The sequence below is a fragment of the Streptomyces sp. NPDC055239 genome (assembly GCF_053606205.1).
In genome coordinates this window covers 1-57,671 of record NZ_JBSGRD010000012.1, presented here as the reverse complement: position 1 = coordinate 57,671, position 57,671 = coordinate 1, and the positions used below count along the sequence as shown (strand labels likewise).

Genomic DNA, 57,671 nt, shown 5'->3' with positions numbered 1-57,671 from the left:
GCTGGTCGGGCAGGTCCGCATCGGACGGTGCGTGCCCGAGGACCGTAACCCGGCCGACAGTCGCGGTGCGGGCATTGCCCTGGAGTCCGCTGCTCTGGGCACCTCGCTCCTGGCGGTCGGTCCGTCCGGGGCGGGCAAGACCAAGCGGCTTGTCCGGCCAGTCGTGGAGTCTCTCTGTCTGCAAGCGCTCACCGGACAGAGCGCGGTCGTCGCGGTCTGCGCATCCGGTACATCACTCGGCAGCGACGACGCCTACGACGTTGTCGTCAAGATCGGCGACCCCGAGTCCGTGCACGACCTCGATCTGTACGCGGGTACCTCGGATGCTGACGAGGCCGCCTCATTTCTGGCCGAGGGGCTTGTCGGTGACCTCGCCGCCGTTGACAGCCGTCGCGCGGCAACGACACTGGCCCAGGTACTCGGCCCCTATTGGGCGGCGCACGGTCGTTTCCCCCCGGTGCCCGCCCTGCGTGAACTGCTTGAGGGTGTGCCCTCGGCTCTGTCGGATCTGCGCAATGCCCTCCAGTCGGACGACCACACCGTGATGAGGCGCGAACTCGACGCGCGGGTCCGGCAGCAGGGCAGCGCTGCTGATCCCGGACCGGCGCTCGCCGACAGGCTCGCCCTGCTGGACCGCCCTGCCTTCGCCGGGTTCTTCGGCGCCGGAAGCGACAGCCCGTTCTCCCTGCGTGCCGTAATGCATCATCCGATGCGCGTGCGTATCGATCTGCCGGAACGGGGGCACGGGGAGGCATCGCGGCTGATCGCGCGTCTCGTCCTGGCCCAGTTCAACTCCGTGGTGCACACCCGCGGCGATCGCGAGCACTTCGTCTGCCTGGTGCTGGACGACGCCACCCGTACGGTGACCCACGAGACGGTCCAGGGCATCCAGCGCCTCCGGTCGGTGAACGCCGGGGTGGTGCTGGCCCTGCGTACCGTCGGTGACGTGCCGGAGGCACTCCAGGGGCCGTTGTACGCGACCGTGGGCTGTCGTATGGCGTTCTCCGGCGTCACCACATGGGACGGCAGGCGTTTCGCGGAGGCGTGGGGCACGTCGTGGGTCGAGACGCGAGAGGTTGCCCAGCATGCCGTTTTCGCCGATCAGCCGATGACGCGCGCGATTCACGCGTTGCGCAAGCTCGTCACAGGCAAGGCCGTCACGAGGGATGCCGTGACCGTCCGCCAGGTCGAGCGCGAGCGGTGGTCAGCCTCCGAACTCGCGCACGGGGTGCCCGCGGGCCACGCCGTCCTCTCCCTCACCGACGTACGGGGGGAACACGCGCCTCCCCTCCTCGTGGATCTTCAGGGTTAGTCAACAGGGCGCAGGCAGGTATATGCGTACGGGGTATTCGGTCCCGTACGTACCGTACGGTGAGGCAGAATCGGCACAGGTCGTTCATACGTACCGGCCAAAAGATCCACATCTCGTCCGGGATTCAATGGCCGACCGGGGCGCGTGCCTCACCGCCGCTGCCAGACCTGCCGTCCTGACCTGCTGACCAGTCCTGCTGACCAGACCTGAAGGTCCCATGCCGCCCACGCTCGCCTCCCTCGTCCACCACTCCGCGCTGAAGCTCACCGTGCGCGCGGGTGAGGAACATCTGGACGCGCCCGTGCGCTGGGCGCATGCCAGCGAGCTCACCGACCCCGTGCCCTACATGGAGGGCGGCGAGCTCCTCATGATCACCGCGCTCAAGCTGGACGCGGAGGACCCGGAGGCGATGCGCCGCTATGTGAAGCGGCTCGCGGCGGCGGGGGTCGTCGGGCTCGGGTTCGCGGTCGGCGTGCATTACAAGGACATCCCGGAGGCCTTGGTCGAGGCCGCCGCGGACGAAGGGCTTCCGCTCCTGGAGGTGCCGCGGCGCACGCCGTTCCTCGCCATCAGCAAGGCCGTGTCCGCCGCCATCGCCGCCGACCAGTACCGCGCGGTGACGGCGGGCTTCGCCGCCCAGCGCGAGCTGACCAAGCAGGCGCTGAGCGACGGCCCCGAGGGGCTGCTCGGCGCGCTTGCCGCACAGGTGGACGGCTGGGCCGCGCTGTACGACGCGTCCGGCGCCGTCGTCGCCACGGCGCCCGAGTGGGCCTCGCGCCGCGCCGCCCGGCTCACCGCCGACGTGGAGCGGCTACGGGACAGAGCGGCGCCCGCGAGCGCGGTCGTCGCGGGCGCGGAGGACCGGGTGGAGCTGCACTCGATCGGTACGGGACGGCGGCCCCGCGCCGCGCTCGCCGTAGGCACGGCATCCACCCTCGGGACCGCCGAGCGGTACGCCCTGCACTCCGCCATAGCGCTGCTCACCCTCACCACGGAGCGCAACCGCTCGCTCCAGGCCGCCGAGGCCCGGGTCGGCTCCGCCGTCCTTCGGATGCTGCTCGCCGGGGAGCCCGACCACGCCCGCACGGTGGCGGGGGAGCTGTACGGGAGCCTGCTCGACGCGCCGTTCCGTCTGGTGGTGGCGGAGGTGCCTGCCACCGCCCCCGTGCCTGCGGAGGGCGACCCGTTCGCCGGGCTCACCGACGCCATCGAGTCCGCCGCCGCACGCGCCGGTGAAGCACTCCTCGTCGTCCCCTACGGCGAGCGGCTCGTGCTGCTCGTCGTGGACGGCGGCGCGGGCGCGGCGGCGTGCGTCGCGTACGCGCAGGCGCTGGAGGCCGGACGTTCCGAGGTGCCCGAGCAGGGTGCGGGCGAGGGGACTTCCCTCCTCCTCGGGCTCTCCGCCCCCGCGGGACCGATCGCGGCGGCCACCGCGTACAAGCAGGCCGACCAGGCGCTCTCCATCGCCAGGCGCCGGGGCCGCGCGATGGTCGAGCACGAGGACCTCGCGGCGGGCTCGGTCCTGCCGCTGCTCGCCGACGACGCGGTGCGCGCGTTCGCCGACGGTCTGCTGCGCGCCCTGTTCGAGCACGACGCCACCGGACGCGGCGACCTGATCGCATCCCTGCGCGCCTGGCTCTCGCGCCACGGCCAGTGGGACGCGGCAGCCGCGGACCTCGGCGTCCACCGCCACACGCTGCGCTATCGCATGCGCAGGGTCGAGGAGATCCTGGGCCGCTCGTTGGACGACCCGGACGTGCGCATGGAGCTGTGGCTCTCCCTGAAGGCGACTTCGAGCGGTACGGAGTAGCTACGGGGGAAATGCGCCCCTGCCAAAGAGGCGCGGGCTCCCCGGGCAGTACTCCGCGTCGGACAAACGTCCCTGACCTCTGCCGCCCCTACGGTGGGGAACGTACCCCCCAAGACACACCTTCGCGGAAGGGCCGGGAATCGACATGACTTCCATCCACGCCTTCTGGCTCGCCGGTCGCCAGACCACCGGTGAGACCACTCTCGACGTCACGTCCCCCTGGGACGGGCGGATCGTCGGCAAGGCTGCCGTTCCGACCGACGCGCAGGTCGAGGAGGCCGTCGCCGCCGCGTACGCCGTGCGCGACGAGTTCGCCGCGACCCCGGCGCACGTGCGGGCCGCGGCCCTCGACCACGTGAGCCGCAGGCTCGTCGAGCGGACGGAAGAGATCGCCCAGCTCATCTCCGCCGAGAACGGCAAGCCGATCAAGTGGGCCCGCGGCGAGGTCGGCCGTGCGGTATCCGTCTTCCGGTTCGCCTCGGAGGAAGCCCGCCGCTTCAACGGCGGCGAGGCCCAGCGACTCGACACCGACGCCGGTGGCCAGGGGCGTCTCGCCTTCACCCGCCGCTTCTCCAAGGGCGTCGTCCTCGGCATCGCGCCGTTCAACTTCCCGCTGAACCTCTGCGCCCACAAGATCGCCCCGGCCATCGCGTCCGGCACGCCGATCATCCTCAAGCCGGCGCCCGCGACCCCGCTCTCCGGTCTGATCATCGGCGAGCTGCTGGCCGAGACCGAGCTGCCCGCCGGGTCCTGGTCGGTCCTTCCGGTCGCGAACGAGAAGATGCCCGCCCTCGTGCAGGACGAGCGCCTTCCCGTCATCTCCTTCACGGGTTCCGAGAAGGTCGGGTACGCGATCCTGGACTCGGTGCCGCGCAAGCACTGCACCCTGGAGCTCGGCGGGAACGGCGCCGCCGTCGTCCTGTCCGACTTCTCCTCCGACGAGGACCTCGACTGGGCTGCCGCGCGCATCGCGACCTTCTCCAACTACCAGGGCGGCCAGTCCTGCATCTCGGTGCAGCGGGTCATCGCCGACGCCTCCGTGTACGACCGGCTCGTGCCGCGCGTCCTTGCGGCCATTGAGGGCCAGGCCACCGGCGACCCGTCCGACCCGAAGACGGACGTCGGCCCGCTCGTCAACGAGGACGCCGCCAAGCGCGTGGAGTCCTGGGTCGACGAGGCCGTCCAGGCGGGCGCGCAGCTCCTCGCGGGCGGCAAGCGCGACGGCGCCTCGTACGCGCCGACCGTGCTCGCCGACGTACCGGCGGACGCGACGATCGCCGTCGAGGAGGTCTTCGGTCCCGTCCTCACGATCAGGAAGGTCGACGGCGAGGCGGAGGCGTTCGCCGCCGTCAACGACTCCAAGTACGGCCTCCAGGCGGGCGTCTTCACCCACGACCTGCAGACCGCCTTCCGCGCCCACCGCGCCCTCGAGGTCGGCGGCGTGGTCATCGGCGACGCCCCCTCCTACCGCGCCGACCAGATGCCGTACGGCGGCGTCAAGCAGTCCGGCGTCGGCCGCGAGGGCGTCCGCTTCGCGATGGACGACTACACGTACGAGCGGGTCATGGTCATGACGGGCCTCGACCTCTGAGCCAGACCTCGAACCGAACGGCCGGAGCCCACTGTGCGGGGGCTCCGGCCGTTCTCGTTCAGGACGTCTCGCCGAGGGCGGCCCGGAACCAGTCCAGCGAGCCCGTTTCGAGTACCGCGTCGGCCAGCTGTGCGGCGGACTTCGTGGTGATCCGGCCGCGCGAATTGTCGATCCAGCGCTGCATGTTGGTGTAGCCCTGCTCGCGGTACTCGATGCCCTGGATCATGCACTCCAGCTTGTCGGCGTCCCGGGCACAGAGTGCCTCGGGCGTCTCCTTGTCCTCGTATTCGCCGATCAGGTCACGCACCGCGTCGGCCAGTTCGTTGGGGAAGCCGGTCGACTGGTCGGCCGCGATGTCACGAGGGTCGGCCTCAGTTCCGCCGGTGTATTTCTTCCCGAGATGATTCACGTCGCCGGTGCGGGTCTCGCCGGTGTCGTGCCAGACGGCAAGGAACGCGGCCTGGGCCGGGTCGGCGCCTTCGAGCTTGGCGATGATCGAAGCGATGATGGCGACGCGCCACGAGTGCTCGGCGACGGACTCGGGGTCCTTGACGCCGCCCATCCACCAGCCGGTGCGCTTCGTGTGCTTGAGCGTCCCTGCCTCGTACAGGAATCGAGCAACCGAAGTCAGGTCGTCGGCCACGGTAGGGCTCCTCTCATGCCTCGGCGAGGCGGATCGCGTACCGGATGCTCTCCAACTCGCGGTGTCCGCGCCAGGAGATGTCCCGGCTATCCAACATCAGGGGGAGTCTCTCGCGAAGGGCGCGGGAGGCGGCCCCCGAGCGCAGGAGGTTGGGCCGGATTTGGAGAAGTGACCACAGGCTGTGGACGTTGAGGTCTACGTAGCCGTGCTCGGGCGAGAGGCCGCCCACCAGATGCGTCAGCAGCTTGTCGCCGGGCCACACCTCCGGGGCCCCGTCGGCGATGAAGCCGTCGTTGAGCTGGGGTGTGGTCATCTCGCCGACCCAGTAGGCCCAGTACGACAGGTTCGCGGACTCGCCGGCGTCGTCGTCGATGAGCACGAGGTCGATGAAGTGGTTCATGCGGTCGCGGTCACCGTGCCGGGCGGCGACGGCGGCGACGGACCGCTCGTTGAGCCACGAGGACAGCCAGTCGCCCGGCCGCTCGGTGCGCTGCTGGTGGGCGAGCCACTCGGCGCTGTCGGAAGCGTTGTCGTAGCCGGAGAGGTAGAGGGCCTGGCGGCGGAGGAGGAACTGTTCCTCACCCCGCGCTCGTTCGGCGGTGCGCCGTATCACCCTGAAGAACTGGGTGCGCTCGTCCGCGGTCAGCTGCGGACCGGTCGGCGCCGGACCGCGCCGGGGGCGCGCTGGCAGCGGCAGATCCCGAATGGGGCCAGGGGGCACTGCGTTGAGCGGCCAGGCGACCACCTCGGCGAGCTCGCGCTGCATCACCATCACGCCGAGAGGGCTGTTGCCGGTCGGTGTCTCGTCGTCGAGGACGCTCGACAGCAGGACGTCGGCCTCCAGGCCGCGCTCAAGGGCCTGGAGCAGAGCGGGCGGGGTGCCCATCTGCATCAGCCGGGACCGTGTCGTGAATATCTGCCCGACGGGCACGGAGGTGAGGGGGCGGCGACCGGTCTCCCAGCCGGCGACGGTGTCGATGCTCACTCGGAGAAGCTCCGCGGTCTCTTCCTGCGTGTAGCCCATCTGTTCCCGAATGACCCGTAATACGTACCCGCTGATCAAACCCGTTCGTGCGCGTGAGGCCGAACCCGTACCGCCAGTCAGGGTTCGGTGAAGGTTCGGCCGCATGGAGGACCTTCCCGGTGCCTTGGGAGGCAAGTCACCTGTACTCACAGTCACTTAAAGACGCTGCGCCGAATCCATAACGTCGATGCCATCCCCCAGTAACGAGATTAGAGGGAGGCGGTTGGCCGTGGGCTCTGTTCTGCAGAGATCCGCCACGACGGGTGACGAGCGGGCACGAGGTGTCGGGCACTGGCTTCTGCCGAACTCAGTCGGCCGTCGCTCGTCGCCTTCGACTACGGCGAAAGGCGGGTGACGCGTGATGTGTGCTCTGTACGCCACAGATGGCTCGGAGGCGTTCACCGGGATCCTGCCGCGAGAGGCGGAGTCCGCCAGGGCGGCGCGGCAGATGGTGGACAAGGCTGTCGCGGACTGGGGATTGAGCGAGCTCGCGGAGACGGCCCGTTTGGTGGCCAGTGAGCTGGTCGGCAACGCAGTCGTCCATGGGAAGGGTTCCTCGATCCGCGTCACGGTGGCCCGCGTCGCGACGGACCGGGTGAAGGTGGCGGTCGTTGACCTTTCTCTGCAGGTGCCTCAGATCGCGCGCACCGACGAGGCGCTCGGCGAGAGCGGGCGCGGCCTCTTCCTCATCGATGCCCTGACGCCACGGTGGGGCGTCGACGAGTTCCGGTGGGGCAAGCGGGTCTGGGTCGAAGTCGCGCCGCCCCCGGAGGAGCAGCCCGTCTGCGAGATCCCGATGTGGCACACCATCGCCGCTCAGGCCATCTACCTGGCCGCCCTCCTGGCCGTGATGAGCGCCCTCGCCTACGGCTTCGCAACGCAATGACGCCCTGCCCGCTCCGCCCCCTGTACCCACCCCGGTCGCGGGGCGCTGATCTCGGCCGGGGCGGATTCGACTCCCTGGAGGACGCATGCACTCTCTGATCGTCAGCCCCTTCCTCGAACAGCACGTCCTCGTGCGGCCCGGCCGCCGCGGCGGCGCCCTGCTCCCCGAGCAGCACTACGAGGAGCTGCGCGCCCTCGACCCGCACGAGCCGGCCCCGGAGTGGCTCGCCGACGCCGTACGAGGGCAGTGGGGCGACCTCGACGTGACCGGCCGCCCAGCCGGTGACGTCCTGCTCGTCCGACAGCCTTCGACCTGGGGTTACTCGAAGGCGAGCTGGGAGGTCAACCTCGGCTGCAACTACGCCTGCAAGCACTGCTACTTGGGATTGAAGGTGCAGTCAGGCATGTCGTTCCCGGACAAGCGGTACTGCCTGGACCTGATGGCGGAGGCCGGAGTGCTGTGGCTCCAGGTCACCGGTGGCGAGCCCACCATCGACAAGGACTTCATGAAGTCCTGGCGGCACGCGTACGGGCTGGGCATGATGCTCACCCTCTCGACCAACGGCTCCCTGCTGTGGCGGCAGAACCTCCTTGACCTGCTCAAGGAGTTCCCGCCCTACCGCGTCACTGTCTCCATGTACGGGGCGACGAAGACCAGCTACGACGAGCTGACGCAGCGCGAAGGCGCCTGGGACCTGTTCGTACAGGGCATGAACGCCGCCCGCTCCGCGCTTCTGCCGCTGCGCGTCAGCGTCATCGTCACCGAGGACAACGCCCACGAAGAACAGGCGATGGTCGACCTCTGCACGTCGTGGGGCGTGGACCACGAGGTCTACACGAACATGACGCCGACCATCTATGGCGGCGGCGAGGTCCTCGGAGCGCAGTCCAAGGAGCACCTGCGGATGCGCAAGCAGTTCACCGGCTGCAACGCCGGACACACCTTCTTCCACATGGACCCGCACGGTCTTGTGTCCATCTGCAAGATCGGCCGCGACGGCCAGATCAGCCTCCCCAACGAGGGGATTCAGGGCCTCACCCGGCTGGGTGCGATCGCGGACCAACTCATGCTTCGCACCGGAGGCTGCTCAGGTTGCCAGCTCTCCGGCGCTTGCACCGTCTGCAGGCCTCTGGCCAAGCACTACCAGGAGGCGAAGGCTCCGCTGGCGAGCTACTGCCAGCACGGACAGAAAGTGAAGGTGAAGGCATGACCGCAGTGGCAGTTGAGATCTCCCCAAGGCGACCGTTCCCGGACGAGGGTCCGACCCAGGCCGGTGACGCTCTGCCGTATTTCACGCGGCCCGTCCTGTCCCCGGCGCCGAAGGTCACCACGATCACGGCCGTGGCCGACCTGGACGACCTGATGGACAGTGCGAAGTGCTCCTGCAATGCGGGGGACGATAACCCGCACTAGTACCAAGCGGGGGAGAGGACCGGTCGTAGGTGAGCAGGCCCTGGCACGAAACGCGTCGGGGCCTGCTCCGTGTGTGCCCGCTGAGTAGCGTGCAGCCATGCGCTTCGAGTGGGCCTGGCTTGAGCCAGTGATGACCGTCCCGTACGTTCCAACTCTCGGCCCTGTGCGATGGGAGGATTCGCTTCCCGACCTCTTCGATGCCGTCGTGGAGACTGCCGGAAGCGGCCGGTTCCTCACGTACGACAAGGACCGGCGATGGTCCGACACGAAGACGGAGCGCGTCCTCGTCGATGCCATTGAGCACGACCAGGAGCAGACCCTCGTGCCCACGCTCGTGGAGCGCGGTGCCGGAGCGGTCAAGGTCTACGTCTACGGGAATCCAGAGGCGTTGACGGCCGGCGCCGATCTGGCCCGCAGGCTCGCCCCCGCTGTCGGCGCGGCGAACGCCCGCGTGGTGTGGTTCTGCGGCCCCGACGCTCCCGAGGCAGACGCGCGAGGTGTCGGCACCCGCGTGCAGCTCAAAGACTTCAAGGCCGGTCCGGGAGAGCCGCCCCAGACGCCACCGCAGGAGTACAAGGAGCTGACCGGCGAGGCTGGGTTCGGTGAGTTCGCCCAGCGAATGACGCCGGACGGATTCGCGTTCCTCCACAAGCAGATGCGGGCCGGCTCCATGGGCCCGGTCCTGACCGTCCTCCACGAGGGCCGTGTCGCCGGAGCGATCGGACCAATGGAGACCATGATGGACGCCACAGGTGCGCTGCGACTCCTGCCCCAGTACTTCGGTGTACTGCCCGAGTGCCGTGGGCACGGATACGGTCGGGCACTGTGGCGTGCTGCGATGCACTGGGGTCACCAGCAGGGCGCCGACTACCAGCTGCTCCAGACGGAAGTTGGCGGTGCGTCAGACGGGCTCTGTGCGGCCGAGGGACTCAGGTCGCTCGGGTTCGTGAACGGAATGTCCGCAGAGAGGGCTTCCTGACGGAGCTGGGGGCCAGGGTGCTTATGCGGGACCCCCTGTGCGGGGGCTCCGGCCGTTCTCGTTCAGGCGGATGCACGAGGACGCCGTGCGCCGAACGCTGCGCGAGGGCTGGTGGGCTCCGGACGAATCGGGTACATACGATCCATACGATCGAGTAGCACCAGTCAGTAACCGACCGGGTCGAGATCGGGTCAACCGGAGCCGATCGGCCCCACTTCGCGGCGAGGTGAGCTCCTCAATGCCCGAACAACCCACACCCCCTTCCGGGGCGTCCGTCAGCGAGCGCGAGGCCCGGCAGGTTGCCGAGGCCGCCCGTGAACAGGACTGGCGCAAGCCAAGCTTCGCCAAGGAACTCTTCCTCGGCCGCTTCAGGCTCGACCTGATCCACCCGCACCCCATGCCCGCCGACGAGGACGCCCGGCGCGGCGAGGAGTTCCTCGCCAAGCTCCGCGACTTCTGCGAGACGAAGATCGACTCGGCCCGCATCGAGCGCGAGGCGAAGATCCCCGACGAGGTCATCAACGGGCTCAAGGAGCTCGGCGCGCTCGGCATGAAGATCGACACCAAGTACGGCGGGCTCGGCCTCACGCAGGTGTACTACAACAAGGCCCTCGCCCTCGTCGGATCCGCCAATCCCTCCATCGGCGCGCTGCTCTCCGCGCACCAGTCGATCGGCGTACCCCAGCCGCTCAAGCAGTTCGGCACCCAGGAGCAGAAGGACGAGTTCCTTCCGCGCTGCGCCCGCACCGACATCAGCGCGTTCCTCCTGACCGAACCGGACGTCGGCTCCGACCCTGCGCGCATGGCGATGGCGGCCGTGCCCGACGGGGATTCGTACGTCCTTGACGGCGTGAAGCTCTGGACCACGAACGGCGTCGTCGCCGACCTCCTGGTCGTCATGGCGCGCGTACCGAAGTCCGAGGGCCACAAGGGCGGCATCACGGCCTTCGTGGTGGAGGCCGCGGCGGACGGCATCACCGTCGAGCACCGCAACGCCTTCATGGGCCTGCGCGGCCTGGAGAACGGCGTGACCCGCTTCCACCAGGTCCGCGTCCCGGCCGCGCACCGCATCGGCCCGGAGGGCGCGGGTCTGAAGATCGCCCTCACGACCCTCAACACCGGACGCCTCTCGCTGCCCGCGATGTGCGTCGGCGCGGGCAAATGGTGCCTGAAGATCGCCCGCGAGTGGTCGGGCGCACGCGAGCAGTGGGGCAAGCCGGTCGCGTTCCACGAGGCGGTCGGCGCGAAGATCTCCTTCATCGCGGCGACGACCTTCGCCCTCGAAGCCGTACTCGACCTGTCGTCGCAGATGGCCGACGAGGACCGCAACGACATCCGCATCGAGGCCGCGCTCGCCAAGCTGTACGGCTCCGAGATGGGCTGTCTGATGGCCGACGAGCTCGTGCAGATCCGCGGCGGTCGCGGCTTCGAGACGGCGGAGTCCCTCGCGGCCCGCGGCGAACGCGCGGTCCCTGCCGAACAGGTCCTGCGCGACCTGCGCATCAACCGCATCTTCGAGGGCTCGACGGAGATCATGCACCTGCTCATCGCCCGCGAGGCGGTGGACGCGCACCTCAAGGTGGCCGGCGACTTGATCGACCCGGACAAGTCCCTCTCCGACAAGGCGAAGGCGGGCGCGAAGGCAGGCGGCTTCTACGCCCGCTGGCTGCCGAAGCTGGTCACGGGCCCGGGTCAGCTCCCGCGCTCGTACGCGGAGTTCCACCCCAGCGGCCACACGGACCTCTCCCCGCATCTGCGCTACGTGGAGCGGGCCGCCCGCAAGCTGGCCCGCTCGACGTTCTACGCCATGTCGCGCTGGCAGGGAAAGATGGAGACCAAGCAGGGCTTCCTGGGCCGCGTGGTCGACATCGGCGCCGAGCTCTTCGCGATGAGCGCGGCATGCGTACGCGCCGAGCTCCTGCGGACGACGGAGGACCACGGCCGCGAGGCCTACCAGCTGGCCGACGCGTTCTGCCGGCAGTCCCGCATCCGCGTCGACGAACTCTTCGACCGCCTGTGGACCAACACGGACGACATCGACCACAAGGTGGTCAAGGGCGTCCTGTCCGGCACGTACACCTGGCTTGAATCCGGCGTCGTCGACCCCAGCGGGGAGGGCCCCTGGATCGCGGACGCCACACCAGGTCCCTCCAAGCGGGAGAACGTCCACCGTCCGATCCGCTGACACGCTTTCCGGGGCGTTCCCTCTCGCAGGAAACGCCCCGGAACACGATTCCGACCGACCGGATCGGGGAGCGGTGCACCCGCACACAGCCTCCCAGGCAAGAATGGGGGGATGAGCGACAGTCCAGCCCCCCTCGCCGACCCGCATCTCGTCTTCGACCCCGTCGTCACGGACGGACCGCGGGACATCGTCATCCTCGGCTCGACCGGTTCGATCGGCACCCAGGCCATCGACCTCGTCCTGCGCAACCCCCGTCGCTTCCGCGTCACCGCGCTCTCCGCCGCCGGAGGCCGCGTCGCGCTGCTCGCCGAGCAGGCACGGCAGCTGCGGGTGCGGACCGTCGCGGTGGCCCGCGAGGACGTCGTACCGGCGCTGCGCGAGGCGCTGAAGGGGCAGTACGGCACCGAGCCGCTGCCCGAGATCCTCGCCGGGCCCGAGGCCGCCACGCAGCTCGCCGCCTCCGCGTGCCACACCGTCCTGAACGGCATCACCGGATCCATCGGGCTCGCGCCGACCCTCGCCGCGCTCGAGGCGGGCCGCACCCTCGCGCTTGCCAACAAGGAGTCGCTGATCGTCGGCGGCCCGCTGGTGAAGGCGCTCGCCAAGCCGGGGCAGATCATCCCCGTCGACTCCGAGCACGCCGCCCTCTTCCAGGCGCTCGCCGCGGGCACCCGCGCCGATGTGCGCAAGCTCGTCGTCACGGCGTCCGGCGGCCCGTTCCGGGGACGTACGAAGGCCGATCTGGCGAACGTCACACCGGACGAGGCGCTCGCGCACCCCACCTGGGCCATGGGGCCTGTCATCACCGTCAACTCCGCGACGCTCGTCAACAAGGGCCTGGAAGTCATCGAGGCGCACCTCCTCTACGACATCCCCTTCGAGCAGATCGAGGTCGTGGTCCACCCCCAGTCGTACGTGCACTCCATGGTGGAGTTCACCGACGGATCGACCCTCGCCCAGGCCACGCCGCCCGACATGAGCGGCCCGATCGCCATCGGCATCGGCTGGCCCGAGCGGGTGCCGGACGCGGCCCCGGCGTTCGACTGGAGGAGGGCGTCGAGCTGGGAGTTCTTCCCCCTCGACAACGACGCTTTTCCGTCGGTCGGGCTCGCCCGACATGTGGGGAAGCTCGCGGGCACGGCCCCGGCGGTGTTCAATGCCGCCAACGAGGAGTGCGTGGACGCGTTCTTGAACGGCGCCCTGCCCTTCAACGGAATCATGGAAACTGTCACGAAGGTCGTCGCCGAACACGGCACGCCGTCGGCGGGAACTTCCCTGACCGTCGCGGACGTCCTCGAAGCGGAGACCTGGGCGCGTGCCCGGGCACGTGAACTGACGGCGAAGGCGACCGCGGAGGCCCGCGCATGACGACCTTGATGATGATCCTCGGCATAGTCGTCTTCGCGGTCGGGCTGCTGTTCTCGATCGCCTGGCACGAGCTGGGCCACCTGTCGACCGCCAAGCTGTTCGGCATCCGGGTGCCGCAGTACATGGTCGGCTTCGGCCCGACGATCTTCTCGCGCAAGAAGGGCGACACCGAGTACGGCGTCAAGGCCATCCCCCTCGGCGGCTACATCCGCATGATCGGCATGTTCCCGCCAGGTCCTGACGGCCGCATCGAGGCACGTTCGACGTCCCCCTGGCGCGGCATGATCGAGGACGCGCGGTCGGCCGCCTTCGAGGAGCTCAAGCCCGGCGACGAGAGCCGTCTCTTCTACACGCGCAAGCCGTGGAAGCGCGTGATCGTGATGTTCGCGGGCCCGTTCATGAACCTGATCCTCGCCGTGGCGATCTTCCTCGGCGTGATGATGACGTTCGGCATCAGCACCCAGACGACGTCCGTCGGCAAGGTGTCCGACTGCGTCATCCAGCAGAGCGAGAACCGCGCCAAGTGCGCGAAGGGCGACACGGTCGCGCCCGCCAAGGCGGCAGGACTGAAGCTCGGTGACAAGATCGTCGCCTTCCAGGGCAAGCCCGTCGACGACTGGTCCGCGCTCCAGGGAAAGATTCGCGAGACCATCGGCCCGGCCACCATCACGGTCGAGCGCGACGGCAAGCAGGTGGATCTGCACGCGAACCTGATCAAGAACCAGGTCAGCAAGACGGACGGCGAAGGCGGCTACGTCGAAGGGAAGTACGTCTACGCGGGCTTCCTCGGCTTCACCCCCGCCACCGGCATCGTCCAGCAGGGCTTCGGCGACTCCGTCAGCCGCATGGGCGACATGATGGAGAACGGCGTCGAGTCACTCGTCGCTCTCCCGTCCAAGATCCCCGACCTGTGGGACGCGGCCTTCGGTGACGGCGACCGCAAGCAGGACTCCCCGATGGGTGTCGTGGGCGCGGCAAGGGTGGGCGGCGAGGTCTTCACGCTCGACATCCCGCCGGAGAACCAGATCGCGATGATGCTGTTCCTGGTGGCGGGCTTCAACCTCTCGCTGTTCCTGTTCAACATGCTGCCGCTCCTTCCGCTGGACGGCGGGCACATCGCGGGAGCACTGTGGGAATCGCTGCGGCGCCACGCGGCCAAGCTCCTGAAGCGGCCCGACCCGGGCCCCTTCGACGTCGCGAAGCTGATGCCCGTCGCCTACGTGGTGGCCGGAATCTTCATCTGCTTCACGATCCTCGTCCTGATCGCGGATGTAGTTAACCCAGTCAGAATTTCCTGATTGCGTAAAGTTTGCGGCGGCCAGGCACTGTATGTGGCTGGCCGCCCACTATTGGGTGGACTCAGGGGCGTGATGTGCTCGGGCCCTTCGGGGTGCCGTAATCTCGAAGCCTGGAGCCCGCCGATCTCGGGACCATGATCCACACCTTGGGGATGCACGCCAGATGACTGCCATTTCTCTCGGAATCCCGTCCGTTCCGACCAAGCTCGCCGACCGCAGGGTCAGCCGCAAGATTCAGGTCGGGACGGTCGCTGTCGGCGGAGACGCGCCGGTGTCGGTGCAGTCGATGACCACGACGCGTACGTCGGACATCGGCGCGACGCTGCAGCAGATCGCGGAGCTGACCGCGTCCGGCTGCCAGATCGTGCGCGTCGCCTGCCCGACACAGGACGACGCGGACGCCCTCGCGACCATCGCGCGCAAGTCGCAGATCCCGGTGATCGCGGACATTCACTTCCAGCCCAAGTACGTCTTCGCCGCGATCGACGCCGGATGCGCCGCGGTCCGTGTGAACCCGGGCAACATCAAGCAGTTCGACGACAAGGTCAAGGAGATCGCGCGGGCCGCGAACGACGCGGGCACCCCGATCCGGATCGGTGTCAACGCGGGCTCCCTGGACGCGCGCCTTCTCAAGAAGTACGGCAAGGCCACCCCGGAGGCCCTTGTCGAGTCGGCCCTCTGGGAGGCGTCGCTCTTCGAGGAGCACGGCTTCAGGGACATCAAGATCTCGGTCAAGCACAACGACCCGGTGGTCATGGTCAACGCCTACCGCCAGCTTGCCGCGGCCAGTGACTACCCCCTGCACCTCGGCGTGACGGAGGCCGGACCGGCCTTCCAGGGCACGATCAAGTCGGCGGTCGCCTTCGGCGCGCTGCTCTCCGAGGGCATCGGCGACACGATCCGCGTCTCCCTCTCGGCACCGCCGGTGGAGGAGATCAAGGTCGGCATCCAGATCCTGGAGTCCCTCAACCTCAAGCCGCGCCGCCTGGAGATCGTCTCCTGCCCGTCCTGCGGCCGTGCCCAGGTCGACGTCTACAAGCTGGCCGAGGAGGTCACCGCGGGCCTCGACGGCATGGAGGTCCCCCTCCGCGTCGCCGTCATGGGCTGCGTCGTGAACGGCCCCGGCGAGGCCCGCGAGGCCGACCTCGGCGTGGCGTCCGGCAACGGCAAGGGGCAGATCTTCGTCAAGGGCGAGGTCATCAAGACCGTCCCCGAGTCGAAGATCGTGGAGACCCTCATCGAAGAGGCGATGAAGATCGCCGAGCAGATGGAGAAGGACGGAATCCCGTCGGGCGAACCGACGGTCGCCATCGGCGCCTAGCGGTCGCGCCGCGCTGAGCTGCGCGTGGCTTGATACGTGACCTGGGCCCCGCCACCGTTTGGTGGCGGGGCCCAAGTGTTGCCCGGGGGGGGCGCCCTATTACGCAGGGCAATCGGGTGGGCGGGTGGGAAAACCTGCCGCGAAGCGGCGAAGAAAAGCCGCCAGCCCGCAGAGGCGAAGGCGACGAACCCCGCGGCGCAAGGCCCCAGGCCCGCGGGAAGCCCCCGCCCGCAGGGGCGAACCCCGGAGGACAAAAGGCACCCCGCACAAGGCGCCCCCGCCAGGTACAGTGCGGAGATCTAGCAGACCGTAATGGTGAGGCCCCCGCACGTGTTGACTCAGACCACCACCAGGGTTCTCGAACCGAGTGACCTGGACGCCGCGCTTGCTGTCCTGGACCGCGAGCCGGTGGCCAACGCCTTCGTGGCCTCGAGGGTCCGGGTCGCGGGCCTCGACCCGTGGCGCCTCGGCGGCGAGATGTGGGGCTGGTACCAGGACGGCATGCTGGAGTCCCTCTGCTACGCGGGCGCCAACCTCGTCCCCATATGCGCGACCCCGCGAGCCGTACGCGCCTTCGCGGACCGCGCCCGCAGGGCAGGCCGCCGCTGCTCCTCCATCGTCGGCCCCGCCGAACCCACCGCCCAGCTCTGGCGGCTCCTGGAACCGTCCTGGGGCCCCGCCCGCGAGGTCCGCGCGCAGCAGCCCCTGATGGTCACCGACCGCCTCCCGCGGGACATCGCCCCCGACCCCTACGTCCGTCGCGTCCGCAAGGACGAGATGGAGACGATCATGCCCGCGTGCGTGGCGATGTTCACCGAAGAGGTCGGCATCTCGCCCCTCGCAGGCGACGGCGGCCTCCTCTACCAGGCGCGGGTCGCCGAACTGGTCGGCGCAGGGCGGTCGTTCGCCCGCCTCGACCGCGAAGGCAAGGTCATCTTCAAGGCCGAGATCGGCGCGGCCACGGCGCAGGCCTGCCAGGTGCAGGGCGTCTGGGTGGCCCCCGAGTACCGGGGCCAGGGATTCGCCGCGCCGGGCATGGCCGCCGTCCTCGGCTACGCCCTCGCGGACGTCGCCCCGATCGTCAGCCTCTACGTCAACGACTTCAACACCGCGGCCAGGGCGGCGTACCGGCGGGTCGGGTTCCAGGAGGTCGGGGCGTTCATGAGCGTCCTGTTCTAGCCCGTCGCGTCTCACACCGCACTCCTCACGTACCCGCGTCCGCGAGTTAAAGTTCGGCGCATGACTGACGACGTCGTGATCGGGCCGCTGGACCTCGCCACGCACGTGGACGAAGCGCTGCGGGTGCAGGCCCACGCCTTCGGTCTCAGCGACGACGAGGTGACCGTGCGGCGGCAGATCGTGCTGCGGCACATCACCTACCCCGGCGCCCGCGCGCTCGGCGCCACCACCCCCGAGGGACGGCTCGTCGGCTTCGTCTACGGCATGCCCAACGACCGGGGCCACTGGTGGTCCACGGTCGTCGAGCCGTATCTGCGGGCCGGAGGCGTGGACGGCTGGCTCGACGACTCCTTCGTGATCACCGAGCTCCACGTGCAGCCCGGCTACCAGAACCGCGGAGTCGGCCGCACCCTGATCACCACCATCACGGAGACCGCCGACCAGCCCCGCTCGATCCTCTCCGCGATCGACACGGAGAGCCCCGCACGCGGCCTCTACCGCTCCCTGGGCTACGCCGACCTGGCCCGCAACGTCCAGTTCCCCAGCGCCCCGAAGCCGTACGCGGTGATGGGCGCGCCCCTGCCGCTGAGACGGCCCGGCAGCTAACCGATTTCCACCCGCACCCGGCCCCCGGCTAACCTCCTGCACATCATTCTTTCCACGCAGGAGTTCACCATGGCCCAGGTCCAGCGCATGTCCCGATTGATGATCAAGACACTGCGCGACGACCCGGCGGACGCGGAGACGCTCAACCACAAGCTGCTCGTCCGGGCCGGATACGTCCGCCGCACCGCCGCCGGCATCTGGTCCTGGCTGCCGCTCGGCAAGAAGGTCCTGGAGAACATCTCCCACGTCGTGCGCGAGGAGATGGACGCCATCGGCGCCCAGGAAGTACTCCTGCCCGCGCTCCTGCCCAAGGAGTCGTACGACGTGACGGGCCGCTACGACGAGTACGGCGACCTGCTCTTCCGCCTCAAGGACCGCAAGGGCGCGGACTACCTCCTCGGCCCCACGCACGAGGAGATCTTCACCCAGATCGTCAAGGACCAGTGCTCGTCCTACAAGGACCTGCCGGTGATCCTCTACCAGATCCAGACGAAGTACCGCGACGAGGCCCGTCCCCGCGCCGGTGTGCTCCGTGGCCGCGAGTTCCAGATGAAGGACTCGTACTCCTTCGACACGACGGACGAGGGCCTCGCCGAGTCCTACGCCCTGCACCGCGCCGCGTACATCAAGATCTTCGAGCGCCTCGGCCTCGACCACCGCATCGTCTCCGCCGTCTCCGGCGCGATGGGCGGCTCGGCCTCCGAGGAGTTCCTGGCGCCCGCGCCCGCCGGTGAGGACACGTTCGTGGACTGCCCCGCGTGCGACTACGCGGCCAACACGGAGGCGGTCTCCTTCGTCGCCCCGGTGGTCGACGGTTCCGCGCACGGCCCCGTCGAGAACCTCGACACCCCCGACACCCCGACCATCGAGACGCTCGCCGCCCACCTCGGTGTGCACGCGTCCGCGACCCTGAAGAACCTCCTGGTCAAGGTCGACGGCGAGATCGTCGCCGTGGGCGTTCCCGGCGACCGCGAGGTCGACCTCGGCAAGCTCGGCGAGCACCTGGCGCCGGCCGTCGTGGAGCTGGTGACGGCCGAGGACTTCGAGGGTCGCGACGATCTCGTACGCGGCTACGTCGGCCCGCAGGGTCTGGACAAGGTCCGCTACATCGCCGACCCGCGGGTGGCGGCCGGTACGGCCTGGATCACCGGCGCGAACAAGCTCAACACGCATGCGAAGAACGTCGTCGCGGGCCGTGACTTCGAGGTCGACGACTACCTCGACGTCGTGGTCGTCGAGGAGGGCGACCCCTGCCCCAAGTGCGGAACCGGCCTGAAGCTGGACCGCGCCATCGAGATCGGCCACATCTTCCAGCTCGGCCGCAAGTTCGCCGACGCCTTCCAGCTCGACGTCCTCGGCCAGCAGGGCAAGCCGGTCCGCGTGACCATGGGTTCGTACGGCATCGGCGTCTCACGCGCGGTGGCGGCGCTCGCCGAGCAGACGGCGGACGACAAGGGTCTGTGCTGGCCCAAGGAGATCGCCCCCGCCGACGTCCACGTGGTGGCCGCGGGCAAGGCACTCCAGACGGAGCTCGCCCTCGACGTCTCCGAGCAGCTGAACGCGGCGGGCGTACGGGTCCTGGTCGACGACAGGGCGGGCGTCTCGCCCGGCGTGAAGTTCACGGACGCGGAGCTGATCGGCGTGCCGCAGATCCTGGTCGCGGGCCGCCGCTCCGCCGAGGGCGTGGTGGAGCTGAAGGACCGCAGGACCGGGGAGCGCGAGGAGCTGACCGTGGCGGAGGCGGTCGCGCGGCTGACGGCCTGAGTGGGCTGGCGCTGAGTCCCTGCGGGGCTTTCCCCCACCCCGCCCCTTCCCGAAAACCATGCCTGCGCCCTGGGCCTACCCGGGGCTCCGCCCCAGACCCCGGTCCTCAAACGCCGGACGGCTGAAAGATTCTCAGCCCGTCCGGCGATTGAGGACGAACTCGGCGAAGCCGGTGATGACGGCAACCACAAGGCACAGGGCCCCCGCGCCCAGCGGGTTCTCGGGAAGGGGCGGGGTTGGGGAAAGGAAACGCCCTCTACAGCCACCCGGCGAACTCAAGCAGCAGCTCCGCATCCTGCTCCCGCCCCACACGGCGGGCCCGCACCCCGGACTCCACCGCCCGGAACAACGTCCACCCCCGCAACCGCTCCTGATCCACATCCAGCGACTCGGCGAGCTTCTTGACCCGACGACGGGTGATCGACGCCCCCGATGGCGAGGCGATCAGGTCCTCCACCCGGTCCCGCACAAGACGCGCCAGGTCGAACGCACACTCACCCACCACCGGATCGGGCCCCACGGCCAGCCACGGCAGCCGCTCGCCCGCGAGGACCTTGCTCTGCCGGAACGTCCCGTGCAGCAGCCGCTCCTCCGCGTCCCCGCCAAGGAGCTCCTCACGCGCGGCGAGGGCGGCCTCGACCAGCGGTGCGACCTCCCCGTCGGCGGACGCTCGCATCGCCTCGGCCTGCCGCCCCGTCCGCTCGGCGACCGTCTCGAAGCGGTGGTCCGACGGCGGCTCCACCCACAGCCGGCGCAGGGTGCCCGCCGCCTCCAGGAGGGCCTTGGCCTCGGGCAGCGAACGCACCGACACATCGCGGTGCAGCCGCTCGAGGAGGAGCGCACCGTCAGCGGCGGACGGAGCCGAAGGGTCGAGCAGCTGTACGGCACCGAACCCGCCCCAGTGCGCGAGCGCGGCCCGCTCGCTCTGCGGCCGCGACCTCGGCGGCACCAGCTTCAGGACCGCGGGCGTGCCGTCGGCGAGGCGTACCAGGATGACGAGACCGCTGCGTCCACCGGGCACGTGAACGCGCTCGACGGTCAACTCGCGTAGAGCGACGGCCTGTTCGGCTGCCTCGGGCAGCCTCTCCAGCCAGTCGTCGCCGTCCTGCGCCGTCTCACCGAGTGCGGTGACCAGGCGCTGGGGCGGTTCGAGAGCCATACGCGAGTCGTTCCCTTCCTGACTGCCAACAGCATTACTGCCAAGAGCGCGCTACGCCTTGGGGGCCGCGGACGCGGAAGTGTCCTGCCCGGTGGCCCGCTCGGCGAGACCAGGGAAGGTTACGCTCCCGCCGCGCCACCGCGCCGCACGGACCGCCGCGTCCCGCAGCGCCTCGGCGGCGCTCCCGCGCCGGGCGCCGGTGGAGGCCCGTACGAGATCCGAGTAGACCCCCGCGACCCGCTCCTCGAGGTCCGTCGCGAGCCGCACGGCCGCCGCGGAGTCCGGCACGGCGAAGGGGAGTGCGTAGGCGGCTGCCGACGGCTCGGGCTCGCCGCCCAGGTCGCGCACGGCACGCTGCAGCTCGTCGCGCCGGGCGCGGTGCGTGTCGTACGCCGTGCGAGCCTCGGACCTGCGCCCCTCGCCGATCCTGCCGCCGACGACCCCGAAGCCGTACACGGCCGCGTGCTCGGCTGCGAGAGCGGCCTGTACCGCCTTCAACTCGTCCTTGGAATCGCTCACTTGGCGCCCTCCGTCAGCAGATACGCGTGCGCGGCGCCCGCGGCGGCCACCGACGCGAGCAGCCTGGCCAGCTCCGCGGGCGCGTCGAGCAGCGCGCTCCCGCGCCGTTTCGCGAGATCCCGCTCGGCCTCGGCGAGCTCGCGCACGGCGTCCTTCTCGTCCTTGGGGACGGAGGGCTTCGGTGCGGGCGAGGCGGATGCGGACGGGGAGCCGGACGAGGAGTGGGGAGCCGGGGGAGTGGAGCCCTCGGCCAGGACCGTCTCGTGCCGCTTCACCTCCGCCCGCAGCGGATCGAGCCGTCCGGCGAGCGCGGGATGCGCGGCAAGGACGGCGTCGTACCGCCCGAGCAGCTCACCGCTGTCCTTGGCGGCAAGAGCGCGCAGCCGCGCGGCGGCGGAAGGACGCTCGTCCGCGTCGGTGGAGTCGGAGCCCGAGCAGCCAGAGAGCAGCACGGCCCCCGCCGCTCCGGCGGCCCCGGTCAGCAGACTCCTGCGGCGCGGCCCTGAGCGGGCGTGCGAGGGGGTGGGATACGACGGCACAGCAGACGTCCTCGGCAGGAAGGCCAGAAAGGCAGGCAGTCAGGAAAAGACAGGAGGAAAGACAGCAGAAGAGACAGCAGGAAAAGACAAGCGGTCGGGAAAGGCAGGCAGTCGGAGGGCGGGCGGGCGAAGCCGGGCGGGAGCCCGGTGATCACCGTACCTTCGCGCGGCCCTCGTACTCGTGAGCGGCTCGAAGCCGGGCGCGCGGCGGCCGGGCGGCGGGCGGACAGCGGGTGGACGGCGGCGGCAACACCTCTCCGGACCGGATACCCTTTGACCTGACACACGACGATCCCACAACAGCACACGCGGCCGAGGAGTCACCCGGATGAGCACCACCCAGAGCGAGAGGCTGCGAGAACTGCTGGAACCGCTCGTCAGCTCGAAGGAACTGGATCTCGAAGAGATCGAAGTGGCCTCGGTCGGACGCAAGCGGGTGCTGCGCGTGGTGATCGACTCCGACGACGGCGTGGACCTGGACCAGATCGCCGAGATCAGCCGCGAACTCTCCGAGAAGCTCGACGAGAGCGACGCGATGGGCGACGGTGAATACACCCTCGAAGTCGGCTCCCCGGGCGCCGAGCGCGCGCTGACGGAGCACCGCCACTACCTGCGGGCCGTCGGCCGCCTGGTGAAGTTCCAGCTGGCGGAGGGCGGCGACGACGTGATCGCCCGCATCCTCGAAGTGGACGACGAAGGTGTGGATCTTGAAGTACCGGGCGTGAAGGGGCGCAAGCCCACCGCCCGCAGGCTCACCTTCGACGCGATCGCCAAGGCGCGCGTCGAGGTCGAGTTCAACCGCAAGGACAAGAAGGAAGAGGAGGCGTAGCCGTGGACATCGACATGAGTGCCCTGCGGGGTCTGGTCCGCGAGAAGGAGATCTCCTTCGACCTGCTGGTCGAGGCGATCGAGTCCGCTCTCCTCATCGCCTACCACCGCACCGACGGCAGCTTCCGTCGCGCACGCGTGAAGCTGGACCGCGAAAGCGGCCACGTCACGGTGTGGGCGACGGAGGACCCGGCGGACCTCGAAGAGGGCCAGGAGGCCAAGGAGTTCGACGACACCCCGTCGGACTTCGGCCGCATCGCCGCGACGACCGCCAAGCAGGTCATCCTGCAGCGCCTGCGCGACGCCCAGGACGACGCGACGCTCGGCGAGTACGCGGGCCGTGAGGGCGACATCGTCACGGGCGTCGTCCAGCAGGGCCGCGACCCGAAGAACGTGCTCGTCGACATCGGCAAGCTCGAGGCCATCCTGCCGGTGCAGGAGCAGGTGCCCGGCGAGGAGTACGGCCACGGCCTGCGCCTTCGTTCGTACGTCGTCCGGGTGGCGAAGGGCGTCCGTGGCCCCTCGGTCACGCTGTCGCGCACGCACCCGAACCTCGTCAAGAAGCTCTTCGCGCTCGAGGTGCCTGAGATCGCCGACGGGTCGGTCGAGATCTCGGCCATCGCCCGCGAGGCCGGTCACCGGACCAAGATCGCGGTGCGTTCGACCCGCTCCGGCCTCAATGCCAAGGGCGCCTGCATCGGCCCGATGGGCCAGCGCGTGCGCAACGTCATGGCCGAGCTCAACGGCGAGAAGATCGACATCGTCGACTGGTCGGACGACCCGGGCGAGATGGTCGCCCACGCGCTCTCCCCGGCGCGGGTCAGCAAGGTGGAGATCGTCGACATGGCGGCCCGTTCCGCCCGGGTGACGGTGCCCGACTACCAGCTGTCCCTCGCGATCGGCAAGGAGGGCCAGAACGCCCGCCTCGCCGCGCGGCTCACGGGCTGGCGCATCGACATCCGTCCGGACACCGAGCAGCCGCAGGACTCTCCGGAGGCCTGAACGGAGGCCTGACCGGTGTCCTGACCGGTGCCGATCAGGGCTGATCGAGCCCTGATCAAGACAACAACCGTTCGATTTTTGCCCCAAAGGGGTGAGGTCGGTACGGGGAGGTAGACTTAATCGTGTCTGGCCGGACGCAAGCCCGCGCATGCCCTGAACGCACCTGTGTGGGGTGCCGGGAGCGAGCGGCCAAGAGCGATCTGCTGCGCATCGTGGCGAAAGAGGGCGTCTGCGCCCCCGATCCAAGCGGTACGCTGCCCGGCCGGGGTGCGTATATCCACCCCGTCCCGGTCTGTCTCGACCTGGCGGTCCGACGTAGAGCGTTCCCGAGGGCCTTCCGGGCCCCGGGCCCGCTCGACACGGCGGACTTGCGCCGAGTCGTCGAGACAGTTGCCCAGCAGGCAACACCGTAAGGAAGGTCGCGCGGAACCCCGCGCGGCCCTGGTATTCCGCGAGTTGGAAGTAGGTCGAGATTGCGATGAGCACTCGATGAGCACGCGATGAGTACGCCCATGAAGTAGCGACGGTCCGGCGTAACCCGGACCTAAAAGGAGCGAAGTGGCTAAGGTCCGGGTATACGAGCTCGCCAAGGAGTTCGGCGTAGAGAGCAAGGTCGTCATGGCCAAGCTCCAAGAACTCGGTGAATTCGTACGTTCGGCGTCCTCGACGATCGAGGCGCCCGTTGTACGGAAATTGACTGACGCATTGAACACGGGTGGTGGCAACGGCAAGGCCGCCGCCAAGCCCGGGGCGCCGCGCAAGCAGGCCGCCCCCAAGCCGCCGGCCCCCGCGGGCTCGGCGTCCCCCTCTCCCGCGCAGGCCGCCCGTCCGGGTCCGGCCGCGCCGAAGCCGCCGGCGGCCAAGCCCGCCGCCGCGGCCGACAAGCCCGCGGCCTCTCCGGCCGCTCCCGGTCCGCGTCCGGGCCCGAAGCCGCCGACGCCCAAGCCGGCGCCCGCAGCTCCGGCCGCCCCGGCCGAGCCCGCAGCGCCCGCCGCACCGGTCAGCCCGGCTCCGGCCGCCCCGGAGTTCACCGCTCCGCCGGCCGCTCCGGCTGCCCAGGCCGCCTCCTCGGCGCCGGCAGGCCCCCGTCCGGGCGCTCGCCCGGGTGCCCCCAAGCCCGCGGGCCGTCCGGCCCCCGGCCAGGGTGGTCAGGGTCAGGGTGGTCAGGGTCGTGGCGACCGTCAGGGTGGCGCACGCCCCGGCTCCGGTGCAGCTGGTGGCCAGGGTGGCGCAGCGCGCCCCGGTGGCCGTCCGACCGGACCGCGTCCGGGCAACAACCCCTTCACCTCTGGTGGCTCCACCGGCATGGCGCGCCCGCAGGCGCCCCGTCCGGGCGGCGCCCCGCGTCCCGGTGGCCAGGGTGGCACCGGCGGTCCCGGCGGCGCCCCGCGCCCGCAGGGCCAGGGCGGCGGCCAGGGTGCTCCTCGTCCGCAGGGTCAGGGCGGCGCTCGCCCCAGCCCCGGCGGCATGCCCCGTCCGCAGGGGGGCGCTCCGCGTCCCGGCGGCGGTGCGCCTGGTGCCGGTGGTAACCGGCCGAACCCGGGCATGATGCCGCAGCGTCCCGCTGCAGGCAGCCCGCGTCCCGGCGGTGGCCCCGGCGGTGGCCGTGGTCCTGGTGGCGGCGGTCGTCCCGGCGGTGCCGGTGGCGGCGGTCGTCCCGGTGGCGGCGGCTTCGCAGGCCGTCCCGCTGGTCCCGGTGGTGGCGGCGGCTTCGCAGGCCGTCCCGGCGGTCCCGGTGGCGGTGGCGGCGGTTTCGCCGGTCGTCCCGGTGGCGGTGGCCGTCCCGGCTTCGCAGGTCGTCCGGGTGGTCCCAACGCCCGTGGTGGCACGCAGGGCGCCTTCGGTCGCCCCGGCGGTCCCGCGCGTCGTGGTCGCAAGTCGAAGCGGCAGAGGCGCCAGGAGTACGAGTCGATGCAGGCTCCGTCGGTCGGCGGCGTCATGCTGCCGAGGGGCAACGGCCAGGCGGTCCGCCTGTCCCGTGGTGCCTCGCTGACCGACTTCGCCGAGAAGATCAACGCCAACCCGGCGTCGCTCGTCGGCGTGATGATGAACCTCGGCGAGATGGTCACTGCCACGCAGTCCGTCCCGGACGAGACGCTGAAGCTCCTCGCGGACGAGATGAACTTCGTCCTGGAGATCGTCAGCCCGGAGGAGGAGGACCGCGAGCTTCTCGAGTCCTTCGACATCGAGTTCGGTGAGGACGAGGGCGGCGAGGAAGCACTCGTCGCGCGTCCGCCGGTCGTGACCGTCATGGGTCACGTCGACCACGGTAAGACCCGACTTCTGGACGCGATCCGCAAGACGAACGTCATTGCGGGCGAGGCCGGCGGTATTACGCAGCACATCGGTGCGTACCAGGTCGGTGCCGAGGTCAACGGCGAGGACCGCCGCATCACCTTCATCGACACCCCCGGTCACGAGGCGTTCACCGCCATGCGTGCCCGTGGTGCGAAGTCCACCGACATCGCGATCCTCGTGGTCGCGGCCAACGACGGTGTGATGCCGCAGACGATCGAGGCGCTGAACCACGCCAAGGCGGCCGACGTGCCGATCGTGGTCGCGGTCAACAAGATCGACGTCGAAGGTGCCGACCCGACCAAGGTGCGCGGTCAGCTCACCGAGTTCGGTCTGGTGGCGGAGGAGTACGGCGGCGAGACGATGTTCGTCGACATCTCCGCCAAGCAGGGCGAGAACATCGAGGCCCTCCTGGAGGCCGTGGTCCTGACCGCGGACGCCTCGCTCGACCTGCGGGCCAACCCTGAGCAGGACGCGCAGGGTATTGCGATCGAGTCCCACCTGGACAAGGGCCGCGGCGCCGTCGCGACCGTCCTGGTCCAGCGCGGTACCCTCCGCGTCGGTGACACGATGGTGGTCGGCGACGCGTACGGCCGAGTCCGCGCGATGCTCGACGACAAGGGCGAGAACGTGGAAGAGGCGGGTCCTGCGACTCCGGTCCTCGTCCTCGGTCTCACCAACGTCCCGGGTGCCGGCGACAACTTCCTGGTCGTCGACGAGGACCGTACGGCCCGTCAGATCGCCGAGAAGCGTGCCGCCCGTGAGCGCAACGTCCGCTTCGCCCGCAAGGGCGTTCGGTTCTCCCTGGAGAACCTGGACGAGGCCCTCAAGGCCGGTCTTGTGCAGGACCTCAACATCATCATCAAGGGCGACGCGTCCGGTTCGGTGGAGGCTCTCGAGTCCTCGCTGCTCCAGCTCGACGTCGGCGAAGAGGTCGACATCCGCGTCCTGCACCGCGGTGTGGGTGCGGTCACCGAGTCGGACATCGACCTGGCGACCGGCTCCGACGCGATCGTGATCGGCTTCAACGTCCGTGCGGCCGGTCGTGCCGCACAGATGGCCGAGCGCGAAGGTGTGGACGTCCGGTACTACTCGGTCATCTACCAGGCGATCGAAGAGATCGAAGCAGCCCTCAAGGGCATGCTCAAGCCGGAGTACGAAGAGGTCGAGCTCGGCACGGCGGAGATCCGCGAGGTCTTCCGCTCGTCCAAGCTGGGCAACATCGCCGGTGTTCTTGTCCGCTCCGGCGAGGTCAAGCGCAACACCAAGGCGCGCCTCATCCGCGACGGCAAGGTCATCGCGGAGAGCCTCAACATCTCCGGTCTGCGCCGCTTCAAGGACGACGTCACGGAGCTCCGCGAAGGGTTCGAGGGCGGTATCAACCTCGGCAACTTCAACGACATCAAGATCGACGACGTCATCGCGACGTACGAGATGCGCGAGAAGCCGCGAGGCTGATCACCGCAGCTCTTGTCGGGGCCGGTCGAGGGGAGGTAAATCCCGTCGATCGGCCCCGGTCGTTCCGTGTACGGTTCTTGTGTCCCTGCCAAGTGGTTGGCGGGGCGCGAACCCGAACCGGCGGGACATCCGGACACACATGTATGTGGGGACTCTGTCCTTCGATCTGCTCCTCGGCGACGTTCACTCGCTGAAGGAGAAACGCTCCGTCGTCCGCCCGATAGTCGCCGAACTCATCCGCAAGTACGGGGTGAGCGCGGCGGAGACCGGGAACCAGGACCTCCATCGCAGGGCCGAGATCGGCCTGGCGCTGGTCTCCGGGGAGACGGGGCACCTCACCGACGTACTGGACCGGTGCGAGCGCATGGTCGCCGCCCGTCCCGAGGTGGAGCTGCTCTCCGTTCGACGCAGGCTCCACGGCGACGAAGACTGATTGCACAGCAAGGCGAAGAAGGAGACGGAGCAGTGGCCGACAACGCGCGGGCGAAGAGGCTGGCAGACCTCATCCGAGAGGTGGTTGCCAAGAAGCTGCAGCGCGGGATCAAGGACCCGCGGCTCGGTACGCATGTGACCATCACGGACACCCGGGTCACGGGTGATCTGCGGGAGGCGACCGTCTTCTACACGGTCTACGGGGACGACGAGGACCGCGCGGCTGCCGCCGCCGGTCTGGAGAGCGCCAAGGGCGTCCTCCGTTCGGCGGTCGGCGCGGCCGCGGGTGTGAAGTTCACCCCGAGCCTCGCCTTCGTGGCGGACGCGCTGCCGGACAACGCCAAGGCCATCGAGGACCTCCTCGACAGGGCCAGGCTCTCGGACGAGAAGGTGCGCGAGGTGTCCGCGGGCGCCGAGTTCGCGGGCGGGGCCGACCCGTACCGCAAGCCTGAGGACGACGAGGACGACTCCGACGAGGGAACGGACGGCGACGCCCGCGCATGAGCAGCACCGGCAACAAGACGCCGGACGGACTTGTCATCGTCGACAAGCCGTCCGGCTTCACTTCGCATGACGTGGTCGCCAAGATGCGCGGGATCGCCAAGACCCGCCGCGTGGGCCACGCGGGCACCCTCGACCCCATGGCGACGGGCGTTCTCGTCCTCGGGGTCGAGCGGGCGACCAAACTCCTCGGCCATCTCGCGCTGACGGAGAAGGAGTACCTCGGCACGATCCGGCTCGGCCAGGACACGGTCACGGACGACGCCGAGGGAGAGTTCATCTCGTCGGCAGACGCCTCGGGGATCAAGCGGGACGCCATCGACGCGGGCATCGCCAAGCTCTCCGGCGACATCATGCAGGTGCCGTCGAAGGTCAGCGCCATCAAGATCGACGGCAAGCGGTCGTACGCGCGGGCGCGCCAGGGCGAGGACTTCGAAATCCCGGCCAGGCCGGTCAAGATCTCCGCCTTCACCGTGTACGACGTCAGGGACGCCGTCGCCGATGACGGCACCCCCGTACTCGACCTGGTCGTGTCGGTGGTCTGCTCGTCGGGCACGTACATCCGCGCCCTCGCCCGTGACCTCGGCGCGGATCTCGGGGTCGGCGGCCATCTGACGGCGCTGCGGCGCACGCGGGTGGGGCCGTACAAGCTGGACACGGCGAAGACCATCGACCAGCTCCAGGAGGAGCTGACGGTGATGCCGGTGGCGGACGCCGCAGCCGCCGCGTTCCCGCGCTGGGACGTGGACGAGAAGCGGGCGGGGCTGCTGCTCAACGGAGTACGGATCGAGATGCCGGGGGAGTACGCGGGGGCCGGTCCCGTCGCGGTCTTCGATCCGCAGGGACGGTTCCTGGTCCTGGCCGAGGAGCTCAAGGGCAAGGCCAAGAGCCTGGCCGTCTTCGCCTGAGTCGTGCCTCGTGCGTATCCGGGGTCTCTCGGCTGTGGAGCGGCGGCGGCTGTGCGCGTGGCCGCGCGCCGCTCCACGGCTGACCCCCGACCCCCCCCACCTCAAGATGTATCCACTGAGCCCTGCCGATTCACCCCTTCGGGCAGGCGCTCGGAGTGAAATGAGGGAGCGGAAGGGGGCGCGTTCGCCACGCGTTCTGTCCCGCTGATCACCGCCGACCTACCGTCAGGAGTACGGGGAGCGTCGCGGGAGGTTCGGGCATGGCGGGACAGGGTGGCCCGACGGCGCTCGACGGGGCCCTGGTGCGGATCTGCGATCTGGCCGGGCGCCCAAGGGGGATGGGGTTCGCAGCCGACGACCTCGGCACGGTGATCACCAGCCATGAAGCGGTCGACGGCCTCGCGCGAGTCGTGCTGCACGCGGCGGGGGAGCGCGTCTGTGTGGTCACCGCCGATTCCGTGGTGGCTCTCCCCGAGGCCGATCTGGCCCTCGTCCGCACGGAGGGGCTCGGCCTGCGGCCGCTGCCCGTCACGGTCCGCGACGCAGTCCCCGTCGGGGCGTACGTACACCTCGTCGCGCGCGGCCTGCGTCAGGCACGGGTCCTGGGACCGGCACCGGTGACGTACACGGCGACGGACCGCTTCCATCTGATCGACGACGCCATGGAGCTGGCGATCGGCACGGACGGCGCGGACGCGCTGCGCCTTGGCGGCGGGGCCGCGGGCAGCCCGGTCGTCGACGTCTCGTCCGGGGCCGTGCTCGCCGTCCTGGGGACCGCGCTGCACGGCGAGCACCGTGCGGCGGGGTTCGCCCTGCAGTTGAGGGGGGCGGCTGCCGCCGATCCGGGCGGGCCGCTCGCCGAGCTCCTCGCGCACAACGCGGCGACCGTTCCCGCGTACGGCTGCGATCTGAACCTGGCGGGCGCGCTGCACCTCGCGGCGACGTCGGTGGGCTCCGACGGGCCGCACCCCGCGCTCCTCGAACCGGTCGAACGCCCCGATACGGCACGGCAGTTGGCCCGGTTCACGGCCGGTCCCGCGCATGTGCTCGGCCTGGTGGGCGCCCCCGGAACCGGCCGGACGACGGAACTCACCGCCCTCGCCGCGGGCCGCGCGCGAGGCGCCGAACCGGCTCCCACGCTGTGGCTGCGCGGTGCCGACCTCCAGGAGACGGACACGGGCGTGGGAGACGCGGTGGAGCGGGCGCTCGAGCGGGCGGGGCGGATCCTGGAGGCATCGGCATCGGCATCTGCCTCGGCCTCCAGGGAGTCGCTCGCCGACGCGGACGACGGGCTCGGGGACATCTCCGCGGGGCGGGTCGCGCGGCTCGTGCGGGACGAGGGGCGGGCGTTGCTCCTGCTGCTCGACGGGCCCGAGGAGATGCCGCCGGCCCTCGCCCACCGCCTCGCGGAGTGGAGCGGGGGGACGGCTCGGTGGCTGCGGGAGACGGGGACGCGGCTCGTGGTGGGCTGCCGGGCGGAGTACTGGGAGGTGGCCGGGGCGCACTTTCCCGTATCGCTTTCGGCGGGGTGCGTGCAACTGGGTGATCTGCCCGAGCGGCAGGCGCGGATCGCCCGGGAGAGGTACGACATCCCGGACGGGGCGCTCGCCGAAGCCGATGCGCGCCACCCCCTCGCCCTGCGGCTGCTCGCCGAGGTGCGGGCGGCCCTGCCGGAGGAGCCGCCGCCGGGGCGCCCGGACCGTGAGGCGATCTTCGAGGCGTACGTGGACGTGCTCTGCCTGCGTGTGGCGGTGCGGCTCGCTGCGGCGAACGGACTTCGGGGCTCGGCTGTGCGGCGTCTTGCGGCGAAGGTGTCCGGGCAGGTGCACGAGGCTGCGCGGCGCTCCCTGGGGCCGGGGCAGGGGGAGCTCGACCGGGCGTCGTTCGAAGCGGTGTTCCCGTGGGGGTCGGGGTGGGCCTCCGCGGTCCTCACGGAGGGGCTGCTCGTCCCTGCCGGGGACGGATACCGCTTCGCGCACGAGGAGCTCGCGGACTGGATCCAGGGGACGCATCTGGACGTGGACGGGGCACTGTGGTCACTGGTGTACCGGCACGGGCCCGCGGCGCCCGAGACGGGGGATTCACTGCCGGTACCCCGGCACCGGATCGGCCCGGTGATCCAGGCCCTGCTGTTCCTGGGCCGCCAACGGGGGACTGCTGAACTCGGCGCTCGACTGCGGAACTTGGCGAAGTTCGGGGCGCTTTGCTCACCGCCGAGCGATCCGGTACCCACCAGCGGGGGCGCCATCGAGGCGGACATCGCGGCCGAGACACGTGACGGGCAGGACACCCCGGTTGCGGCCAGACGTTCCGCAAGGCGAACAGGGCCTTCCCTGCGCGAGCGGGGCCGAGAGCTTGAGGGAGGACGGGCGCAAACCCTGCCGCCGGGGGGCGTGGACACGGAGCCGTCACCGCCGGGTGCCGGTTGGGCGGGGGGTGTGGGCAGGGTGCCCGCGGCGTCGGGTGTTGGTTTGGCGGAGGGCGTCGGTGCGCCGGGGGCTGGTTCGGCGCAGGGTGTCGGTGCTGTGCTCGCATCGCCGGGGGCTGGTTCGGCGAGGGGCGTGGGGCGCGTGCCTGCATCGCAGGGTGCCGTTCCGGCGGCGGACGCGGGCAGCCCGCCCGCACAGGGAGACGCGGATCCGCCCGCACCGTCGGCTGCCGATGCGCAAGGGGACGCCCAGTGGTGGGCCGCCCATCTGTTGAGGGAGACCCTCTCGCGCGTGCCCGACGCGCGGCCCTATCGCGCCGTGCTCGAAGCACTTGCCCAGCAGGGCAGCAGGCACCCCGCCAGGTTCTGGCTCGGCCTGTCCCTCCCCGAGAGCGACCGATTCGACCTGCTGCGGGAGGTCGTGATCCACGACGCCCCGCCCGACACCCCGCAGGGCCGCAGCCTGGACGCCGTCGCCGAGCTCCTGGCCACCGCCCCCGCCGCGGTGCAACCGCACCTCACCCGATGGTTCACCGACGAGCGCCCCCTCCGGGCCACCCCGCACGCCACGGTCGCGTCGGCCGCCCAAGCACTCCTCCACACCCACCGCCACCGTGCCATCGACGACCTCATCGAGGTCCTGGTCGACTGCGCGCACCCCCGCGCCGACGAACTCCTCGCCGCGCTCGCGGAGGAGGAGCCCTCGGCCATCTGCCGAGCCGTCGACCGCTGGATCCACGACGAGCGGCCCGCACGCCACGTCGCCGCCGTCGCCTACGGCCTGCGCGCCGCCCCGCACGCGGGCACGGACGCCGACCGCGTACTCCTGCGGAACGCGGCCTTCTCCCTGCTCGCCCGCACCGCCGACGACACCCTGCACGGCGCCGCCCTCGCCTTCCTCGTACGCGACCCGCAGACCCGCGCACGCCACCTGACGCCCGCCCTGAAGCGCTTCACCGCCGGCGACCCCCAGCTGCCCGCGAGCGCACTCGTCGCCGCCCTGGACACCCACCCGGAGCAGGTGTTCGCCGCTTTCCGGACCCGGCTGCACGGCCCCGGCCCCACGCCGGGTGACGTACTGCGCGACCTGGCCGACGTGACGGCGCCCGCGCTCGCCCGGCGCGTGGCCGATCTCGTACATGACGTCCTTGAGCTGCGCCCCGACCTGGCGGGGCACGTGGCCGCCTATCTCGACCTGCGGTTCGAGCAGGGGACCGGGGCCCGCGCCGTCCTCTTCCCCCTGGTCACGGGCCTCTTGCTGCACCGCCCCGCCCCCGTGCGCGCCGCGCTCGCCGCCCCCGTCGCCGCCCAGGGCACCGACACCTCGCGCGCCCTGCGCACGGAGCTCCTTGACGTGCTGCTCGCCCAGGAGCGGGAGCCCGAAGTACTGGACGCCGTGCTCTGCGCGGTGGTGGTCGGCGACGACAAGGAACGGGTCCGCGATCTCGTGCACCGCACCGGCGTGCTGCTGGTCCGCACCCCGGAGGGCGCGACCTGCTTCGACCGGCGCCTGGTCGAGCTCGCCCGTTCCGTCCAGGGCTTCTCCGCGCTGGTCACCAGATGGATCTGCGCGGCCCCGCAGGAGTGGTCCGCCCTCGTCGGTCCCAGCGCCCGTCGCATGATCGAGAACCTCGCCGGAGTACGGGTCCCGGCGTGACCCCCGCCACCCCCTCCGATGCGATCCCGATCGCGCGGGCATGGCAGTCTTAGACCTGCGCAATCGGCAATGGGACGTACCCAGACGTACACAGGTTCGGCGAGGAGCAAAGACAGTGCAGCGCTGGCGTGGCTTGGAGGACATCCCCCAGGACTGGGGGCGCAGCGTCGTCACCATCGGTTCCTACGACGGCGTACACCGCGGACACCAGCTGATCATCGGCCGCGCGGTGGCACGCGCCCGTGAGCTCGGTGTGCCCGCCGTGGTCGTCACCTTCGACCCGCACCCCTCCGAGGTCGTGCGCCCCGGCAGCCACCCGCCGCTGCTCGCCCCGCACCACCGGCGCGCCGAGCTCATGGCCGATCTCGGCGTGGACGCGCTGCTCATCCTGCCGTTCACCACGGAGTTCTCGAAGCTGTCGCCCGCCGACTTCGTCGTGAAGGTCCTGGTCGACAAGTTGCACGCGCGCCTGGTCGTCGAGGGCCCCAACTTCCGCTTCGGCCACAAGGCCGCGGGCAACGTCGCCTTCCTGACCGAGCTCGGAGCGACGTACGACTACGAAGTCGACGTCATCGACCTCTTCGTGAGCGGCGAGGCCGGGGGCGGCGAGCCCTTCTCCTCCACGCTCACCCGGCGCCTGGTCGCCGAGGGCGACGTGCAGGGCGCGGCGGAGATCCTCGGCCGCCCGCACCGCGTCGAGGGCGTCGTCGTACGAGGTGCGCAGCGCGGGCGTGAACTGGGCTTCCCCACCGCCAATGTGGAGACACTGCCGCACACCGCCATCCCCGCCGACGGCGTCTACGCCGGATGGCTGCACGCCCAGGGCGAGGCGATGCCCGCGGCGATCTCCGTCGGGACGAACCCGCAGTTCGACGGGACGGAACGAACGGTCGAGGCGTACGCGATCGACCGCGTCGGGCTCGACCTGTACGGCCTGCATGTCGCCGTCGACTTCCTGGCCTTCGTACGCGGCCAGGCAAAGTTCGAATCCATCGACGAGTTGCTTGTCGCCATGGCGGACGACGTGAAGCGGTCGCGGGAGCTGATCGAGGCCGCCGAGTAGAGCGGCGAGGTGCGGGGGCTTCGCCCCCGTACCCCCTTTCGCCCCAAGGGTTCGTCCTCAAACGCCGGACGGACTGAGACGCGCCTTTGCCCAGTGACACGCAACCTGCGTCTCGTCACCGCCGGACAGCACCGGCAGGTCCTCGCTCCGGCAGCGGTCCGCCACCCCGGCGCTCTCCGCCTCACCCGATGCGAGCACCTGGCAGCGCGCGTGGAACCGGCAGCCGCCAGGGATGCGGGACGGGTCCGGCGGCTCGCCCGTGAGGATCACCGGGGCGCCGGGAGCCTCCGGCAGGACCGACAACAGCGCCTGTGTGTACGGATGCTGAGGCGACGTCAGAACCTCCTCCACCGTCCCCGTCTCGACGATCCGGCCCAGGTACATCACCGCGACACGGTCGGCGATGTTCCAGGCGAGTCCCAGATCGTGCGTCACCACGAGCGCGGACAGGCCAAGTTCCTCGCGGAGCCTGAGCAGCAGCGCGAGGATCTCGCCGCGTACGGACGCGTCGAGCGAGGCCACCGGCTCGTCAGCGACGATCAGTTCGGGCTCAAGGACGAGCGCGCCCGCGATGACGACGCGCTGACGCTGACCGCCCGAAAGCTCGTGCGGATAGCGCAGGAAGAACCGCTCGGGCGGACGCAGACCCGCCCGTGACAGGGCGTCGGAGACCTTCGCCCGCTCGTCGCCCCCGTACCCGTGGATGCGCAGGCCCTCCGCGACAGCCTCGTACACCGTGTGGCGTGGGTTCAGCGACCCGCTGGGGTCCTGAAGGACCAGCTGCACGCGTTTGCGGTACGCCTTCAGGGCGCGGCCCGAGTAGTCGAGCGGCTTGCCGCCGAACGTCACCTTGCCGGACGTGGGCGACACCAGGCCGAGCAGGGAACGGGCCAGGGTCGTCTTGCCGCAGCCCGACTCGCCGACCAGGGCCACGATCTCGCCCGGCTTGATGTCGAGGTCGACGCCGTCCACGGCCCGCGCGGGCGGCGCGCCACGGCGGCCGGGGAACGTGATGTGCAGGTCGCCCGCCGAGAGCAGGGGATCATCGGTGTTCATGCGTCGCTGCTCCTCGGGTGCGTGACGTGCGTGACCTGCATGGCCTGAGTGACCTGAGCGATCTGTCGGCGCTCACGGCGTCCGCTCCGCCGTAGCCGGTGCCGATGTCGGCTGCGCCGGAAGCTGCGCGCCCGCGTGCACGCATGCCGCGCGGTGCCGCGGACCCGCGTCCCGCAGCGCCTGGTCCTCCGTGGTGCAGGAGTCAAGGGCGACCTCGCAGCGCGGGTGGAACGTGCAGCCCGTGGGGAGCGCGGAGGGGTCGGGCGGATCGCCGGGCAGGCCGCGCGGCGCGAAGCGGGACGCCGTGTCGCCGATGCGCGGGAAGGCGGCGGACAGGGCTTTCCCGTACGGGTGCCGGGCGTTCTCGTAGACCTCGGAGGCCGGGCCCTCCTCGACGACGCGGCCCGCGTACATGACCGCGAGCCGGTCGCAGGTGTCGGAGAGCACCGCGAGGTCATGGCTGATCATGATCAGGCCCAGGTCCTGCTCGGCCACCAGCTGCTCGATCAGACGCAGGATCTGCGCCTGGATCATCACGTCAAGGGCCGTCGTCGGCTCGTCGGCGATGATCAGGCGCGGATCGCAGGCGAGCGCCATCGCGATCATCACGCGCTGACGCTGGCCGCCCGACAACTCGTGCGGATACGCCTCCGCGCGAGCGGCGGGAAGACCCACCTGTTCGAGCAGCTCCCCGGCCTTCTTCTTCGCGCCCGCCGGTGTCGCCTTCTTGTGCAGCAGGATCGGCTCGGTGATCTGGTCCCCGATGCGGTGCACGGCGTTGAGCGAGTGCATCGCCCCCTGGAAGACGATCGACGCGCCCGCCCAGCGGACCGCCCGGACCTGGCCCCACTTCATGGCGAGGACGTCCTCGCCGTCGAGAAGGACCTCGCCGCTCACCTTCGTACCGGCGGGCAGCAGCCGTAGCAGCGCAAGCGCGAGCGTCGACTTTCCGCAGCCCGACTCGCCCGCGACGCCGAGCTTCTGGCCCGCGTCGACCGAGAGGTTCACACCGCGCACGGCGGCCGCCCCCGACGCGTACGTCACCTCGAGATTTCTTACGTCGAGGAGGCGTTGTTCCGTCACCTTGGTCTCCGTCTCCGTCACTTCGGTCGAGCTGCTCAACGGGAGACCCCCAGCCTGGGGTTGAGGACGGACTCCACGGCGCGCCCGCACAGTGTGAAAGCGAGCGCCACGACGGCGATGGCGAGTCCGGGCGGAGCGAGATACCACCAGTCGCCCGCACTGACCGCGCCCGCCTCGCGCGCGTCCTGGAGCAGTCCGCCCCAGGAGACGCCCGTGGGGTCGCCGAGGCCCAGGAAGGCGAGCGTCGCCTCGGTGAGGATGGCGTTGGAGATGACGAGGGTGGTCTGTGCGAGGACGAGCGGCATGACGTTGGGCAGGACGTGCCGGGTCATGATGTGGCTGTGGCCGCCGCCGAGGGCTTGTGCGCGCTCGATGTACGGGCGCGATTCCACCGCCAGTGTCTGGGCGCGGACCAGGCGCGCGGTCGTCGGCCAGGTCGTCACGCCGATCGCCAGGATGATCGTCCAGATCGATCCTGACATCACCGCGGCGAGCGCGATGGCGAGCACAAGCGTCGGCATCACAAGGAACCAGTCGGTGACGCGCATGATGACGGTGGAGTACCAGCCCTTGAAGTGCCCGGCGGTGATCCCCACGAGGGTGCCGATGGTCACCGAGAGGACGGCGGCGAGCAGCCCGACGGTCAATGACATCCGTGCGCCGTAGACCAGGAGCCCGAGCAGATCACGCCCGAACTGGTCGGTGCCGAGGGGGAATTCGCCGCTCGGCGACTCCATGGGCTTGCCCGGCGCGTCGGTCACGCTCTGCGCGTCCGAGCCGACGAGGAGCGGCGCGAAGACGGCGATGAGCGTGATCAGGACGAGCGCGACGAGCCCGAAGAGCCCGGCCCTGTGGGTGCGGTACTCGCGCCAGAAACGGGCGGCGGAGTGCCGCCTGCGGGCCCAGGCGAGGGACCGCGCGCTCTTCAGCGGGCTCGTCGTCGGGGCGTCCGGCGGGGTGGTCGGTGCGGATTCGGTCGTCATCGGCCCACCCGGGGATCGAGCAACGGATAGATCACGTCGGCCAGGGTGTTCATCAGGATCACCGCGGCGGAGAAGATGAAGAACAGGCCTTGGACGAGGGGCAGGTCGGGCACGCTGAGCGCGGCGTAGAAGAGCCCGCCGAGCCCCGGCCAGGAGAAGACGGTCTCGACGAGGATCGCGCCCGCCACCACCGTGCCGAGGTTCACGAACATCAGCGTGACGGTGGGCAGCATCGCGTTGGGGACGGCATGGCGACGACGTACGAGATCGTCCCGCAGCCCCTTGGCGCGGGCGGTCGTCAGATAGTCGCTCCCCATCTCGTCGAGGAGGGAGGAGCGCATGACGAGGAGCGTCTGCGCGTATCCGACCGCCACCAGGGTGATGACGGGCAGCACCATGTGGTGCGCGACGTCGATGACGTACGCGAAGCCCGTCTCACCCCCCGATTCGAGCCCGCCGGTCGGGAAGAGCCCAGGAATGGGACCGACCCCGACCGAGAAGGTGATGATGAGCAGCAGCCCGAGCCAGAAGGACGGCACGGAGTAGAGGGTGAGGGCGAGGCCGGTGTGGACGCGGTCCCCGAGCTGGCCGTTGCGCCAGGCCGTGCGGGTGCCGAGCCAGATGCCGATGAGGGTGTAGAGCACGAACGCGGTGCCGGTGAGCAGGAGCGTCGCGGGCAGCGCGGTGGTGATCTTGTCCATCACCGGCGTGTGGAACTGGTACGAGGTGCCGAAGTCGCCGGTCAGAGCCTTGCCGCAGTAGTCGAAGAACTGCGTTATGACCGGCTGGTCGAGGCCGAACTCCTTGCGCATCGCTTCCAGCTGTTCGGCCGATACGCGCTTTCCGCCCGTCATCTGCTTGACCGGATCACCCGGAATGAGACGGAACAAGAAAAAGCTGGTGACGAGGACGGCGAACAGCGAGACGGCGGCGCCGCCCAGCTTGCCCGCCACGTACAGGAGATAGGCGCGGGTGTTCCGGGCCCGGGGCCCGCGGGCCGACGGTCCGGCGAATACCGGATCGTCGGTCGCCGCGGCGCCCTCGGTGTCGAGCAGTGCGGGATTGCTGTCAGCGGTCATGCGTTACTCGCGGTCCTCTGCGGTCGAACGGCGGCGCAGGGCGAACAGGACTCCACCGCCGACGAGCACCACCGCGGCGGCGACGATACCGATGATGACACCGGTAGAGCTTCCATCCTTGGAGGAACTCTTCCCATCCGCGGGCACCGCTGACCACCAGGACCAGTAACCGTCCTGACCGTAGATGTTGCCCGCGGCCGTCGGCATGGTGGTGATGGACTTGATCTGGTCGGTGCGGTAGGCCTCGACGGCGTTCGGGTACGCCAGGACGTTCATGTACCCGGAGTCGTAGAGCCAGGACTGCATTTCCTTGACGGTCTTGGCGCGCTTGGCCGGGTCGTACTCGGCCAGCTGCTTGTTGTAGAGCTCGTCGTACTTCTTGTCGCAGATGAAGTTGTCCGTCGCGGCGCTCTCCTTGGCCTTCACCGGGAGCGCGTTGCAGGCGTGGATGCCGAGGACGAAGTCGGGGTCGGGGTTGACCGACCAGCCGTCGAACGCGAGGTCGTACTCACCCGCGTACCAGGGCACGGACACGTCATCGAGGCAGTTGACCTTGAGCCCGATCCCAAGATCCCCCCACCACTCCTTGAGGTATTTACCCACGGCCTTGTCGTTCGGGTCGGTGGCGTGGCAGAGGATGCGGAAGTCGAGCGGCTTGCCGTTCTTGCCGACGCGCTTGCCGTCGCTGTTCTTCTTGTAGCCCGCCTCGTCGAGAAGTTGGGCCGCCTTCTTGGGGTCGTACGACAGCTTCTGGTCGGCCGATGGCTTCCAGGCGTACTCGGAGAAGCGCGGCGGAATGTACCCCTCGCCCTCGACGGCCTGCCCCTGGAAGACCTTGTCGACCAGCGCCGCACGGTCCACGGAGAGGAAGAGCGCCTGACGGACCTTCTTGTCCAGGAGGGCAGGGTTGCCGTCACCGAACTTCTTGTGGTCGCGCGTCTGGGCGCCGGGGTTGGTGGCGAGTGCGAAGAAACGCCGGCCGGGCCCGTCGTTCACCTTGACGTTGTCCGTGCCCTTGAGCTCCCTGGCCTGCGCCGGGGTGAGGGCGGGCTGGCCGGCCACGAAGGAGACCTCGCCCTTCTTGAGCGCCGCGACGGCCGCGTCCTGGTCCTTGTACGTCTTGAAGACCAGCTCGTCGAACTTGGGAGCGCCGCGCCAGAAGTCCTTGTTGGCCTTCAGCTTCACGTACTGGTCGGTCTTGTAGTCGGTGAGGACGAAAGGTCCGTTGCCCACGATGGGGAAGGACTTGTCGTTGTTGTACTTGCTGATGTCACCGACCTTCTCCCACACGTGCTTCGGGACGATCGGCACGTCGAGGGCGGCCATGGTGGCCTGCGGCTTCTTCAGCTCGACGACCAGCTTGGTGGGGCTGGGGGCGGTCACCTTCTTGAAGTTGGCGACGAAGCCGGAGTTGGCGGTCGCGGTGCCTTCCTTGGACATCAGCTTGTTGAAGGTCCAGGCGGCGTCCTCGGCGGTGGCCTGCTTGCCGTCCGACCACTTCGAGTCGTCCCGGATGGTGTACGTCCAGGTCAGCTTGTCCGCGGAGGGCTCCCACTTGGTGGCGAAGCCCGGGATCGCGTGGTTGTCCTTGGCGTCGTAGTTCGTCAGGTACTCGTTCGTGAGGCGGATGATGCTGGTGCTGAGCAGCCGCTGGGCGAGGAAGGGGCTGAGGGAGTCGACGCTCTGGGCCACCGCGACGGTGAGGGTCTGCTTGCCGTCATCCTTGGCCGCGGCCTGGTCCGGAGCCGGGTTGAGGGGAGAGGCGAGCCCCGCGGTCAGAGCGAGGGCGGCGGCTCCGCCTGCGAGGAGGAGCCGGAGGCGTGGGGGGACTTTGGGGAGCACGGGGGTGGCGCGGTGAGCCCGTGCCCCTGTCCGGGTGCCTGTCGGTGGGCTTGTCGGTGTTCTGCCGTGCTGATCTTGTGTGTCCATGGGTCGGTGACCTCGCGTCATCGCTCGCGCAGAGATGGCTAGTTGATCAAGTAACGCCGGCTGGTTGATGTGTGTGTCTACCAGCGCCAGTCTGCGCCAGTCAACGGCAGGTGAACCCCATGTGGCCTGCGGAAATAACGAGTTGACCCGTAATTCATCCGCATTGGTCAAGACCTGTGAAGCGTGGCTGGTCGGGGGGTGGCGGTGGGGGGAGGGGCAGGTGGGGGAGGGCGGGGCTCCGGGGCTTGGTGGTGCGGGGTAATCGGGTGGGTGGCAGGGAGAGTCTGTTCGTCAGCGGATAGCGCGGGTCGCCGGGAAAACGGACTGGGCCCGCACCAGGGTTCGGTGCGGGCCCAGTTGAGATCGGCGGAGGCGGAGGCTACTGCTGCGGTGCCTCCGGCGCGGGCGGCTGATACGGGGCGCCAGGCTGATACGGCTGCCCGGGCTGAACAGGCGGCGGCGCCTGCCCACCCTGAGGCTGCCCCTGAGGCGCAGGTGCCTGGAACGGCTGCCCCTGAGGCGCAGGTGCCTGCGGAGGTGCCGAGTTCTGCCACCCCTGCTGCGGAGCCCCGGGCTGCTGCGGATAAGGCTGCCCACCCGGCTGAGGCTGCTGCGGCGGCTGCTGAGGAGCGTACGGCTGCTGCGGCGCTTGCCCGGGATACGGCGCCTGCCCACCATAGGGCTGCTGACCAGGACCAGGACCAGGAGCCTGCTGACCAGGAACGGCACCCTGCTGCCCGGGATAACCCCCCTGCCCCGGCAGCGGCGGAGCCACGACCGGAGGCGGATTCCCGTCGGACGTCCAAAGCCCCTGCTGCTGCTGAGCCCGTACGAAGTCCTCCGCGACCATCGCGGAGAGATTGAAGTACGCCTCCCGCACCTTCGGCCGCATCATGTCGAGATCAACCTCGGCACCGGCGGCGAGATGCTCGTCGAAGGGAATGACGACAACGCCCCGGCACCGCGTCTCGAAGTGCGACACGATGTCGTCAACCTTGATCATCTTCCCGGTCTCACGCACACCGGAGATGACGGTGATGGAACGCGAGACAAGGTCGGCGTACCCATGCGCGGACAACCAGTCCAGCGTCGTGGACGCACTGCTCGCCCCGTCCACGGACGGCGTCGAAATAATGATCAACTGATCGGCGAGATCGAGAACACCCCGCATGGCGCTGTAGAGCAGCCCCGTACCGGAGTCGGTCAGGATGATCGGATACTGCTTCCCCAGTACGTCGATCGCGCGCCGATAGTCCTCGTCGTTAAAAGTGGTCGAGACGGCAGGGTCGACGTCATTGGCGATGATCTCGAGCCCGGACGCGGCCTGCGAGGTGAAGCGCCGGATGTCCATGTACGAGTTGAGGTACGGGATCGCCTGGACGAGGTCACGGATGGTGGCCCCGGTCTCGCGCCGCACGCGGCGCCCGAGCGTACCGGCGTCGGGGTTGGCGTCGATGGCGAGGATCTTGTCCTGCCGCTCGGTGGCGAGCGTAGACCCGAGCGCGGTGGTGGTGGTGGTCTTCCCCACCCCACCCTTGAGGCTGATGACAGCAATCCGATAGCAGGACAGGACCGGAGTCCGGATCAGCTCCAACTTCCGCTGCCGCTCGGCCTCTTCCTTCTTGCCGCCGAGCTTGAACCGGGACCCGCCGGCCGCGGGCCGACTGCTCTTGGCCTTCGGCTTGTTGTTGCGAAGGAGCCGATCGGAGGACAACTCGACAGCGGCGGTGTACCCGAGGGGCGCCCCGGGATTGGTCCGCTCCCGCTGATCGTGCTGCACGGCCTGCGGCCAGGCGGCACCGGTGCGGGGATCGATGGGCGGCTGAGGCTGAGCCGGGGGCTGTGCCTGGGGCTGCGGCTGAGCCGGAAACGGCTGCTGAGGTTGCTGCGGCTGCGGCTGCGGCTGTACGGGGGCAGGCGGCTGAGGCATGGCCTGCTGAGGCTGCTGCTGAGCCGGAAGAGGCTGCTGGGCCTGGGGTGCGGGCGGCTGAGGGGACCCGTAACCACCCTGCGGGGCTGGGGTGTTGGGGTTGCCCGGAGCAGGAGCGCCCTGCTGCGGGAAGCCGTACCCACTCGGCGCGACGGGAGCGGCACCCTGCTGCGGGAACCCGTATCCGGCGGGCGGAACAGGCGCTTCGGCTTCCTGCCTCGGAGCCGGAGCCGGAGCCGGAGCTGAAGCTGGAGCCGGAGCGGGACTGGGAGGACCTGCCTGCGGGAAGCCGTACCCAGTCGGCGGGACCGGGGCGGCACCCTGCTGCGGGAACCCGTAACTGCCTTGCTGCGGAGGGGCGGAGGGACCAGGCGCAGGAGGACCGGCCTGCGGGAACCCGTACCCGGGGGGCGGTGCAGGAGCCGGAGCGGGCGCACCTTGCTGCGGGAACCCGTACCCACCGGGCGGTGCCGGAGCGTCGGCAGCGGGCGCGGGCGCGGGCGCGGGCGCGACCGGCGACGGGGCCACCGGACCGGTCGGCGATGGCCACGCCGGAGGCGCGATCTGAGGAGCAGGCGGCTGAACGGGCGCAGGTGCAGGCGCGGGCTCAGCCTGCTGCGGCACCGGCGGCTGTACGGGCTCGGCAGCAGGCGTCGGCTCCGCGGCCGGCGGCGTCGAGGCCTGAACAGGGACGGGCCACTGCGGGGCCGACGTGGGTGCGGCGGGCTGGAAGGCGGGCGGCAGCGGCGGAAGCCCACCGTGCGGCGCGGGCGGCGGAGTCCAGGAAGGCGGAACGGAGTCCTGCACGTCATCGACGGGCGCATCAGGCACGGCGTCCTGAGGAGCGACGTCAGGGATCTCATCGTCGCCGTCGCCAACATCGGAACCGTCGGTGTCTGCACCACCAGGGTCCGAGATCTCATCGACGGAGTCGACGCTCACATCGTCGGCTTCGTCGCCGTCGCCGTCGCCGTCGCCGTCGCCGTCGCCGTCGTCGGAGGAGAGGTCGCTCTCCGCGACAACAGACGGCTCGGCGACCGAGTCATCAACCTCGTCAACCTCGTCCGAGGCATCCGCGTCTGCCGCTTCCGCGGCGGTCCGCTCCTCGATCTCCCGCTTCAGGGCGACAGCGGAGAACCGCATGGTGGCGCCACTCTCAAGATCACCACTGCTGTCGGCAACGGGCGTGGCCACAGGCTCCGGCTCGATCTCCGGCTCAGGCGAAGCCTCAGGCGCAACCTCGGCCTCAGGCTCAGGCGCAACCTCAGGCTCGGGCTCAGGCGCAACCTCAGGCTCGGGCTCAGGCGCAACCTCAGGCTTCGGAACAACGCCAGTCACATGCACGGAGGAGGCGACACCGGCAACAGCACCGCTCCAGTCGGCAGCACCGCCCGAAGGCGAGCCACTCTCAGGAACAGCCGGAGCCGGAGAGGGGGAAGCTTCAGGAGAGGAGGCCGGAGCAGGCGTGGGCGCGGGAGCAACCGGCGCAGCCCAGTCCGTCTGAGGCTGGAATCCGCTCCCCACAGGCAGCTTCGGCACAGCGGTGGGCCGCCCGACCGGCGGAGCGGGAGGCTCAGGAACAACGGGAGGAGCAACCGGCTCATCAGAAGCAACGGGCGGAGGGACAGGCGGAGCGGAAGGCGAAGAGGCCGACGGAGAAGCAGGCGTCGCGGGCGGCGCCGAAGGAGTCTCCCCCGCACTGCCGGACGCATTCTGCGTGTACCAGGCGGGCGGGGCGTAGTCGATGGTGAACTCGCCCGTCGTCTCGGCAGCGGACTCCGCGTCGGACTGATCATCGACGGGTGTGTCCCAGCCCCCGCGGATCTCGTCCCGATCGCTGTTCACAATGCCTCCTGATGTGGTCGAGCACCCTCGTGCCGTGGTGGGAGGGCGACCGTTTCTGTCGTCCGATCCGCCATGGCTCTCCCCGTTAGGGACGCGAGCCACCTACTCACGAGTTCTGGTGTCGCGCCCCGTCCCAGGGTAATCACCAAAACCACCAGCACGGCAGGGCAGCCCACCCCACGAATGCTGTCCTTTGTGTCACTCCCCACCCCGAAGCTCGACGCACCCTCGAAACAGCAGGGGCAAACCGCCCCAACAAGCCACAACAGGTCGCAAATTGCAGGGCGGGAGCAAGCCTGTTTTCCCGGTGCGGTACCCACCCACCGCGCTCAAGTGATCACTCGCCATGCACGTCGAATGCATGCCGACGGCCGATATCGCGACAAACCGAAAGAGGGGAGAGGCGGTGGACCCGCCTCTCCCCTCTCCGGCAAGCGACCCGCACGAGTGACCGCCGTAGATCACCTACGGGACGACACCCGGGTCAGCCGGTCACCCCGTAACCCCACCCGAACCGGCTCCACCCGAACCGGCTCCACCCGAACCGGCTCCCCCCGCAGGCGCCCCACCGTTATGAGGCGCCGGCTCCAGATCGAACTCCCCGTCCCTCGCCCCGAGTACGAAAGCGGTCCACTCCGCCTCGGTGTAGCGCAGCACGGTCTCGGGGTCGAGCGACGACCGCATCGCGACAGCGCCCTGCGGCAGGTAAGCGATCTCGACCCGCTCCTCGGCCTCCTCGGTGCCGGGCGCGCTGTGCCACTCGACCCCGGAGATATCAAGGGCGTAGAGCTCGTTCTTCTCGCGCTCCTTGCGGGCCTTGATGTCCTCGTCCTGTGCCTCGGCCATGGTGCGACGGCCCCTTCCACATGAGCGAACCAACCGTTGGTTCAGCCTACTTGGCGGGCCCGGGGCGTGCGCAGTCTTACGATCACTGCCAGATCCCGGCAGTTCGCCGATGCAAGTCCGATGCAAGTCCGATACAAGCCCATGCAAGAAAGGCCCCCCAGAGCATGAGTTATGGCCCACCCCCATCGCCCTTCACGCAGTCCGTGCTGACCGCGGACAGGGTGAACAAGAAGCGCCGCATGAGGGTTCTGGCCACTGTGTTGGCGGTAGTCGTCCTGGGCACGGGCGGCGGCATCCTCTGGGCGGTGTCCGGCGACGATGCGCAGGAGGCGAAGAACCCGACGGCCGTCAGGCAGGCACCGGACGAGATCCGGGACACCGTCGAGAAGACTCCCCGGACGCCTGAGGGCCGCCTGGCTGTCGACTACGTGGAGAAGGAGTTCAAGAAGAACTTCGGGCGGGACTCCGCGTACGCGCCCGGCGCCTGGGCGACGGACAAGAACTTCGTCAGGGGAGTCGGCAGCACGCTCAAGGGCTTCAAGTTCGGCACGTTCGAGGAGGACTGGTCCACCGAGCTGACCGGCCCGATATGCGACACCACGCGCCACGTCACCGCGGATGGGCGCACGGCCGTACTCCTCCAGGAACGTGAGAACAAGAAGCCGGAACCCAAGGACGACGGCAAGAAGGACAAGGACAAGGGCAAGGACAAGGGCAAAGACAAGAAGGACAAAGACAAGAAGTCCAAAGACAAGGACAAGAAGCCAAAGGACAAGAAAGCCAAGTCCGACGCCGACACCGAGGCCGAGACAAAGGACAAGTACGCCTGCACCCAGCTGGCCTTCGTCGACCTGAACACCGGCAAGAAGCTGTGGCAGGTGAAGCTCCCCGACGCCAAGGAAGCGTTCGCGCCGAACACCAACGTGACCATGACGCGCGGCACGGTCGCCGTGGCATGGGGCCAGGGCTCGGTCGCGTACGACATGAAGCGCGGACGGAAGCTGTGGACGAGCGCGGGTTCCACGGAGTGCGAGGACCTCGGCTTCGCGGGAGGACGCGCACTGCTCGCCCTGGTCCGATGCGGGGATGACGAGGACTCCCAGTTCAAGGTCCAGGAAGTGCGCCCCCGTACGGGTAAGCCGGAGTGGACCTACAAGGTGGCGAAGGGGATAGGGCGCGTCTCCTTGGTGTCGTCCGACCCCGCGGTCCTCGCTGTCTCGCCCGGCGACGACGCCTCGGTGACGGACTTGATCACTGTCGATGATCGGGGCGATTACCGCGCCACGATCGACATGCCGGAAGACCGCTTCGTCGACAATTGCCACCAGTCGCTCTTCGGCGCCGTGGAGACGTGTGACTCGATCGTGGTCGGGCGCGACCAGCTGTTCCTCGCGACCGACAAGGGAACGCTCGAGGACAACTGGATCGTCTCGTACGACCTCGGTACGGGGAAGACCGTTCGGAAGTTCGACTCGAAGCCGCAGCGCCCGATGTACCCCTTGCGAGTGAGCGGCGGCAAGCTGCTCGCGTTCCGGCCGAGCGACGACGGCGTGGCACCGGCTGCCGTGGTGAGCCTGGACCCGCGTACGGGCAAGGAGACGCCGTATCTGCTCTTCTCCATGCCGGACCGCATCGGCATGGAGGATCCCAACGAGAATGAGCTCATCGTCGAGCACGGTCGGATCTTCTTCGCCCCCAGGGAACTGCACCCGGAGAGCAGTGGCCCCTGGAAGGGGGCGGCCTACGGGGCACTGGGGATCGAAGGGGCCTGAGGCGAAGGAGCCTGGAGCGCGGGGGCCCGGAACGAGACGGCGTGAGCCGCTCCGCACGGGGCTGGACAAGAGCCCTGTCAGCCGCCCACACGCCGACTGGTACCCTGTGTAGCGGCCGTATGTGTACGCGTCTCCAGAGCCCCTCTAGCGAGGACCTGGAGGCAGCGCCCAGCGGACCTCGCCTCCCGAGTTACGGAAGCTCCCCTGCGATTTAGACCAGGGGCACTCGGTGGCCACGAAAAGACTACGAGGAGTAAGCGTGTCGCTCGACGCCGCTACGAAGAAGCAGATCATGACCGAGTTCGGCCAGAAGGAGGGCGACACCGGCTCCCCCGAGGTCCAGGTCGCCATGCTCTCGCGCCGTATCTCGGACCTGACCGAGCACCTCAAGACCCACAAGCACGACCACCACTCCCGTCGTGGTCTGCTGATCCTGGTCGGTCAGCGCCGCCGTCTGCTGCAGTACCTGGCCCGCAAGGACATCAAGCGCTTCCGTGCGCTGGTGGACCGCCTGGGCATCCGTCGCGGTGCGGCGGGCGCTAAGTAAGACATCGTGAAGGGGGCGGTTCCCACGCAAGAGGGGGCCGCTCCCTTTGCTGTATGCGGGCATGCCGTGCGTGATGTACGCATGCCGTACGTGCTCTACGTGCGAAGTGTCACCGGCGCTTTGTAGTCTGGACGCACAACGTCATAGACAACGTCATACGCACACCCCATACCGGACTGGGCAGAATCGGACTGCACGGTCCACAGACGTAACGGCGTCGCACATGGCGACGAGACGACGTCACACCGAACGAGGAGAAGCGCACCTCAAGGAACGCCGCCGCCGGTCCTCGGTAGTGGCGCCCGGGGTACAGCGAGAGCTCGAGCGTCGAGGAGAACTCGATCATCGAGCAATCGAGTGCCGCCGGGTGCTTCGATCGAAGACCGGCCCGCACCAGAAGGAGCGCTTCTCCGCCACGTCCCCGTGCCACACGGGCCAAGGGACGAAGACGAGGAGAAAACGCTAGTGGAGAACGAGACCCACTACGCCGAGGCTGTTATCGACAACGGCACTTTCGGCACCCGCACCATCCGCTTCGAGACGGGCCGCCTGGCCAAGCAGGCCGCAGGCTCCGCCGTCGCGTACCTGGACGACGACACCATGGTGCTGTCGGCCACCACCGCTTCCAAGCGGCCCAAGGACCAGCTCGACTTCTTCCCCCTCACGGTGGACGTCGAGGAGCGGCAGTACGCCGCCGGCAAGATCCCCGGTTCGTTCTTCCGTCGTGAGGGTCGCCCCTCCGAGGACGCGATCCTGACCTGCCGCCTGATCGACCGCCCGCTGCGTCCTTCTTTCAAGAAGGGCCTGCGCAACGAGATCCAGATCGTCGAGACGATCATGGCGCTCAACCCCGACCACCTGTACGACGTGGTCGCGATCAACGCCGCCTCCTGCTCCACGCAGCTGGCAGGCCTGCCCTTCTCGGGCCCGATCGGCGGCACGCGTGTGGCGCTCATCAAGGGCCAGTGGGTCGCCTTCCCGACGCACACCGAGCTCGAGGACGCCGTCTTCGACATGGTCGTCGCCGGTCGCGTCCTCGAGGACGGCGACGTCGCGATCATGATGGTCGAGGCCGAGGCCACCGAGAAGACCATCCAGCTCGTCAAGGACGGCGCGGAGGCCCCCACGGAGGAGGTCGTCGCCGCCGGTCTCGAGGCCGCGAAGCCCTTCATCAAGGCGCTCTGCAAGGCCCAGTCGGACCTCGCCGCCAAGGCTGCCAAGCCCACCGGCGAGTTCCCGGTCTTCCTGGACTACCAGGACGACGTCCTCGAGGCCCTCACGGCCGCCGTGAAGTCGGAGCTCTCGCAGGCGCTGACCATCGCCGGCAAGCAGGAGCGCGAGGCCGAGCTCGACCGCGTCAAGGAGATCGCCTCCGAGAAGCTGCTCCCGCAGTTCGAGGGCCGCGAGAAGGAGATCTCCGGTGCCTACCGCGCGCTGACCAAGAACCTGGTCCGCGAGCGCGTCATCAAGGACAAGGTCCGCATCGACGGCCGTGGCGTCACGGACATCCGTACGCTCGCCGCCGAGGTCGAGGCCATCCCGCGCGTGCACGGTTCGGCGCTGTTCGAGCGTGGCGAGACCCAGATCCTGGGCGTCACCACCCTCAACATGCTCCGTATGGAGCAGCAGCTCGACACCCTTTCGCCGGTGACGCGCAAGCGCTACATGCACAACTACAACTTCCCGCCGTACTCGGTCGGCGAGACCGGCCGCGTCGGTTCGCCCAAGCGCCGCGAGATCGGCCACGGCGCGCTCGCCGAGCGCGCGATCGTGCCGGTGCTCCCCTCGCGCGAGGACTTCCCGTACGCGATCCGTCAGGTCTCCGAGGCCCTCGGTTCGAACGGCTCGACGTCCATGGGCTCGGTCTGTGCCTCCACGATGTCGCTGCTCAACGCCGGTGTGCCGCTGAAGGCCGCCGTCGCGGGTATCGCCATGGGTCTGATCTCCCAGGAGATCGACGGCCAGACGCACTACGTCGCCCTCACCGACATCCTCGGTGCGGAGGACGCGTTCGGTGACATGGACTTCAAGGTCGCCGGTACGAAGCAGTTCGTGACCGCGCTCCAGCTCGACACCAAGCTCGACGGCATCCCCGCCTCGGTCCTGGCCGCCGCGCTGAAGCAGGCCCGTGACGCGCGTCTGCACATCCTGGACGTCATGAACGAGGCGATCGACGTTCCGGACGAGATGTCCCCGAACGCGCCGCGCATCATCACGGTCAAGATCCCGGTGGACAAGATCGGTGAGGTCATCGGCCCGAAGGGCAAGATGATCAACCAGATCCAGGAGGACACCGGCGCCGACATCACGATCGAGGACGACGGCACCATCTACATCGGTGCCCAGCAGGGCTCGCAGGCCGAGGCCGCGCGCGCCACGATCAACGGCATCGCCAACCCGACCATGCCGGAGGTCGGCGAGCGCTACCTGGGTACGGTCGTCAAGACCACCACCTTCGGTGCGTTCGTGTCCCTGATGCCGGGCAAGGACGGTCTGCTGCACATCTCGCAGATCCGCAAGCTCGCCGGCGGCAAGCGCGTGGAGAACGTCGAGGACGTTGTCGGCGTGGGCCAGAAGGTCCAGGTCGAGATCGCCGAGATCGACTCCCGCGGCAAGCTCTCCCTCATCCCCGTGGTCGAGGGCGAAGAGGGCGACGACGAGACGAAGGACGACACCGACAAGTGACGTCGAGCAGCACCACGACGACGGCCCGCCCCTCCTCGGAGGGGCGGGCCGTCGCCCGTACCCAAACCCTCCTCAAGGGCAAGGACGGCATCGGCACGGTCCGCCGTACGACACTGCCGGGCGGCCTGCGCGTCGTCACCGAGACCCTGCCCTCCGTACGCTCCGCGACCTTCGGGATCTGGGCGAACGTCGGATCCCGCGACGAGACCCCGGCCCTGAACGGCGCCACGCACTACTTGGAGCACCTGCTCTTCAAGGGCACCAAGAAGCGCAGCGCCCTCGACATCTCGGCCGCGCTCGACGCGGTCGGCGGCGAGATGAACGCCTTCACGGCGAAGGAGTACACGTGCTACTACGCACGCGTGCTCGACACCGACCTGCCGCTCGCCATCGACGTCGTCTGCGACATGCTGACGGGCTCCCTGATCCTCCAGGAGGACGTCGACGCCGAGCGCGGCGTCATCCTCGAAGAGATCGCGATGACCGAGGACGACCCGGGCGACTGCGTGCACGACCTGTTCGCGCACACGATGCTCGGCGACACCCCGCTCGGCCGCCCCGTCCTGGGCACCGAGGAGACGGTCAACGCCCTCAACGCGGACCGGATCCGCCGCTTCTACAAGAAGCACTACGACCCGACCCACCTGGTCGTCGCCGCCGCGGGCAACGTCGACCACAACAAGGTCGTACGTCAGGTCCGCGCCGCCTTCGAGAAGGCGGGCGCCCTCCACCGCACCGACGCGACCCCGGTCATCCCGCGCCAGGGCTCGCGCTCCCTGCGCACGGCGGGCCGCGTCGAGGTCATCAACCGCAAGACCGAGCAGGCCCACGTCATCCTCGGCATGCCGGGCCTGGCCCGCACGGACGAGCGCCGCTGGGCCATGGGCGTCCTGAACACCGCCCTCGGCGGCGGCATGTCATCGCGCCTCTTCCAGGAGGTCCGGGAGAAGCGCGGCCTGGCCTACAGCGTGTACTCGTACACGTCGGGCTTCGCCGACACCGGTCTCTTCGGTGTGTACGCGGGCTGCCGTCCGAGCCAGGTGCACGACGTACTGAAGATCTGCCGCGACGAACTCGACGACGTCGCGCAGAACGGTCTGAGCGACGACGAGATCGGCCGTGCGATCGGCCAGCTCGCGGGCTCCACCGTCCTCGGCCTCGAGGACACCGGCGCGCTGATGAACCGTATCGGCAAGAGCGAGCTGTGCTGGGGCGAGCAGATGTCGGTCGACGACATGCTGGCCAGGATCGCGGCGGTCACCCCGGACGACGTCCGTGAGGTCGCCCGCGACGTCCTCGGCCACCGTCCGTCGCTCTCGGCCATCGGCCCGCTCAAGGACAAGCAGGCCGCCCGTCTGCACGACGCGGTCTCCTAAACCCCTTAAACCCCTTAAGGAATCAGGCACATGAGCAAGCTGCGCGTGGCGGTCGTCGGAGCCAGGGGCCGGATCGGCTCCGAGGCCGTCCGAGCCGTCGAAGCCGCCGACGACCTGGAACTGGTCGCCGCACTCGGCCGGGGCGACAAGCTGGACACGCTGGTGGAGACCGGCGCCCAGGTCGTGGTCGAGCTGACCAACCCCGATGCGGTGATGGGCAACCTGGACTTCTGCGTGCGGCACGGCATCCACGCCGTGGTCGGTACGACGGGCTGGACGGACGAGCGCGTCGCGCAGCTGGAGACCGCCCTTGCCGGATCGCCGGAGACGGGCGTCCTGATCGCCCCGAACTTCTCCATCGGCGCGGTCCTCACCATGAAGTTCGCGCAGATCGCGGCGCCGTACTTCGAGTCCGTCGAGGTCGTCGAGCTGCACCATCCGAACAAGGCCGACGCCCCCAGCGGTACCGCCACCCGCACCGCCCAGCTCATCGCCGAGGCGCGTAGGGAGGCGGGCAGCGCCCCGCAGCCCGACGCCACGTCGACGGCGCTCGACGGCGCCCGTGGGGCGGACGTCGACGGCGTGCCGGTGCACTCCGTGCGCCTGCGCGGCCTCCTGGCCCACCAGGAGGTGCTGCTCGGCGGTGAGGGCGAGACCCTCACCGTCCGGCACGACTCGCTGCACCACAGCAGCTTCATGCCGGGCATCCTGCTCGGCGTACGCCGCGTGGTGAGCACTCCGGGCCTGACCTTCGGCCTGGAACACTTCCTGGACCTGAACTGACGCGGGCCGAACCGAGCTGAACCGAGCTGAACTGACCGTCATGCGAGCAAAGATCACTTACGCCGTCACGGCTGCCGTCCTGGTCGTCTACTTCGTCCTGGTAGGCAGCCGCGGCGTGCTCCTGATACAGCACGGCACCGCCCTCACCATCACGTTCGGTGTGGCGGTGCTCATCCTGCCGTTCATCGGCGTCTGGTTCCTCTGGAAGAACACCCAGTTCGTCCAGCGCGCCAACCGCCTCGCCGCCGAGCTCGAAGCCGAAGGCGGCCTGCCCGTCGACGAGTTGAAGCGCACGCCCGGTGGCCGCATCGACCGCGACTCGGCCGACGAGGTCTTCGCACGGCGCAAGGCCGAGACCGAGGACTCACCGGACGACTGGCGCTGCTGGTTCCGCCTCGCCGTCGCCTATCACGACGCCCGGGACACCCCGCGCGCGCGACAGGCGATGCAGCGCGCGATCGCGCTGCACGCGGGTCGGCCGGTGAACGCCTGACTCAGACGGTGGGCCGGTACTCGTCGGCCCACACCTCGATGGAGTCGGCCGCCCGGTTGAAGGCCTCGTACCGGGCCAGGAAGTCGGCATTGCGGTCGGTGAGCAACGGAGGCCGGCTCCCGGCCCGCTGATCGCGCTGTACGAGGATGAGCGCCTGCCCCTGCACGGTGCGGGGCAGCCCGAGCCACCGCACGGGCTGCTGAGTCGTACGCACCGTCACGACCTGCGCCCACGGCACGGTCTGCGTCGTCAGGAAGGCCACCCGACGCAGCCCGTGTGCGCTCACCCAGGTGCCCATCCGCAGCAGCCGCAGCGCGCTCACGATGACGACCACCGCGAGTCCCGCGCAGATCGCGGCACCCGCCAGTGAGTCCGCGAACGCGATGATCACGGCGGCGGCCAGGACGAACGAGGCGAGCAGCAGAAGCAGCGCGGCTGCTCCCACCCGCCACGGGCCCGGCCGGTAGGGCCGCCGCCAGTGGTCGCGGTCGTCGAACGGCAGCGCGGCGTCGTCCGCCGTCTCGTCAAAGGCGCGGTCCGCCGTCAGGAAGGGCAGGGGCACGACTGGGTCCTCACTCGATCCACGCACGGGCTGTGCCCGGTGAGGCTACCGAGCCCCGCTTGCGTCGACCACCCGTGGGGGTCCAGGGGGGTACCTCCCACGCCTTTTAGGGCAGTGGGGGAGAGTCAGGGGCCTGCGACGGTCGTCATCGACCGTTCGCGGCTTCGGACTGCTGGTTCTGTGCGGGTGCCTGATCGGGGGACAGGGCGGGCATGCCGACCAGCAGGGAACCTGCGAGTCCGGCGACCACGACCAGGCCGACCAGGGTGCGGCCCACGATCTGAGAGGCCGACGGGCGCTCTCGGGGTGGGGGAGTGACATTGCTGCGGAACTGGTCGGCTTCGGCGATGAAGGCGAACGGAACGGGCTCGCGCCGACGGAACATGGGGTGCGCTTCTCCTCACGCGACTCGAACGTAACTCTGTTGTCTATACAGACGCTCGAAAGACCCAAATGGTGCCCGGTTTCGCCAAATTCGCCGAAGATTGTCGTGGCGAGACACCGAACGGCCGATTGTCAGTGCCGGGCCATAGAGTGGGCGCCGCCCGAGTGATGCACATGGAAGGACCCCCGCCAGTGAGCGAGACCCCCACCGAAGACCTCAAGCCCAGCTTCCGCAGCGAGGTCACCGTCGAGCTGGTGAAGCATGCCGCGACCGACTCCGACGTCCTGTGGGCCGCCCGTGTCTCCACTGCCGGTGAGCAGTCCCTGGAGGAGCTCCAGAAGGACCCGGAGCGCTCGAAGGGCCTGATCAACTATCTGATGCGGGACCGCCACGGCAGCCCCTTCGAGCACAACTCGATGACGTTCTTCATCAGCGCCCCGATCTTCGTCTTCCGCGAGTTCATGCGGCACCGCGTCGGCTGGTCGTACAACGAGGAATCGGGCCGCTACAGGGAGCTCGAGCCGACGTTCTACGTCCCCGACGAGTCCCGCAAGCTGGTCCAGGAAGGCCGCCCCGGGAAGTACGTCTTCGTGGAGGGCACCCAGGCCCAGCAGGAGCTCACGACCCGCGTCATGGAGGACTCGTACGTCAAGGCGTACGAGGCCTACCAGGAGATGCTCGCCGCCGGCGTCGCCCGCGAGGTGGCCCGCGCGGTCCTGCCGGTCGGCCTCTTCTCGTCGATGTACGCGACGTGCAACGCCCGCTCGCTGATGCACTTCCTCGGCCTGCGCACGCAGCACGAGCTCGCCAAGGTCCCGTCCTTCCCGCAGCGGGAGATCGAGATGGTCGGCGAGAAGATGGAGGAGCACTGGGCCAAGCTCATGCCCCTCACGCACGCCGCCTTCAACGGCAATGGACGTGTGGCTCCGTAAGGCACTGATGTACGGGTGGGCCGAGCGAGGTGTCCGTATTGCGGCATTTCGGGAAGTTCATCTAGCCTGATCAAACGGACCCGGCACTGCTTGAACCCCCGAGCAGGCAGTGCCGGGCTCCTCACTTGTCAGGTCCGCACACATCCCCCGAGGGGGGACCACGCGTTGAGCAGCGAGTAGCGTGTTACCCATGGCTCCGACCTCCACTCCGCAGACCCCCTTCGGGAGGGTCCTCACCGCCATGGTCACGCCCTTTACGGCGGATGGCGCACTTGACCTCGACGGCGCGCAGCGGCTCGCCGCCCACTTGGTGGACGCAGGCAACGACGGCCTCGTCATCAACGGCACCACTGGTGAGTCCCCGACCACCAGCAACGCGGAGAAAGCCGAGCTCGTACGAGCAGTAGTGGAAGCGGTCGGAGACCGGGCCCATATCGTCGCGGGCGTCGGCACGAACGACACCCGCCACAGCATCGAGCTCGCCCGTGATGCGGCTCGCGTAGGCGCCCACGGCCTCCTGACGGTCACGCCGTACTACAACAAGCCCCCGCAAGAGGGTCTGCTCCGGCACTTCACCGCGATCGCCGACAGCACCGAGCTGCCGGTCATGCTCTACGACATTCCCGGCCGCAGTGGCGTACCGATCAACACCGAGACGATCGTCCGCCTCGCGCAGCACCCGCGGATCGTCGCCAACAAGGACGCCAAGGGCGACCTCGGCCGCGCCAGCTGGGCCATCGCCCGCTCCGGCCTCGCCTGGTACTCCGGCGACGACATGCTGAACCTCCCGCTGCTCTCCGTCGGCGCCTGCGGCTTCGTCTCCGTCGTCAGCCACATGGTCACCCCGGAGCTGCGCGCGATGATCGACTCGTACTCCACGGGTGACGTGCAGAAGGCCACCGAGATCCACCAGAAGCTGCTCCCGGTCTTCACCGGCATGTTCCGTACGCAGGGTGTGATCACCGCCAAGGCGGCGCTGACCCTGCAGGGCCGCCCTGCGGGACCGCTGCGGCTGCCCCTGGTCGAACTGTCGCCCGACGAGACGGCCCAGCTCAAGATCGATCTCGCCGCCGGCGGGGTACAGCTCTAACCACAGACTTCACAACTGAATACGCGAAACACCGCAGGACACCGACTGACACGGTCCTGCACCCACACCAAACAACTGCTACTGCACGAACGTCATGCGCGCCACGTGCCCTGGAGGTACGTGGCGCGTGTGGTGAGGAGAGTCTTTTGAGTCATCCGCATCCTGAACTCGGCGCCCCGCCGAAGCTCCCGAAGGGCGGCCTGCGGGTCACCCCGCTCGGCGGCCTCGGCGAAATCGGCCGCAACATGACCGTCTTCGAGTACAACGGTCGCCTGTTGATCGTCGACTGCGGAGTGCTCTTCCCCGAGGAGGAGCAGCCCGGAATCGACCTGATCCTGCCGGACTTCACGTCCATCAGGGACCGCCTCGACGACATCGACGGCATCGTGCTCACGCACGGCCACGAGGACCACATCGGCGGTGTCCCGTATCTCCTCCGCGAGAAGCCGGACATCCCGCTGATCGGCTCCAAGCTGACCCTCGCGCTCATCGAGGCGAAGCTCCAGGAGCACCGCATCCGTCCCTACACGCTCGAGGTCGTCGAGGGCGACCGCGAGCGTCTGGGCCCGTTCGACTGTGAATTCATCGCGGTCAACCACTCCATCCCCGACGCCCTGGCCGTCGCCGTCCGCACCCCCGCGGGCATGGTCGTCGCCACCGGCGACTTCAAGATGGACCAGCTGCCGATGGACGGCCGCCTCACCGACCTGCACGCGTTCGCGCGGCTGAGTGAGGAGGGCATCGACCTCCTTCTCTCCGACTCGACGAACGCCGAGGTCCCGGGCTTCGTCCCGCCGGAGCGCGACATCTCGAACGTGATCCGGGGCGTCTTCGCAGGCGCCCAGAAGCGGATCATCGTCGCTAGCTTCGCCAGCCACGTCCACCGCATCCAGCAGATCTTGGACGCGGCGCACGAGTACGGCCGCAGGGTCGCCTTCGTGGGCCGCTCGATGGTCCGCAACATGGGCATCGCGAGGGACCTCGGTTATCTGAAGGTCCCGCCGGGCCTGGTGGTCGACGTCAAGACGCTCGACGACCTGCCCGACAGCCAGGTCGTGCTCGTCTGCACGGGCTCGCAGGGTGAGCCGATGGCGGCCCTCTCCCGGATGGCCAACCGCGATCACCAGATCCGGATCGTCCAGGGCGACACGGTGATCCTGGCGTCGTCGCTGATCCCGGGCAACGAGAACGCGGTCTACCGCGTGATCAACGGCCTGACCCGCTGGGGCGCGAACGTCGTCCACAAGGGCAACGCCAAGGTGCACGTCTCCGGCCACGCGTCGGCCGGCGAGCTCCTGTACTTCTACAACATCTGCAAGCCCAAGAACCTGATGCCGGTCCACGGCGAATGGCGCCACCTGCGCGCCAACGCCGAGCTCGGCGCCCTCACGGGCATCCCGCACGACCGCATCGTGATCGCCGAGGACGGCGTCGTCGTCGACCTCGTCGAGGGCAAGGCGAAGATCGTCGGCAAGGTCCAGGCGGGATACGTGTACGTGGACGGCCTCTCGGTCGGCGACGTCACGGAGTCCTCCCTCAAGGACCGCAGGATCCTCGGCGACGAGGGCATCATCTCGGTCTTCGTGGTGGTGGACTCAAGCACCGGCAAGTTCACCGGGGGGCCGCACATCCATGCCCGAGGTTCCGGCATCGACGACTCGGCCTTCGCGGCCGTCATGCCGAGGGTCCAGGAGGTCCTGGAGAAGTCGGCCCAGGACGGCGTAGTGGAGCCCCACCAGCTGCAGCAACTCATCCGCCGCACGCTGGGCAAGTGGGTCTCGGACAACTACCGCCGACGCCCGATGATCCTTCCCGTGGTCGTCGAGGTCTGACCCGACATCTGACCCGACACTGCGTCACTTCCGGAGCGGGGCGCCTCGATTTGCATCGGGGAGCCCCGCTCCAGTACGTTTACGTCTCCGCCTGAACGGGAAGCACCCGGCACTCACGTGCTCGGAGGGACCCAAACAGGGCGGGGGAATTCCGACTCAGAATCTCTGATAAAGTCGGAACCGCCGGAAAGGGAAACGCGAAAGCCGAAAGGCCGGAGCGGAAACCTGAAAGGCACCGAGGAAAATCGGACACGAAAGAGTCTGATAGAGTCGGAAACGCAAGAACGAAACACAG

Annotated in this window: 46 protein-coding genes (1 of these 46 running past the window's edge); 32 read left to right on the top strand and 14 right to left on the bottom strand. The window is 69.5% G+C overall.

The genetic code is table 11. The features are described from left to right. From ACWFRJ_RS32000 to ACWFRJ_RS31990, 3 genes are all read left to right on the top strand, one after another. Positions 1 to 1,312, top strand: the 3' portion of a protein-coding gene (locus tag ACWFRJ_RS32000; protein ID WP_453538764.1) for an ATP/GTP-binding protein. Its footprint begins 1,094 nt before the window's first position; the window shows 1,312 of its 2,406 coding nt (coding positions 1,095-2,406); its start codon lies beyond the left edge, outside the window; it ends in the stop codon at positions 1,310 to 1,312. Positions 1,313 to 1,529: 217 nt separating this feature from the next. After that, positions 1,530 to 3,122 (top strand): PucR family transcriptional regulator, encoded by a 1,593-nt coding sequence (locus ACWFRJ_RS31995; RefSeq protein ID WP_453538761.1) that lies wholly within the window; start codon positions 1,530 to 1,532, stop codon positions 3,120 to 3,122. Positions 3,123 to 3,267: 145 nt separating this feature from the next. After that, entirely contained in the window at positions 3,268 to 4,713 is a 1,446-nt protein-coding gene (locus ACWFRJ_RS31990; protein WP_453538758.1) for an aldehyde dehydrogenase family protein, read from the top strand. A 58-nt stretch (positions 4,714 to 4,771) separates the two neighbouring features. Here the strand turns inward: ACWFRJ_RS31990 and ACWFRJ_RS31985 are convergent, their stop codons facing one another. Continuing rightward, positions 4,772 to 5,356, bottom strand: coding sequence for an HD domain-containing protein (locus tag ACWFRJ_RS31985; protein WP_453538755.1), 585 nt, complete (start codon positions 5,354 to 5,356; stop codon positions 4,772 to 4,774). A gap of 13 nt (positions 5,357 to 5,369) precedes the next feature. Continuing rightward, entirely contained in the window at positions 5,370 to 6,485 is a 1,116-nt protein-coding gene (locus tag ACWFRJ_RS31980; RefSeq protein ID WP_453538752.1) for a helix-turn-helix domain-containing protein, read from the bottom strand. A gap of 256 nt (positions 6,486 to 6,741) precedes the next feature. Between ACWFRJ_RS31980 and ACWFRJ_RS31975 the strand changes: the two genes are divergently transcribed. The 11 genes from ACWFRJ_RS31975 (at position 6,742) to ACWFRJ_RS31925 (ending at position 19,379) form a co-directional block, all read left to right on the top strand. Continuing rightward, positions 6,742 to 7,266, top strand: coding sequence for an ATP-binding protein (locus tag ACWFRJ_RS31975; protein WP_453538749.1), 525 nt, complete (start codon positions 6,742 to 6,744; stop codon positions 7,264 to 7,266). A gap of 85 nt (positions 7,267 to 7,351) precedes the next feature. Next, positions 7,352 to 8,476, top strand: coding sequence for a radical SAM protein (locus ACWFRJ_RS31970; RefSeq protein ID WP_453538746.1), 1,125 nt, complete (start codon positions 7,352 to 7,354; stop codon positions 8,474 to 8,476). Continuing rightward, the gene (locus ACWFRJ_RS31965; protein ID WP_453538743.1) at positions 8,473 to 8,679 is read left to right on the top strand and encodes a hypothetical protein; all 207 of its coding nucleotides are present in this window, start codon (positions 8,473 to 8,475) and stop codon (positions 8,677 to 8,679) included. Before ACWFRJ_RS31970 ends, ACWFRJ_RS31965 begins: the two co-directional genes overlap by 4 nt. 97 nt (positions 8,680 to 8,776) lie before the next feature. Beyond that, positions 8,777 to 9,658, top strand: coding sequence for a GNAT family N-acetyltransferase (locus ACWFRJ_RS31960; protein ID WP_453538740.1), 882 nt, complete (start codon positions 8,777 to 8,779; stop codon positions 9,656 to 9,658). A 238-nt stretch (positions 9,659 to 9,896) separates the two neighbouring features. Beyond that, positions 9,897 to 11,843, top strand: a complete 1,947-nt coding sequence (locus ACWFRJ_RS31955) for an acyl-CoA dehydrogenase family protein (RefSeq protein WP_453538737.1) — start codon at positions 9,897 to 9,899, stop codon at positions 11,841 to 11,843. Positions 11,844 to 11,954: 111 nt separating this feature from the next. Beyond that, on the top strand, positions 11,955 to 13,211 hold the full coding sequence (dxr, locus tag ACWFRJ_RS31950) for a 1-deoxy-D-xylulose-5-phosphate reductoisomerase (protein WP_453538734.1): 1,257 nt from the start codon (positions 11,955 to 11,957) through the stop codon (positions 13,209 to 13,211). Next, entirely contained in the window at positions 13,208 to 14,509 is a 1,302-nt protein-coding gene (locus ACWFRJ_RS31945; protein ID WP_453538731.1) for a M50 family metallopeptidase, read from the top strand. Before dxr ends, ACWFRJ_RS31945 begins: the two co-directional genes overlap by 4 nt. Positions 14,510 to 14,672: 163 nt before the next feature. Further along, positions 14,673 to 15,830 (top strand): flavodoxin-dependent (E)-4-hydroxy-3-methylbut-2-enyl-diphosphate synthase, encoded by a 1,158-nt coding sequence (gene ispG, locus ACWFRJ_RS31940; RefSeq protein ID WP_453538728.1) that lies wholly within the window; start codon positions 14,673 to 14,675, stop codon positions 15,828 to 15,830. 330 nt (positions 15,831 to 16,160) lie between these two features. Continuing rightward, positions 16,161 to 17,009 carry a GNAT family N-acetyltransferase gene (locus ACWFRJ_RS31935; RefSeq protein ID WP_453538725.1) on the top strand — a complete coding sequence of 283 codons (849 nt, stop codon included), beginning with the start codon at positions 16,161 to 16,163 and terminating at the stop codon, positions 17,007 to 17,009. Positions 17,010 to 17,069: 60 nt separating this feature from the next. Then, positions 17,070 to 17,615, top strand: coding sequence for a GNAT family N-acetyltransferase (locus ACWFRJ_RS31930; RefSeq protein WP_453538722.1), 546 nt, complete (start codon positions 17,070 to 17,072; stop codon positions 17,613 to 17,615). A gap of 69 nt (positions 17,616 to 17,684) precedes the next feature. Then, complete coding sequence (locus ACWFRJ_RS31925) at positions 17,685 to 19,379, top strand: proline--tRNA ligase (protein WP_453538719.1); 1,695 nt, start codon at positions 17,685 to 17,687, stop codon at positions 19,377 to 19,379. Positions 19,380 to 19,635: 256 nt separating this feature from the next. Here the strand turns inward: ACWFRJ_RS31925 and ACWFRJ_RS31920 are convergent, their stop codons facing one another. From ACWFRJ_RS31920 to ACWFRJ_RS31910, 3 genes are read right to left on the bottom strand one after another with little or no spacing between them, the layout of a single operon-like run. Then, complete coding sequence (locus tag ACWFRJ_RS31920) at positions 19,636 to 20,538, bottom strand: aminoglycoside phosphotransferase family protein (RefSeq protein WP_453538716.1); 903 nt, start codon at positions 20,536 to 20,538, stop codon at positions 19,636 to 19,638. 51 nt (positions 20,539 to 20,589) lie between these two features. Continuing rightward, positions 20,590 to 21,057 carry a ferritin-like domain-containing protein gene (locus ACWFRJ_RS31915; protein ID WP_453538713.1) on the bottom strand — a complete coding sequence of 156 codons (468 nt, stop codon included), beginning with the start codon at positions 21,055 to 21,057 and terminating at the stop codon, positions 20,590 to 20,592. Continuing rightward, on the bottom strand, positions 21,054 to 21,596 hold the full coding sequence (locus ACWFRJ_RS31910) for a hypothetical protein (RefSeq protein ID WP_453538710.1): 543 nt from the start codon (positions 21,594 to 21,596) through the stop codon (positions 21,054 to 21,056). Before ACWFRJ_RS31910 ends, ACWFRJ_RS31915 begins: the two co-directional genes overlap by 4 nt. A gap of 328 nt (positions 21,597 to 21,924) precedes the next feature. Here ACWFRJ_RS31910 and rimP point away from each other — a divergent pair, with 328 nt between their 5' ends. The 9 genes from rimP (at position 21,925) to ACWFRJ_RS31865 (ending at position 34,168) form a co-directional block, all read left to right on the top strand. Further along, a complete protein-coding gene (gene rimP / locus ACWFRJ_RS31905; RefSeq protein WP_453538707.1) occupies positions 21,925 to 22,425 on the top strand; it encodes a ribosome maturation factor RimP in 501 nt (166 codons plus the stop codon). Between the two features lie 2 nt (positions 22,426 to 22,427). After that, the gene (gene nusA, locus ACWFRJ_RS31900) at positions 22,428 to 23,426 is read left to right on the top strand and encodes a transcription termination factor NusA (RefSeq protein WP_453538704.1); all 999 of its coding nucleotides are present in this window, start codon (positions 22,428 to 22,430) and stop codon (positions 23,424 to 23,426) included. 122 nt (positions 23,427 to 23,548) lie between these two features. Continuing rightward, positions 23,549 to 23,839 (top strand): YlxR family protein, encoded by a 291-nt coding sequence (locus tag ACWFRJ_RS31895; RefSeq protein ID WP_389908779.1) that lies wholly within the window; start codon positions 23,549 to 23,551, stop codon positions 23,837 to 23,839. A 145-nt stretch (positions 23,840 to 23,984) separates the two neighbouring features. Beyond that, positions 23,985 to 27,179, top strand: coding sequence for a translation initiation factor IF-2 (gene infB / locus ACWFRJ_RS31890; RefSeq protein WP_453538700.1), 3,195 nt, complete (start codon positions 23,985 to 23,987; stop codon positions 27,177 to 27,179). Between the two features lie 139 nt (positions 27,180 to 27,318). Beyond that, positions 27,319 to 27,612: a DUF503 domain-containing protein gene (locus tag ACWFRJ_RS31885; protein ID WP_453538697.1), complete on the top strand. Its 294-nt coding sequence runs from the start codon at positions 27,319 to 27,321 to the stop codon at positions 27,610 to 27,612. A gap of 32 nt (positions 27,613 to 27,644) precedes the next feature. Then, positions 27,645 to 28,115: a 30S ribosome-binding factor RbfA gene (gene rbfA, locus ACWFRJ_RS31880; protein WP_453538694.1), complete on the top strand. Its 471-nt coding sequence runs from the start codon at positions 27,645 to 27,647 to the stop codon at positions 28,113 to 28,115. Then, the gene (truB, locus tag ACWFRJ_RS31875; protein ID WP_453538691.1) at positions 28,112 to 29,020 is read left to right on the top strand and encodes a tRNA pseudouridine(55) synthase TruB; all 909 of its coding nucleotides are present in this window, start codon (positions 28,112 to 28,114) and stop codon (positions 29,018 to 29,020) included. The genes rbfA and truB overlap by 4 nt, the downstream gene beginning before the upstream one ends. Before the next feature lie 260 nt (positions 29,021 to 29,280). Continuing rightward, entirely contained in the window at positions 29,281 to 33,105 is a 3,825-nt protein-coding gene (locus ACWFRJ_RS31870) for a serine protease (protein WP_453538688.1), read from the top strand. A gap of 115 nt (positions 33,106 to 33,220) precedes the next feature. Next, positions 33,221 to 34,168, top strand: a complete 948-nt coding sequence (locus ACWFRJ_RS31865) for a bifunctional riboflavin kinase/FAD synthetase (protein WP_453538685.1) — start codon at positions 33,221 to 33,223, stop codon at positions 34,166 to 34,168. 57 nt (positions 34,169 to 34,225) lie between these two features. Here ACWFRJ_RS31865 and ACWFRJ_RS31860 read toward each other — a convergent pair whose 3' ends face one another. From ACWFRJ_RS31860 to ACWFRJ_RS31830, 7 genes are all read right to left on the bottom strand, one after another. Then, positions 34,226 to 35,224, bottom strand: coding sequence for an oligopeptide/dipeptide ABC transporter ATP-binding protein (locus ACWFRJ_RS31860; RefSeq protein WP_453538682.1), 999 nt, complete (start codon positions 35,222 to 35,224; stop codon positions 34,226 to 34,228). Positions 35,225 to 35,296: 72 nt separating this feature from the next. Further along, positions 35,297 to 36,346: an ABC transporter ATP-binding protein gene (locus tag ACWFRJ_RS31855; RefSeq protein ID WP_453538679.1), complete on the bottom strand. Its 1,050-nt coding sequence runs from the start codon at positions 36,344 to 36,346 to the stop codon at positions 35,297 to 35,299. Then, complete coding sequence (locus ACWFRJ_RS31850) at positions 36,343 to 37,290, bottom strand: ABC transporter permease (protein ID WP_453538676.1); 948 nt, start codon at positions 37,288 to 37,290, stop codon at positions 36,343 to 36,345. Before ACWFRJ_RS31850 ends, ACWFRJ_RS31855 begins: the two co-directional genes overlap by 4 nt. Further along, on the bottom strand, positions 37,287 to 38,369 hold the full coding sequence (locus tag ACWFRJ_RS31845) for an ABC transporter permease (protein ID WP_453538673.1): 1,083 nt from the start codon (positions 38,367 to 38,369) through the stop codon (positions 37,287 to 37,289). Before ACWFRJ_RS31845 ends, ACWFRJ_RS31850 begins: the two co-directional genes overlap by 4 nt. Before the next feature lie 3 nt (positions 38,370 to 38,372). Continuing rightward, complete coding sequence (locus tag ACWFRJ_RS31840) at positions 38,373 to 40,298, bottom strand: ABC transporter substrate-binding protein (protein WP_453538670.1); 1,926 nt, start codon at positions 40,296 to 40,298, stop codon at positions 38,373 to 38,375. Between the two features lie 379 nt (positions 40,299 to 40,677). Then, on the bottom strand, positions 40,678 to 44,073 hold the full coding sequence (locus tag ACWFRJ_RS31835; RefSeq protein WP_453538667.1) for an SCO5717 family growth-regulating ATPase: 3,396 nt from the start codon (positions 44,071 to 44,073) through the stop codon (positions 40,678 to 40,680). A gap of 492 nt (positions 44,074 to 44,565) precedes the next feature. Continuing rightward, entirely contained in the window at positions 44,566 to 44,919 is a 354-nt protein-coding gene (locus ACWFRJ_RS31830) for a DUF397 domain-containing protein (RefSeq protein ID WP_453538664.1), read from the bottom strand. A gap of 239 nt (positions 44,920 to 45,158) precedes the next feature. Between ACWFRJ_RS31830 and ACWFRJ_RS31825 the strand changes: the two genes are divergently transcribed. The 6 genes from ACWFRJ_RS31825 to ACWFRJ_RS31800 all read left to right on the top strand — a co-directional run bounded on the left by ACWFRJ_RS31825 (position 45,159) and on the right by ACWFRJ_RS31800 (position 52,575). Further along, positions 45,159 to 46,691 carry an outer membrane protein assembly factor BamB family protein gene (locus ACWFRJ_RS31825; protein ID WP_453538661.1) on the top strand — a complete coding sequence of 511 codons (1,533 nt, stop codon included), beginning with the start codon at positions 45,159 to 45,161 and terminating at the stop codon, positions 46,689 to 46,691. Positions 46,692 to 46,950: 259 nt separating this feature from the next. Continuing rightward, entirely contained in the window at positions 46,951 to 47,238 is a 288-nt protein-coding gene (gene rpsO / locus ACWFRJ_RS31820) for a 30S ribosomal protein S15 (protein ID WP_383273224.1), read from the top strand. 465 nt (positions 47,239 to 47,703) lie between these two features. Continuing rightward, complete coding sequence (locus ACWFRJ_RS31815) at positions 47,704 to 49,923, top strand: polyribonucleotide nucleotidyltransferase (protein WP_453538658.1); 2,220 nt, start codon at positions 47,704 to 47,706, stop codon at positions 49,921 to 49,923. Next, positions 49,920 to 51,299 (top strand): M16 family metallopeptidase, encoded by a 1,380-nt coding sequence (locus tag ACWFRJ_RS31810; RefSeq protein ID WP_453538655.1) that lies wholly within the window; start codon positions 49,920 to 49,922, stop codon positions 51,297 to 51,299. Before ACWFRJ_RS31815 ends, ACWFRJ_RS31810 begins: the two co-directional genes overlap by 4 nt. Before the next feature lie 30 nt (positions 51,300 to 51,329). Next, positions 51,330 to 52,082: a 4-hydroxy-tetrahydrodipicolinate reductase gene (dapB, locus tag ACWFRJ_RS31805; protein ID WP_453538652.1), complete on the top strand. Its 753-nt coding sequence runs from the start codon at positions 51,330 to 51,332 to the stop codon at positions 52,080 to 52,082. Between the two features lie 40 nt (positions 52,083 to 52,122). Then, the gene (locus ACWFRJ_RS31800; RefSeq protein ID WP_389908733.1) at positions 52,123 to 52,575 is read left to right on the top strand and encodes a tetratricopeptide repeat protein; all 453 of its coding nucleotides are present in this window, start codon (positions 52,123 to 52,125) and stop codon (positions 52,573 to 52,575) included. A gap of 1 nt (position 52,576) precedes the next feature. On the opposite strand, the gene ACWFRJ_RS31795 is transcribed toward ACWFRJ_RS31800, so the two are convergent. Further along, positions 52,577 to 53,137: a hypothetical protein gene (locus ACWFRJ_RS31795; RefSeq protein WP_453538648.1), complete on the bottom strand. Its 561-nt coding sequence runs from the start codon at positions 53,135 to 53,137 to the stop codon at positions 52,577 to 52,579. Between the two features lie 145 nt (positions 53,138 to 53,282). Then, positions 53,283 to 53,522, bottom strand: coding sequence for a hypothetical protein (locus tag ACWFRJ_RS31790; RefSeq protein ID WP_453538645.1), 240 nt, complete (start codon positions 53,520 to 53,522; stop codon positions 53,283 to 53,285). 191 nt (positions 53,523 to 53,713) lie between these two features. Between ACWFRJ_RS31790 and thyX the strand changes: the two genes are divergently transcribed. The 3 genes from thyX to ACWFRJ_RS31775 all read left to right on the top strand — a co-directional run bounded on the left by thyX (position 53,714) and on the right by ACWFRJ_RS31775 (position 57,376). Continuing rightward, positions 53,714 to 54,454 (top strand): FAD-dependent thymidylate synthase, encoded by a 741-nt coding sequence (thyX, locus tag ACWFRJ_RS31785; RefSeq protein ID WP_453538642.1) that lies wholly within the window; start codon positions 53,714 to 53,716, stop codon positions 54,452 to 54,454. Positions 54,455 to 54,644: 190 nt separating this feature from the next. After that, entirely contained in the window at positions 54,645 to 55,544 is a 900-nt protein-coding gene (gene dapA, locus ACWFRJ_RS31780; protein WP_453538639.1) for a 4-hydroxy-tetrahydrodipicolinate synthase, read from the top strand. A 146-nt stretch (positions 55,545 to 55,690) separates the two neighbouring features. Further along, positions 55,691 to 57,376 (top strand): ribonuclease J, encoded by a 1,686-nt coding sequence (locus ACWFRJ_RS31775; RefSeq protein ID WP_383285375.1) that lies wholly within the window; start codon positions 55,691 to 55,693, stop codon positions 57,374 to 57,376. Positions 57,377 to 57,671: the final 295 nt, after the last annotated feature.

What these genes read in the sequence shown, in the direction of transcription:
- ACWFRJ_RS31990 (WP_453538758.1), top strand. Translation starts at nt 3,268, where the DNA reads ATGACTTCCATCCACGCCTTCTGGCTCGCCGGTCGCCAGACCACCGGT.
- ACWFRJ_RS31830 (WP_453538664.1), bottom strand. Translation starts at nt 44,919, where the DNA reads ATGGCCGAGGCACAGGACGAGGACATCAAGGCCCGCAAGGAGCGCGAG.
- ACWFRJ_RS31995 (WP_453538761.1), top strand. Translation starts at nt 1,530, where the DNA reads ATGCCGCCCACGCTCGCCTCCCTCGTCCACCACTCCGCGCTGAAGCTC.
- ACWFRJ_RS31870 (WP_453538688.1), top strand. Translation starts at nt 29,281, where the DNA reads ATGGCGGGACAGGGTGGCCCGACGGCGCTCGACGGGGCCCTGGTGCGG.
- ACWFRJ_RS31845 (WP_453538673.1), bottom strand. Translation starts at nt 38,369, where the DNA reads ATGACCGCTGACAGCAATCCCGCACTGCTCGACACCGAGGGCGCCGCG.
- dapA (WP_453538639.1), top strand. Translation starts at nt 54,645, where the DNA reads ATGGCTCCGACCTCCACTCCGCAGACCCCCTTCGGGAGGGTCCTCACC.
- ACWFRJ_RS31860 (WP_453538682.1), bottom strand. Translation starts at nt 35,224, where the DNA reads ATGAACACCGATGATCCCCTGCTCTCGGCGGGCGACCTGCACATCACG.
- ACWFRJ_RS31945 (WP_453538731.1), top strand. Translation starts at nt 13,208, where the DNA reads ATGACGACCTTGATGATGATCCTCGGCATAGTCGTCTTCGCGGTCGGG.
- dxr (WP_453538734.1), top strand. Translation starts at nt 11,955, where the DNA reads ATGAGCGACAGTCCAGCCCCCCTCGCCGACCCGCATCTCGTCTTCGAC.
- ACWFRJ_RS31970 (WP_453538746.1), top strand. Translation starts at nt 7,352, where the DNA reads ATGCACTCTCTGATCGTCAGCCCCTTCCTCGAACAGCACGTCCTCGTG.
- rimP (WP_453538707.1), top strand. Translation starts at nt 21,925, where the DNA reads ATGAGCACCACCCAGAGCGAGAGGCTGCGAGAACTGCTGGAACCGCTC.
- ACWFRJ_RS31825 (WP_453538661.1), top strand. Translation starts at nt 45,159, where the DNA reads ATGAGGGTTCTGGCCACTGTGTTGGCGGTAGTCGTCCTGGGCACGGGC.
- ACWFRJ_RS31920 (WP_453538716.1), bottom strand. Translation starts at nt 20,538, where the DNA reads ATGGCTCTCGAACCGCCCCAGCGCCTGGTCACCGCACTCGGTGAGACG.
- ACWFRJ_RS31925 (WP_453538719.1), top strand. Translation starts at nt 17,685, where the DNA reads ATGGCCCAGGTCCAGCGCATGTCCCGATTGATGATCAAGACACTGCGC.
- ACWFRJ_RS31850 (WP_453538676.1), bottom strand. Translation starts at nt 37,290, where the DNA reads ATGACGACCGAATCCGCACCGACCACCCCGCCGGACGCCCCGACGACG.
- ACWFRJ_RS31960 (WP_453538740.1), top strand. Translation starts at nt 8,777, where the DNA reads ATGCGCTTCGAGTGGGCCTGGCTTGAGCCAGTGATGACCGTCCCGTAC.
- ACWFRJ_RS31885 (WP_453538697.1), top strand. Translation starts at nt 27,319, where the DNA reads ATGTATGTGGGGACTCTGTCCTTCGATCTGCTCCTCGGCGACGTTCAC.
- truB (WP_453538691.1), top strand. Translation starts at nt 28,112, where the DNA reads ATGAGCAGCACCGGCAACAAGACGCCGGACGGACTTGTCATCGTCGAC.
- ACWFRJ_RS31800 (WP_389908733.1), top strand. Translation starts at nt 52,123, where the DNA reads ATGCGAGCAAAGATCACTTACGCCGTCACGGCTGCCGTCCTGGTCGTC.
- ACWFRJ_RS31975 (WP_453538749.1), top strand. Translation starts at nt 6,742, where the DNA reads ATGTGTGCTCTGTACGCCACAGATGGCTCGGAGGCGTTCACCGGGATC.
- ACWFRJ_RS31965 (WP_453538743.1), top strand. Translation starts at nt 8,473, where the DNA reads ATGACCGCAGTGGCAGTTGAGATCTCCCCAAGGCGACCGTTCCCGGAC.
- ACWFRJ_RS31980 (WP_453538752.1), bottom strand. Translation starts at nt 6,485, where the DNA reads ATGCGGCCGAACCTTCACCGAACCCTGACTGGCGGTACGGGTTCGGCC.
- ACWFRJ_RS31930 (WP_453538722.1), top strand. Translation starts at nt 17,070, where the DNA reads ATGACTGACGACGTCGTGATCGGGCCGCTGGACCTCGCCACGCACGTG.
- dapB (WP_453538652.1), top strand. Translation starts at nt 51,330, where the DNA reads ATGAGCAAGCTGCGCGTGGCGGTCGTCGGAGCCAGGGGCCGGATCGGC.
- ACWFRJ_RS31955 (WP_453538737.1), top strand. Translation starts at nt 9,897, where the DNA reads ATGCCCGAACAACCCACACCCCCTTCCGGGGCGTCCGTCAGCGAGCGC.
- ACWFRJ_RS31840 (WP_453538670.1), bottom strand. Translation starts at nt 40,298, where the DNA reads ATGGACACACAAGATCAGCACGGCAGAACACCGACAAGCCCACCGACA.
- ACWFRJ_RS31790 (WP_453538645.1), bottom strand. Translation starts at nt 53,522, where the DNA reads ATGTTCCGTCGGCGCGAGCCCGTTCCGTTCGCCTTCATCGCCGAAGCC.
- ispG (WP_453538728.1), top strand. Translation starts at nt 14,673, where the DNA reads ATGACTGCCATTTCTCTCGGAATCCCGTCCGTTCCGACCAAGCTCGCC.